This window comes from Streptomyces sp. NPDC088246 (assembly GCF_044741025.1).
Lineage (GTDB): Bacteria > Actinomycetota > Actinomycetes > Streptomycetales > Streptomycetaceae > Streptomyces.
In genome coordinates, this window is record NZ_JBIURV010000037.1 from 1 (window position 1) to 57,671 (window position 57,671).

Genomic DNA, 57,671 nt, shown 5'->3' on the forward strand with positions numbered 1-57,671 from the left:
CCGCCGCTACATCATCTGGCGAAACCGCAATGCCGACAACCGGCACCTACGCGCCGTCGTGGACAGGGCAAACGTTGCCTGATCCGGCACTAGCGAAGACGGAATGGGTGTAAGGAAACTGAACCAGTGGTTGACGTCCCGTGAGTCGTCAGCGGCCTGCCAACTCTGGTGGATGGGCCGCTTTGCGGTGCTGGAGAGGGCCATAGCCGATGGACTCTCCTCTCTCGTCGTCTTGAGCCCATGGACGCCGGGAGGCCCGGACCAATACTGCGATCTGCGGTCCGTGGCGATGCCGCCGGGATATAGCTGGGCACCGACGCCGTCACAGAGATCCTCAGTGAACGTGGGAAGCGATCTGGCATCGCCCTTCCCGCCCGGCAGCCGGCCGGGCGGCGGGCAGGCGCGACGCCCGCTGATGACGCCAGATCGTGGCGGAGTCGCCGTAGTACTCCGAGGACGGGAAAGCCGTCCGCATGGGGAAGGGCGACAGCGTGATAGCAGCAGTGCTGCATTCTGTTGCTGCGTCGGCAGGTGGCCAAGGACGCCGAACTTCTTGTCCTGCGGCACGAGAACGCGGTGCTGCGCAGGCAACTTGCAGGTCCGGTGCGCTACGAGCCGGCGGACCGGCTGTGGTTCGCGGCGTTGTCCTCGTTGATACCCCGGCGTCGTTGGGCGCAGGTGTTCCCGGTGACTCCGGGCACCGTGCTGGCGTGGCATCGAAGGCTCGTGGCGCGGCGGTGGGACTACAGCAAGCGCCGGAGCAGGCCCGGCCGGCCACCGACCACGAAGGCGATCAAAGAGCTGGTGCTGCGGCTGGCCGCAGAGAATCCGCGTTGGGGGTGTCGCCGGATCCAAGGCGAGCTCGCGCGGCTCGGGCATCGGGTCGGAGCCTCCACGATCTGGGAGATCTTGACTGTTGCCGGAGTAGGCCCTGCTCCCCGTAGAGGTGGGCCGACGTGGCGAGAGTTCCTGACGGCGCAGGCCGACGGCGTCATCGCCTGCGACCTCCTGCACATCGACCTGGTGGATCTGCGCCGGGTCTACGCGCTGGTCTTCCTCGAGCACGGCACGCGCCGCCTGCACATCGCTGGTGTGACCGCGCATCCGACCGCGCAGTGGACGGTCCAGCAAGCCCGCAGCCTCGCCCTCGACCTGGGCCTGCGCTTGGAGTCGCTGCGCTTCTTGGTCCGCGACCGGGACCGCAAGTACACCGAGTCCTTCGACGCGGTCTTCGCGTCCGAGGGCATCGAGACCCTGAAGACGGCGCCGCGGGCCCCACGGATGAACGCGCACTGCGAAAGGGTCATCGGGACACTCCGGCGCGAGGCCCTTGATCACCTGCTGATCCTGAACGAAGCCCACGCTCGACGCGTGCTCGACATCTACGCCTTCCACTACAACGGCCATCGCCCCCACCAGGCCCGAGGGCAACTTCCTCCCCTCGCCCAGGAGCACCCGGCGCCCTCGACCGACTTGACCGCGCACCGACTCCTCCGCACCCGAGTACTGGGCGGCGTCATCAACGAGTACAGATACGCGGCTTGACCAGCAGCGATGAGTTTCTGAACGGCACAGGCGGGCCTCGTGCTGCGGCGGGCCGGCCGATGGCCGCTGCCTCGCTGGAGAAATGGACTGCGGTCTTCGGGTCGAAGGAAGACACGATCAAAAGCGCCCTCGGTTCATGGCGGCCCGCCTGTGCCACAACCCCGTCGCCTGGGCGCGGCGCCCCCGGTACCCGCTGCCGCTCCCCGCCTGCGAGGACGACGGTGAGATCACAGGCGCAGGGGCAATACCACCTCGACTTGGAGATTGAGGACCGGGCGGACAGAGACGAGGCTCCGAAGAGACTCGAAATCGTCCTTGCGGGGCTCTGCGTGAGCGAGTCGGCTCAGGTCGTTGTCTGCGACTGATCAAGCGGCTTTCAGCGGTCGCCCCCAACGGATGCCCTCTCGCTGCGGATGCGGGCGCGTTCCTTGCCTTCGGCGGCCAGGACCCTCTCTGTCAGCCCGGGGCGAACTCCAGGACTACGCCGTCCACGACCCTCTCCCGGCGCAGTTCCCCGGCTTCGGCCAGCAGCTGCTCGCGGCTGACCGGGCGGTGGCCGGCGGCGAACCGCTGCGCCTCATCGACACTAGCTGGGCTCCCGACAGCACTTTGTCCAGGAGGGCAAGGCCGATTGGTGGCTTCTGGGGGATACGCGGGGTCTGGCTCGGCACGCGCTCGCGCGAGACACAAGACCCGGCTGAGTGAAGCGAGATCAGAGCAGTCCCTGAACTGAGGCTGGTCGCTACCCGCCGGTCTGACTGGCTGAAACGGCAGGGCAGTTGTCCGGCACCGCTTAATATGACGGCCTGCGCTTGTGGCGCAGATGCCTCATCAGCATGCGGACACCCGCACGCCACACCCCTGTCCGGTCGGGGCGGGGGAGATACGGAGCAGTTTTCACGTGCATCTCGACAGCTTCTCCGCCTCCGGATTCCGCTCGCTGACCCAGGTTGCTGATATTCCTGTCAGCTCCCCGACCATCCTTGCCGGACGTAACGACGGTGGAAAGAGCGCTGTCCTGACGGCACTGTCCTTCCTCCTGGGCGTTCACCGTCTGACAGACGAGGACCGCACCTACCTGCAGGGCGACGGGTCCGCTGGCCGCCGCTGCGAGGAGACCTGGGTTGAGGGCACCTTCATCTTGGATGAGGCAGAACGCGCTCTCGCGGACCTTCCCGGCCAGATCAGGATCCGACGCATCGCACGAGCAGGAGAAGCAGCCTGCTGGGAGTATTACGGCCAGCAGCCGGCCGACAGCCGGCTGCACGGACTGAACCGGCTGCTTAAGCAGCCGCTCGCCGACCTCGTCGCGGAGTTCGGGCTCTCTCCGGCCGGCACTCTCAAGGAAGACCTGCTCGCCGCCGTGGCGGCTCACGCCCGCAGCGCACCTCAGGTCGAACAGTGGCAGCCGCTGCCCAAGCAGCTCGAGGCACGCCTGCCCCGCCTGCTCATGTTCGGTGGCAAGGACGAGAGCCCCGACGAAGCAGTGCGCACCGCATTGAACAACTGCTACGAAACCCATCTCGAGGACGAGGCCCTCCAGGGGCAGGTGCGACAGATCGAAGCGGAGATCACCCAGCGTCTGGAGAAGGAAGCCGACTCGCTGTGCCAGCACATTCGCCGGCACTGCGACGAGTTCGTCGGCGTCCAGGTTAGGCCTGAAGTCTCCTTCAGGAGCGGTTTCAAGAGGGCACCACTGGAGGTCTCCCGGGCCGACGGCGAACCCGTCGACCTGACTCGCTCCGGCCAGGGAAGCACTCGCCGCATCGCCCTCGCGGTATGGGAGTGGACCAGTAATCTCCTGGAAGAGGCTGAACTGGCCGCCGCGGGCGACCTGGACGGCGAGGAGCCGGCCCAGACGATCGTCGTCTATGACGAGCCCGACACCCACCTCGACTACCGGCACCAGCGCACGGTCATGGACATCATCCGTAAACAGTGCGCCCTGCCACATGTCAGCGTCATGGTCGCCACGCATTCCATGAACCTCATCGACGGCGTTGACATCGCCGACGTCATTCACCTCAAGCTCAATGACCATGGCCGCACCGTCGTCGAGCGCCTCGTCGACGATTGCCACGACGGCATCGACTTCCACCTCGGGCAGATCGCCGCAGCGTTGGGACTGCGCAACTCCGTCCTGCTCCACGAGCGCTGCTTCCTCGCCGTGGAGGGTGAAACCGAGCAGCAGTGCATCCCCCTGCTGTTCCGCCTTTCCCAGAACCTGTCCCTGCAAGCGGCCGGTATCGCCTTGTGGGCCTGTGAGAACAACGAGGGCGCCCTGCACCTGGCCCGCTACCTCGTCGAGCGCAAGCGTTCGGTCATGCTCATGATCGACGCGGACAGCCGCACGAACAAGCTGTTCAAAGACGAAAGACTCCGCAAAACAGGCCTCGACCTGGAAAAGCAGGTGGCCTACGTCGGAGAAGGCCTGGGCTTCAACGAGCTGGAAGAACTCTTTACCGACGAGCGTTGGGCCACTGCTGCCAACATCCGATGGCCCCGGCCCGCCCCACTGACCTGGAACGCCGACGACTTCGCCGCCCACCGCGGCACCAAGAAGTTCAGCGCCCGAATCCTCGACATGATCAAGGAGGAGGCAGGCGAGACCAGCCCCAATGGAAAACCCGCCATGCTCAACGGTCTGGTCACCACTCTCACTACTGCCGAGGACGTCCCCCAGCAGTTGCGGGACATCTTCGCCCAACTGCAGGAACTCGCTCACTGACCTGGCATCGGCCGCTGGGCACGGCGCGCCCGCATACGCTCCTTGCGCTGTTCATCGGTCGGTGATTCCCAGACATGCCAGCCCACCGGTTCCACCCATTGACGGGCATGGGAGCGAGCATCGATCCCGCACCACCTGCACCCGCCCGGCGCGGGAAAACAGCCAGCACGAGCAGACTTCTGAGAGGGCATCTCTCCTCCTTCCTACCCCCTTATCTTCCCTGCCGGCACTGACAATCACGCTTTGTGACGAAGCTCGTCAGCCTTGCCCCCGGCTGTACCGGTCGGCAGAAACCTTCCTCTCATCTACATCTATCTCCTCATAAACAGCGATGTTTATCTGAAAACCCACCCACGCCAGAGACAGCCTGGCTACGGTCACTTCGTATGAGGTTTCTGCACACTTCGGACTGGCATCTGGGCCGCCGGTTCCACGGGGAAGACCTGATCGATGCCCAGCACAAGGTCCTCGACTACATCTGCGACACCGCCCGCACCGAGCAGGTGGACGCACTGCTCGTCGCAGGTGACATCTACGACCGTGCCATCCCCAGCCTGGACGCGGTGCGCCTGTTCAGTCAGGGCCTGCACCGGCTCGCGGACCTGGGCATACCCACCGTCATGATCAGCGGGAACCACGACTCCGCACACCGCCTCGGTGTCGGTTCCGGCCTGCTCGCCCGGGCCGGCGTGCACCTGCGAACCGACCCGGCCGATGTCGCCACCCCCATCCTGCTGGAAGATACCGACGGCCCCGTCGCCATCTACGGAGTGCCCTACCTCGAGCCCACCCTGGTCCGCACGCACCTCGAAGCCGAAGCCGCCTCCCACCAAGCCGTCCTCACCTCAGCTCTGGACCGGATCCGCGCCGACCTGGCCACCCGCCCCGCCGGCACCCGCTCCGTCGTCCTGGCCCACGCCTTCATCACCGGCGCGACCAGCTGCACCAGCGAACGCGACATCAGCGTCGGCGGTGTCGACCACGCCGCCGCAAGTGTCTTCGACGGCATCGACTACGTCGCACTGGGCCACCTCCACGGCGCCCAGCAGATCAGCGACCGCATCCACTACAGCGGCTCCCCGCTGGCCTACTCCTTCTCCGAAACCGGGCACCGCAAGTCCCTGACCCTGATCGACCTGCCCGCAGGCGCTGCGCCCACCGTCACCCGAACCGCACTACCCGCAGACCTGCCGCCGCCGCTGGCCCGCCTGACGGGCCGCCTGGAAGACCTGCTGACCGACCCGGCCCACGAGACCCTGACCAAGTCCTGGCTGCACGTCACGCTCACCGACACCGCCCGCCCCTACGAACCCATGGCCCGCCTCAAACAGCGCTTCCCCCACACCCTGCAGCTCGAGCACATCCCCACCGCCATCCCCGCCCAGGCCACCACCAGCCCCACCTACAGCGAGCGGCTACGCGGCCGCGGCGACCTCGACATCACCCACGACTTCATCACCACCGTGCGGGGCACCCAGCCCACCGACGACGAACGCAGCCTCCTCCAGGAAGCGATCGACAACTCCCGCGTCAGCGCCCAGGAGAAGGAAACCGTCTAAATGCGCCTGCACACCCTGCACCTGCAGGCCTTCGGCCCCTTCGCCAGCACCCACACCGTTGACTTCGACACCCTGTCCGGCGACGGACTCTTCCTCCTGCACGGCGACACCGGCGCCGGCAAGAGCACCCTCTTCGCCGCGATCTGCGTCGCCCTCTACGGAGAGCCCCCCGTCGACCGCAACCTGCAGCTGCGCAGCGACCACGCCGCCCCGGACCTCCTGACCGAGGTGACACTCGAGGCCACCCTCGCCGGAAAACGCCTACGGATCCGGCGTATCCCCGCCCAGCTGAAACCGAAAGTCCGCGGGGAGGGCACCACCCCGCAGAAGGCCGAGACCTACCTGTCCGAATGGGCCCTGGACCCCTTCGGACAGGGCCGCTGGGAAGCACTGAGCAAGTCCCACCGGGAAGCCGCGGACGAGATCAAGGAACTGCTGGGCATGAGCCGGCAGCAGTTCTGCCAGGTCGTCCTCCTGCCGCAGAACGAGTTCACCAAATTCCTACGCGCAGGAGCCTCCGACCGCAAAGACATGCTCGGCAAGCTCTTCCACACCCACCGCTTCGGATCCATCGAGAACTGGCTGGCAGGCCGCAAGAACACCGTCGCCAAACAGCGAGACGAAGCACGCGCGGGCGTCCTGCGCCTGGCCGAACGCACCCAGCAGGAAGCCGGCGACGACCTCGAACCCGAACAGGGCGCACCTCTCGCCTCCGACCCCGCCACCCTCACCGGTCCCGCCCTAGCCTGGGCAACCGCCCTGCACACCAAGGCCACCACCCGTGAGCACGACGCAGTCACAGCCGCCGGCCTCGCGGAGAAGGAACTGGCAGCCTTCCGGAACAGAGAACGCGCCGTACGCGACCTCGCCGCCAACCAGGAAGCACACCGCGCAGCGCGCCACCAGCTCGAGACGCTGGAGGAACAGGCAGACCGGCAGGCCGAACTCAATCAGCAACGGCAACGTGCCCTGCAAGGACAGAAGGTGGCCCCGCTCCTGCACGCTGCCACCACCACCGCAGCCCAGCACACCTGTGCGCAGGAAGATGAACAGGAGGCCCGCACACTCCTGAACAACGAGCACACCACACTCAGCCCCGCCGAGCTCACCGATGCCGGACAGCATCTGCGCGCCGACATCGGCGCACTGCGCGCGCTGCTGCCCGACGAGGTCACCCTTCAGCAGTACGAGACAGATCTGCAGAAACTGGATGACGAACGCCAGGAACTGGCCCAGGACCTGCGCGACGCCGAAGCCTGGCTCAACGACGTACCGCAGCGCCGTAGAGACCTTCTCGCACGCCTTGAAGCTGCCCGCACCGCGGAGGAAACCAGCCGCGAACACGCCACCGCTCTGGCCCTGCTCGCTGGCCGCCTGGACGCAGCGAAACGCCGTGACACCTACGCCAAGCAGATCAGCAAAGCAGAGCAGGCCCTCCTCACCGCACAGGCCGCGACGAAGAGAGCCGCCCAGGAACACATCGACATCCGGCGCAGGCGCACCGACGGCATGGCCGCCGAACTCGCCCTCCAGCTCACCGAAGGCGAACCCTGCGCGGTCTGCGGCTCACCCACTCACCCCAACCCCGCAGCACCTCACCCCGACCAGCCCACGGCCGCCGACGAACAGGCCGCCGAAACCCGCCACACCCAGGCCCAGGACAAACAGCAAACCCACCAGGACAAACTGCAACAACTCACCGAACAGGCCGCCACCGCCCGAGGCGAGGCAGGCGGAGACACCCCCCTGACCGACCTCACCGCCGACCACACCACGCTCCAACAACACCTGACAGCAACCCTCGACGCCGCCGCCGACACCGGCCCAGCCACCGAGGAACTCGACGCCCTGGAACGACAGCACGCCCAGACCGACAGCGCCCGCACCGAAGCTGCCACCCGTCTGGCCGCCGCCGACGCCGGCTACGACCGCCTCGCCATCCAAACCCAGGACCTCGACCAAAGACTCGCCACCGCCCGAGCTGATGCCCCCACCCTCACCCAGCGCATCACGCAACTCACCCAGGCAGCCGACCGCCTCACCACCGCAGCCGAGCGGGCCAGCGCCACCGCCCGCACGGCCAAGGAACACCAGCAGACGACCGAACAAGCAGAAGAAGCCGCCCGCACGGCAGGATTCGACTCCCTCGACACCGCGGCACAAGCACTACTGTCCGACGACGCAATCCACACCCTGGAAGAAGAAATCAACCAGTGGCGCGAACAGCGTGCAGCCGCCACCGCCCGCCTCCAGGAACCCGCCCTCGCCTCAGCCGCAGCCCAGCCGCCCGCCGACCTTGAGGAAGCCACCGCACAACTCGAAGCCGCCACCACCCACCACACCCACGCGGCCACCAAAGCCGCACACGCCGCCGCACGCACCCGTGCCCTCGCCGACCTCCTCACCCAGCTCACCACCCACATCCAGCGCCTCGACCCCCTCGAAGACACCTACCACACCGTCGACCACCTCCACGGCCTGATCAACGGCACCTCGCCCAGCAACAAGCTCCGCATGCAGCTCGAGGCCTACGTCCTGGCCGCGCGCCTCGAAGAAGTCGTCGCGGCCGCCAACACCCGCCTTACCCGCATGTCAGAACACCGCTACACCCTCGTCCACTCCGACGACCGGGCCTCCCACGGCGCCCGCTCCGGCCTCGGCCTGAAGATCACCGACGCATGGACCGGAAAAGACCGCGACACCGACACCCTCTCCGGCGGCGAATCCTTCTTCGCATCCCTCTCCCTGGCCCTGGGCCTGGCCGACGTCGTCACCGCCGAATCAGGCGGACAGGCCCTCGACACCCTCTTCATTGACGAAGGCTTCGGCACCCTCGACGAGGACACCCTCCACCACGTTCTCGACGTCCTGGACTCCCTGCGCGCCCACGACCGCACAGTCGGTGTCATCAGCCACGTACCCGAACTACGCCGACGCTGTCCGCGCCCAGTGATCATGTGTTTTTAGTAGCTATCTGAGCTGGGATGTTCAGATAGCTGGTTGTCGCTGCGGGAGTTGCGTGTTGAGGGCCGGTTGCGGGCATGAAGGCGGAATGGTGGCTTGGGCCTGGGGCTTCATGCTGTTTGTGGCTGGGGTGTTCAGGTCTTTTGGTTGCTGCTCACTTTGGATGGGTCGCTGAGAGGCGCTCGTTCGTGGGGTTGAGGCTGATGGCGGTCAGGAGCGTGCGTTGGTCGGGGTGGAGTATGTGCCAGTTCGTCTGCTGTGTGGTGAGCCAGCGTCGTTGGCTTGTTGACGGGTGCTGGTCTTCGGTGAGGGGGGAGCGGAGAGCGGTGTAGGTGTGTTGCCAGCTGATTCTCCAGGGTGGGTTCCACCAGGGGTCGAGTGCTGCGAGTGCGTGTTCGTGGGGCCAGGGTTGGCCGGTGCGGCGTACGTGGGCGTTGGCGCGTTTGCGCTGCTCGTACAGCCACCAGCCCAAGGGGAATCCGTTGTGTTCGGTGTCGTAGTGGGCGGTGCCGAGGCCGTCATGGGTGTGTGCGTAGGAGCGGGCGTAGGGCAGGCCGCCGTCGATGGATGACGAGACGGTGGTGGGGCGTGGGCGGCTGGCGCCGGCTCGAGGGCGCCTGCGCGTTTCCTGCTGGGGCCGGGCGGCGTGCGCGTCCTTCGAGGTGATGCCGAGATGGGTGAGGAGTTGTCGTTGGTCTGGGTGGAGGTCGTCGTAGTTGATGCATTGGGTGAGCAGCCATCTGGTGGCGTCTGGGGGGAGGCCGGGGAAACCTGCCGCCGCGTTCAGGGTGCGGCCGCGGTTCTCGGCTTTGACGGCGTGGTAAGCGGCTTGCCATGGCAGGCCCCAGGGCGGGTTCCACCAGGGGTCAATGGCGTTGAGCGCGTCGGCGCGGTTGCGGGGGAGTCTGCCGTCGGTGGCTCGTTTGCGTTTGTCGGCGAGCCATGATCCGAGCTGGTAGCCGTCGTGGCTCTCGCTTCTGGGTACGGCGAGGTGTCCGTGCTGGGCGGTGTAGGAGCGGGCGTGGTCCAGGCCGGTGTCGAATGAGACTTGCTGGGTGACGCGGCGGGGCTGTGCGGTGCGGGCGTCGGCGGCAGTGATGCCGAGCTGTGCCAGCTTGTGCTGTTGCCCGGGGTGGAGGTGTGGGTGGCCGACGCATTGGGTGTAGAGCCATTGCCCAGTCCAGTCGGGGGTGCTGGGGAATCCTTGCTCGGGGAGGAGGACGAGGCCGTCTTCGACGAGTTTGCGGGCGGCTCGGTGGTTGATCTGCCAGTCCGCGTTCCACGGTGGGTTCCACCAGGGGTCGATGGCGGCCAGGAGCGGGTCGGCTGGGTAGGGAGAGGTGAACTTGGAGGTGTGGAGGTTGGCCTGTCGCCGTTGGCGGCTCAGCCAGGTGCCTATGGGGAAACCTTGGTGATGGTCGGATGGCGATGTGTTGAGGTCGCCGTGGAGTGCCGCGTAGGAGTGGGCGTAGTGGAGTCCCGTTTCCAGCGACGGGCTGTCGGTGGCGGGGTTGGGCCGGGCGGTTGCGGCAGCCTGCTCGGTCAGGCCGACGGCCGCGAGTTGCTGACGCTGTTTCACGGCCAGGCCGGGATAGGTCACGCATTGGGTGTACAGCCATTGGCCGAGTTCGTCGTCAAAGGCGGTGAAGGCGTTTTCTGGAGCGAGGGTGTGACCTGAGCCGACGAGGTCGCGCAATGTGTAGCAGGTTCGTTGCCAGTCGGAGGACCAGGGCGGCGCCCACCACGGATCCATTGCGTCCAGTTGTAGTGCGACAGCGGGGTCGAGTTTGCCGCGTCTGGCCCGTACGCGGAGGTTGGACAGCCATTGGCCGATGGGGAAGCCGTCGTGCGTGTCGGCTGCGCTGGCACACAGGTGCTTGTGCTGCTTCCAGTAGGAGCGGGCGTGGTCCAGTCCCTGGTTACGGGCTTCAGCGATGTTGCGGCGACGCGGCCGTGCGTGGCGGGCCGTTTCGGCGGTGATGCCGATCTGGGTCAGCAGTTTCCGCTGCTGGGGGTGGAGGCTGTCGTAGTTCTGGCACTGCTGGTATAGCCAGGTGCCGAGATTCTCGCTGGTGCCGGGGAAGCCCTGCTTGGGTCTGATGTTGGTCCCTGAGTCCAGCAGCCGTCGTGCGCGCAGGTAGATGCGCTGCCACAGCGTGCTCCACGGAGGATTCCACCATGGGTCGAGGTCGGACAGAGCCCGGCTGTGCTCGGGGGGAAGCTGGGGGCCTGTGGCGCGCTGGTTGGACAGCCACAGGCCGAGTTGGAACCCGTCCTTTTCGTGCCGGTAGGGAATGCACAGGTGTCCGTGTTCGGCAGCGAAGGCCCGGGCGAGGGCGAGGCCGCGGGCGAACCCCTGTGCGGTGTTGCCGCTGGCGTCGGCTTCTGCTTCGTCCGCGGTGCCTGCGGTTCGGGAGGGCCGGTCCGGATTGCTGCCGGCAGAGGCTGGGGTGCGATAGGCGGGCGCGACCCGCCACATGCTCACGGTGCGCTCGCGTTCACCGGCGCGGGAGCGCCAGCATGCTTGGAGCCACGCGGTGAGCGGCCCGGAATCACTGTCGGCCAGCACGCTGGCGAGCCAGGGCCGTCGTAGCCGTAGGGCGAGTTCGCGGATGAAGGATGGCGTGTCGGCGGGAACGTGCGGCCGGTGCCTGCCGGTGTCGGCCAGGACCTGGTGCTGCCAGAAGGGGCTGGCCAGCAGTCCTGCGAGGGTGACGGTGTCGGGGTAAGTGACCGCGTCCCGGGCAGCATGGGGCGAAAGTTCGGCGGCGGGGTTGGCGCGGGCGAGGCTTTCCAGCCGCTGCGCCCAGGCGGTTTCCTGAGGCCGGGCGGCATCCCACCAGGTGGCGATGATGGCCTGCGCGACCGGGTAGGCGTCTGCGGCATTCTCCCGGCGGCGTAGCAGTGCCGTGTGGCGGCCGCGGGCCTGTACGGTCTCGGGCAGTTGGGCCAGGCTCAGCTGGTTGCGGCCGGAGTTCTGATCCGGTACGTCCTGCGTGCCTGGCAGCCACATCTGGTGGCGAACGCAGAGGCGCTGGTGCGCCGCCATGTACAAGTGCGCCGGCTCGGTTCGGCCGGTACGGGCGGCGGTGCAGTGTGTGCAGGCGCCGCCGGTGGGCTCGATGGAGCTGGCGCTGTGGAAGGTGACTGCGGGTCCGGTGTCGTATCGGCCCTCAGGTTCGAACCGGGTCCAAGCAGGTAGGGCCCGGTGCAGGTGCTCTTGAGGCACTCGCGACAGGGCGGCGAAGCGAGCCCGGGCGTCGGCGTTGAAGTACACCTCGCCGTCGGGCTTGAGGGAGTCCATGGACTTTCTGTTGCCGAAGGCGAAGAACTCCGCGATCACGTCGGCAGCCGAGACCCCAAAGCGGCTGGCCAGGCGCTCGACAAAGGACAGCGTGGTCTCACGCGGCAGCGGCCGCACGCTTGCCGCGCACGGGAGGGAGGGGAATAGCAGGGACGACGGCCCGCGTGCCGGCGGTACGGTCACGGACGGTGCTCCCGATTTCCGTGAACGGGCGCCCGCGGGCAAAGGCGATCCGGTTCCAGACCGCGGGCGCCGCTGGAGCGGCGGGTCAACGCTTGTCCCCGGCGCGCTTGGCAGTAGCGCGGCGCTGCGCTGGCACGGGGGCGAGCAGCTGCTGCTCTGCGCGGATGTCCAGCTCGACATCCTCCAGCAGGCTCTTCGTTATGTTCTCGGTCCCGTCCATGATGGCCGTCACGGCGGCTTCTCGGAGCAGGTGAGACAAGCTGCCGAGCACTCCTGCGGTGCGGCGGTGCAGGTAGGCGGCCTGTTTGGCGAGCGACCCCGGGCGGTGGTTCCGCAGCCGAAGCGCGCCCTCCAGGTCACGGACCAGTTCCTGCCAGACATCGCGCTGCGCGGCGGTGCCGTAGGGCAGTGGGTCGTTGCGCAGCAGCTTGAAGCGTCCCGCGAGTTGCTGCCCACGCGGCCCGATCAGCAGTGGCGAGTCATGCACATCGACGCCCGCGTAGACGAAGGTGGCCGGGATCCGCTCGCCCAGGTGCTTGATCTGATCCGAGGTTTCCGCACCGGAACGGGTGCGGGTGTCGAGCAGATGGATGTCGTCGACCAGGACGAGCTGGGTGCGCAGCTCGCACAGCGTCGCGCATACGGCGTCGGTGATCGCTGCCTGGTTCATGCGCTGCAGGACCGGCAGGCCCAGGAACCGGGCGAATTCGGTGACCAGCATCTTCGGGGTCGACGCAGGCGGTACGGAAACGAAGGCCACCGGAAGCCGGTCTTGAACACCCGGATGCTTGCGCCGGTCCGTCAGCTCGAAAATCCGCCCCAGTTCCATGAGCGTGGTGGTCTTGCCGGTGTTCGGAGGCCCGGAGACGATCAGCCCGCGCCTCGCGGTGCCGCGGTGGCGGCGGTTGACCAGCAGCATCCGCTGCAGCTGTATCGACACCCTCTCCATGGCGGGAGTAGCCACCACGACGAACTGCGAGTGGTAGTCCAGCCGCTGCTCCCGGCTCCAGCCTGAGTCATCGGCCACCGCTGTGGCCGGTGCGCTGTCGACGTAGCGCTGCCAGCCCACCCAGGTGCTGACCGGGTCGAAGGCGTCATCAACATCCGGGGTAAATTCTGCTAGAGCCACTGGTCGGCCTCCGCATAGGGGTTCAGCAGTCGGGATGTGTAGGGCCGCACGTCACCGGACGACGCGTCGTCGCCCTCTTCGCCTTCGTCGAAGCCGGCAAGGTCGTCGTACGGCTCCTCCGGGTCGAGATCGAGCTGTCTCCTCTCACCGACGTCCGATACGAAGGCAGGAGGCGAAGACTCCTCTGCAGTCCCGGCTGTCGGACCGCCGACGGCGACAGATGAAGTGGCAGAGGCGCGCGCCGCCACCGTGCGCTCGCGGCGTGTGCCTTCTCCGGCGCCAGCGCGCCTGAGTAGCGCGTCCAGGGCCCGGGCCAGGGCGAGTTCGTGCTCGTCGCGGTCCGCGGTGCGCGCTACTGTCTTGCGGATGTGCCGCCAGGTGTAGTCGGTGAACGGCATGTTCACCTGGGTGGTGTGGATCCACGGCACCTCCACGAAGCCGTCCGGCAGCCGCACCCAGATCCGTGCCGGTTCGTAAGGGTTGTAGTGGACCTCCCAGCGCTCGCCCCTGGCAGAGCTGCCCGATCGGCGCCGCCGGTGCCCGTTGAGGGCCTTGCCATCGTAGGTGCGGTAGTCGAAGCGGATGCCGTAATCGTTGATGACCTGCCACCTCACCGGCAGCAGCTCGATGTGGTTGTCCGGTGCCAGCGGCACGGGCACATATCCGGTGACGCCCACCAGCGCTGCCCACATCTGGATCGGTGACAGTTCCAGATGAGGCAGGAGGGGATGCCGCAGCGAAGAGTGCTTGCGCGCGTGCCACCCCGCTACCAGCCATTCGTCGAACAGTTCCTGCAACTGCGGCAGCGTCCACCGGGCCTCGTCCTCAACGCCCTTGCCGCGCTCGGTGGCATTGGACCCGGTGTATCCCGCGACGTACTGGCAGAACTGCTGATTGACCGACTTGAACGTGCGCTCCACGTGGCCTTTCGCCGGACCGTTCGCCGGCGGCGCGGGCTGCAGAGACACCCCCAGGCTCCCGCACGCTGCCAGGAACGAGGAGGATACGAACACCCGTCCCTGGTCCACGATCACCGTTTCCGGCACGATCACAGGCCGGGCAGCGGCTCCCTTCAGCCGCTCGTCCAGACTCAGCAGCCGCTCGTAGGGGACCACCGACCGCTGCAGCGCTAGCGCCGCGTCCCAGCCCGGACGCATCCGCATCGGCGCCACCATCTCCGCCAGCAGCACCGCCGCATCCACCGCGCTGGTACCCGGCGGCCGCAGCACCGCAGCACAGATGCTCCGCGTCGCCACGTCCACAGCCAGCGTCAGCTCCGGCCGGCCCGTCACCCCGTCCGCCAGCACCGCCACCACATCCAATGGAGTGCTGTCCATCATCACCATCTCGCCAGGACGCAACGCCACCGTCGGCACGAACGGAGGCGTCGGCCGCGACGCATGCCAGCGCCGCTGCGCCGCAGTACCCAACATGCCCTGGCCATCGGCCAGCGCATGCACCAGCCGGTTGAACGTCGACTGCGGCGGCACCCCCACCGCCCCCGGGCCATGCTGATCCTCCAAGAACCACCGCACCTGGTCGCGCAGACGCGTCAACGTACCCGTGGACCTGTCCCGCTGCTCCTCAAGCACCGCCACGACCGCGTCCACCACCCGCGGATCCGCCCGACCTACCGCAGACCTGGGCCGGGTGGTGCGCTGGTCAACCAGCCCCCACACACCCTGGTCCCGGTAACGCACCCGCATCCGCCGCACGGTAGCCACGCTCGTCGGCAGGCCGCTGGCGGTCAGTTCCTCGGCCTTGGCCGCCTCCCGCTGCGCCAAGGTATGCACCGCGGGGTCGTACCGCGGCCTCGGCGTCCCGCCCACCGGGTCAGGGATGCCCGTTTCCACCTCTCGCACGTGCCGCTCCCAGCTCAGCGCCTGCTCCCGCACCGGATCAGGCAGCGCGTCGAGCAGTGCGAACGGCGGTACCTGAGGTCGGGGAGCGCCGCAGACCTCGAAGTGCGGGTCGGCGAACAGGTGGGGCAGTGACACAGCTGCGACCGCGCCCGCGTCATCGACCAGCCGCCCCCGGACTCCCTCCAGAACCGCAACAGTCCATGTGCGCTCGTCCCAGTGCACCTGATCGCCGACGCTGAGCATGCCGCGTTTCACGCTGCCACCCTTTCGGCGGCGGCACTTACGACCGTCCGCTCGTGCAGGGGAAGCTCCAGGTTCGTGTTGAGTACCCCGCCCCATAGGGCGTGGAAGACAGCCGGCCATACAGCAATCGGATCCCCGAGCCGCGAGACACCCTCCTCAAGCGGCTGCGGGCGGGCGAAGCACGCCGCGACCTCTGCCATCCGGCCGCTGCCGCCGTTGCGGGGATGGCGGTACCCCGACAGCCACCGGACATTGGCGGCAACCACCGGCTCCGGCGGTAGGGCGATGCGATAGCGCCACCCGGCCGCCTCCACTACTGCCCTCACTTCTGAGGCTCGTTCCTTCAGCCGCTTGGAGACCCCGTCGCGTCCTGCGCAGTCGACCAGCACACCGCTTCCATCCCGGAGCCGGGCCATCAAATGCGGGGTGTGCACAACGGTCTCGCCGCCGTGCCCCAGCCATGCCAACTCCACCGGGCTGCACGCCATAGAAACCACATCCGGATCACGGTCCAGCAGCATGACTTGCGTGCGCATCGCCCCGAACCCGTAGTGCACCAGCTGTCCGGAGGTTGCCGACCACCACCAGCCAGGTGCCACACGGCGCCCCCGACGTACGGGGAACATCCGCACCGGCGTCAGCTCTTCGAGCGCGAGCCCCTGCGCGACGTGCAGCCATGGCAAATGCTGGAGTTCTCCGGCAGCGCCGACGAAGCGCGCCTCGATTCGACTGGTCGCCGCGAGGGCATCCGTCGGCGGCAAGAGGGTGTTCATGACCACCAGCCAACATCGACTCAGTTGAACTGCACACTGTTCACTTACAATGAATTTCCCACCGAATTCTGAACCGGACCGCCTTGCCCACCGACTGCTTCTCTGCACCCGCGTGTGCCATGTGCGGAACCGGGCATGGGCCACCTGAGACTTGGCGGCGGCCGCTCGCCAGGCCGCCCTATACCGGTCGGCACGCGCGGCCGACGGTGCAACTGGCAAGACCCGGCTGGGTGGCCGGGTCTTGTCGGCGATGGAGTCGGTGTCGATGTTGGCGCCATGTGCTGGTCGACAGCCCCTTGCAAGGTCAGCATCGGCAGGATGGGGTGGCCGAAGCCAGGGGCGCGGCGTTGCACGGTCGAAGGTCTCGGCTGCTCCCACCCGAACGGGTGAAGGTGCCGCTGTCCGCCGCCACTACCTGTCCCACCGCACGTACTCCTGCGCCTTCTGGAACGCTGGTGGGCATCTTGGTTCAGCCGTTGAGGGCGCGTTGTAGAAGGAGGCCGGCTTCAGCAGCGGATCGTTCGTCGTCCCCGCTGTGGACTGGGCCAGGTCCACCCGTGCACGCAGGACCTCATTCCGGGCGTGCACCAGCGCCCCCTTCCCTGGGAGCGATTGGCGGCCCAGTCCGGATTGCGTTCGGGCGTCGGTACCCGATCCGCGGAGATCGAGGCGCATGACATGCCACTTGATGTGCTGCCGGACGAGAACGTGGACAAGAGGACGACGGCCTGACGGATCACTCCGTTCCGCACCCACGTGCCGGTGAACCGGCTGACTTGTCGTCGTCAGTAACGTGATGCCGTCGGCCGTCTGGTTTCAGTCATTCTCGCCAACTCTGTCTCTCTGCGCCGGCATCTCTGAGACCGTTCCTGATTGCAGTGAGTGATCGTTTAGTTACTCGGTAGATCTTGAATGGGGGCGAGGGCCGTGTTGGAACAGGCACAGCTGGTGGGAATGGCGGGGGCGGCCGCAACCGCACTGGTCGCGGAGATGACCAAGGAGAGCTGGGCGTCGATGCGCTCTCTGGCGGCGCGACTCTTCCGGCGCGGTGGCCAGGAGGAGGAAGAACGCCAGCTCGCCCGGCTCGACGCCGACCAGGTGCAGGCGGCCACGCTGGATCAAGCGGCCCTGCGGGAGAGGTGGAACCGGCGGCTGCTGACCCTGGTGGAAGACTTCCCCGAAGCAGCCGACGACCTCGCCGCCCTGGCGCGCCGCAAGCCGGAGGAGCAGCAGGGTGGGGTGAACCAGAGCGCACAGAACAACACCGGCTCGGTCATCCAGATCGGCAGGGACAACTCCGGCGGTCTGAACACGGAGCGAAGGTGACCACGCCGGACGGGCAGGGCCTGCCCCAGCCTCGCACCAGCCCGCCGCCTTTCGGGCAGTCCGCCGTCGGCAACGCCGGCCCCACCGTCCAGGTCGGCGGTTCCAATACAGGCAACATCAACATCACGGACCGACCCAAACTACCGGTCATTGCCATTCCGCGCGGCGACCGGGAGGCAGCCCTGGAACCGCTCTGGGCACACACTCCCACCCCGCAGCAGGCCGCGAACCTCCTTGCTGCACACGGCCTCGCCGTCATCGTGGGAGAACGCGGCACGGGACGGCGTATCTCAGCAGTCCGCGCCCTGCACACCCACCTTTCCACCCCCGCAGGGCCTCCCCACCTCTACGATCTCGCAGCCGACTGGGAGGACGACGAAGTCCCGGAACGGGAAGTCCTGCCCGAGCCGATCGCCGGGCACGGCTACCTGATCGATGCGGCCTCGCGCCTGATGTCCGAGAACGCCGCCCGCGCTCTCATGACCTGGGCGGAAGAACTCCACGCCGGCGGCAGTTGCCTGATCATCATCGGCAACCAGCGGGACTGGCGCGGAGACAGCCGCTTCAAGATCGGAGCGGTACGCCCCGACGCAGTCCAGGTCGCCCGCAACCACCTTGCTCACGCCGGCAGCCACGCGCAGGCGGGGTGGCTGCAACAGGATGCCCAGCGTGTTGTGACACGCGGCCTGCTCCGCCAGGCCGCCCCCGACCGGACCGTCGGCATCCTGTCCGACCTCCTCACCCGCAGTGTCAGCCCCTTCGATGCTGTCGCGATCGCCGGACGCCTGCGCAACATCGACCCCGATCGACTGGCCCTTGCTGTCGAACGCAGAGAAAACCCACCCTCTTCGCCGGAGTACGAGCAGGGAGCCAGGGAGCTGCGGCGCATCCGGGAGGAGGTCCTGCTATGGACCAACTTCCTGGAGCAGACGCTCACCGGCACGGGCACCCGCGGCCAGGACCGGATGATGCTGCTCGCCGCCGCCTACCTCGAAGGCGCCCCCCTCGAACTGTGCATCAAGGCAGCCACCGCGTTCGGCTCCCGCGACGAGGCACTCGCACGCCGCTACCGGGAAGGCCGCAGCCCCCGGCGCCGACTGGCTGACGTCGGTGTCGACATCACTGCCAACGACACAGCTGCCTTTCACAGCCGCCCAGGACTCGCCCTCTCCGCCATCCGTATGGACTGGCACCACTGGGCCGACGAACGAAAGGAAACCAGGGAGTGGCTCGCCCGTATCACGGCCCCCGACGGCGTCGCCAAGGACTGCGCTGAGCAGATCGGATCCCGGCTGCTGGAGCTGTCCATCACAGAGGTGGAATCCCCCTTCTTCACCATCCTCGACACCTGGACCACCACCTCCCCCGACGAACAACGCCTCCGCACCGTCACCGCACTCATCACCCGAGCTGCGGAGACCGAAGAACTCGCGCGAGCCGCGCACAAACAACTGCTGGACTGGGCGGCAAAGGGCGACGCGCATCGGCGGAAGGTCGCTGCCTGGGCCTGCAGTGGCCGCTACGGCATGCGATGGCCGCACATGGCGCTCGTTCGGCTACGCCACATCCTGGCCATCGACGATGAAGCAACCGGCATCGCAGCGACCGCCCTGACAGCCCATGCGGCCGCGAGTACCGACGGTTTGCGACGAGTCGTCGAAACGGTTGAGACCTGGTTCGAGAAATACCCGACTCATCTCGCCGGCCCTCGAGCTTTCCTAGCACTCACCGATCCCGCACACAACGTCCTGGACACCCTGGTGAGCGCGGCACACGCGGCCCCGGCTATCCGGGACTTCTTGATCAACGGCTGGATGCAGACCCTGCGACAGCCAGACGTGCGCGACTACGCCCACCAGGTTCTCCTCGGCTGGGCCCGAGCCGCCCACGAAGGCCGGCTGAACCGCACCGCCACCTTCGGCATCCTCACCGACGTCCGCAACGCCCACACCCCCCTCGACGCCATGTCCCGCTTCCTGTACGGAAGCCCGGACCAAGACGACCACGCCCTGATCGAAGCGCGCTTCGCCCTGGCCAACCTCCGGGCCTGCAACCACACCCAGTGCTCCGAACCCCACTGCCCACTCAGGGAAGCTGTTGGCCCTCTCCCGGACACCAGCACTGCCGGAGGCACAGGTGAGCCCCCATCGTGACGCCTCCGCAGCACACCAGCGCATCAAGTTTCCGCTGAGCCGGTGGCTGCTGGCACCACTGACCACACGGCGCGCCCGGCGTCTGGCAGCGGCGTACGGACCCGGCATGGACGCACGCACCGCCTGGGCGCTGGCCCGGACAACTACTCACCCCGAAGAGATCTCCTTCGCCATGAACCATCTGAGTCAAGACAAAGAAGACGATTCATAACCGATGAACCACCTGCCGCCAGCCACCAGTCCGTTGGCCTCGGTGACGCCCTACGACCAGTCGCTCGTACGGGAGGTGGCGGGGCCAGGTGGGCGATCCTGCCGGGTCTCGCCGCTTGTTCCCGCTGCTCACCGGCTGAGGCGGATTCCCGGTCCCCACGCGAACTCGAGGTCGTCTAGCAGAATCTCCTCTCCAGAATGACCAGGGTCTCGGGCTGCCCGATCAGCGCGTACCGGCCGTGCGAGGCGAGCCTGTTGCCCGCGCGCATCGGCTCTTCCAGGCGGGCGCGGTGGTGCTCCATGAACACTTCGGGGCGCTCGAGGTAGCCCTCGCCTTCCTCGGTGCGCACCGCGCTCAGCGCGATGTCCAGGAACTCACCGTCCGGCCAGCGACGCATCCGTGCACAGCAGCGGCCGGGACGAGATCCTCGGCATCGCTTACAGCGACCACGACCTGGTCGTGTTCCTCGAGGGCACCGGCGTCGCCGACACCGAGGCCATCCTGGACGACCCGCAGTGGGTGGAGTGGCGCGGCGGACCCGCCCACCAGTTCAGCGCCGCCTGACATTCGAGCGGCGGCAGCGGCCAGGGGCTCTAACCCCGCCGGAGCCGGGAGCTCTCCAAGCGCCCCCAGACGCTTGGTGGAGCGGGCAAATCCGTGGGATCCATCGGGTGGATGGTTCAGAAGGGCCGCGTCATGCTGTCCCCGGACGCCGTCCCGGCGAACACATCGACTTCGCCGGCCTCGACGAGCGGCTGAAGAGAATGGGACTGCGCCCCCGCCCGAACCGTTCAACTGCCTTGTTCACCCTGGCGGCCGGGCTCCCGGCAGGGTTCCTGGCCCGTATGCTCGGGATCCAGGTCGACGTCGTCGTCATCTGGCAGCAGATCGCGGCAGGAGACTGGGCCGCCTACGCAGCTGACGTAGCCCGCCCCCAAGATCAAACGCCTTGCTGATTCGTCTGAAAGGACGCGGCATACGGGCTCGTATCCCATTCAGATGGTGGACTCAGATATTCCAACTCTCGGAATTCCCCCCCAGATACCGGTGGGGACGTTCGCGCCTGCCCGAGGTGACGGGGGAGTGAGTGTGATGGAGAGTTCGACAGCAGCAGAACATGGCCGGGGACCAGGGGCACGAGGACCGGCGCCCGGTTCACACGAGCTGCGGTTCACCGACGAAACCCCCGTGGTGGTCCACGCCGAGTCCTGGACGGCGACTTCGTCTCGGTGCTCCGGCTGGAGTCCGTGGGGACGACCTCAAGCGTCGAGGGCGGGGTCCAGGAGGTGATCCTCACCGCTGGCCTGGGCGACGGCGAGACGATGCGTAAGCTGCCCCTGTCGCGCTTTTGAGCGCCTGTAAGTCGCTCCGGGCCTCCCTACCCAGGGTGGCCGTGTTCGTCCGTCAGATCGCCACATAGGGGCTCGCGAGCCCCTATGGAGCCGTGGACCTTCGGACCCGGTGCTGGTGACCCACCAGCCGCCGCACGCGGTCAGTCTCTTCCCGCAGGCCGCAAAGGTGCCCACCGTCCCGCCCCGAGCGCGCGGAGGAGATGGCCTTGGACTGCGGCCGCCGTGGGGCGGCTGCCGGTGCAGGTGAAGCCGATGCCTGCCCGGGAAAAAATGGGCATGGCGATCGGCTTCACGCGGGCAGATGCGCCAACATCTGGCCCGTTGTCCCTGGTGCGCCAGTTGGAGCCAGTAGCAATCAGGGCAAGGGCGGCCTCTCTGGAGACGCGCGCCTCTTGGAGATGAGTGTGCCTGCCGAGCAGTGATCATGCCGGAACGAGCGGGCGCGAAATTGAATCAACGCAGGTCAGCCCATGGCGCCGGATCGCGGCCGACGGTACTGCGTGGTAGGGCAAGTGCAAGCACCGCGTCCTGTCCTACAGGGCTCCGCGGCCTGCACTGCCAGGCCCTGTGGCCTGCGCCTACCGCTTCCGGACGTCGCTTTTGGGTGCATTAAGAGTTGTCATTCTTCCGTGGTAGGCATCGCGCGGCGCTCTGACCTGCATTGTCTAGGCGCGTCGTGGTCTCGTCATTGCCTACCGGCCCGTCACATCGCCTACCTAGCACACTGGGTAGTTCATTAGGTTGGCATTGACGCGTTGGTGAGACAAGTGGTTGACCGACACTCGGGGGCCCTCTACGGGCTGAGAAGCTTGCCCCAGCAGTCCGTCTGTGCGCAGGGAGCGCCAACTCCCTCAGACCGCATAACACGGGCTTACCGGTTGGAGCCAAGTAGCACCGTCCGGCGATCTCACGGTCGCCGGCCGTTAGTTAGGGAGACCCAGTCATGGGCAAGAAGCCCATCGTCGCGGCGAGCACCGCGACCATGGAGTCGGCGTCGTCCGACACCACCACCACGATGAGCGGCCGGTTCGCCATGCCGCACGCGCTGGTGATCATCGCGTCCATCGTCACTGCCGCGTTCCTCGCCCCGGACGCGATGACCGTCCAGGACGTCCTGCTGCTCCTGGGGGGCGCCGGTGGCATCGGAGCCGGGGTCGTCCTCCTGGCCGTGACTGGAGGCCGCAGCGGCGGCCGGGTAGGCCGGCTCGTCCGCGCGTACTTCAGCTCGGGCCACTGAGGCGGCCGCCGTGGGACGTCCCGAGAACAACGTGGACCAGACCGTTCCCGCACGCGCGAAGCTCGCGGAGTACCTCCGCGAACGCAGGCGTGCGGCCGGTCTGACCTACAGCCAGATGTCCGAGGTCCAGGGCGGCCGGCTCTCGAAGGCCACCTTCGAGCGCGCCGCCTCCGGCTCGACGGTGCCGTCCTGGGACACCGTCGAGCAGTTCATCGCCGTGACCCTCACCGAGAAGGACGTCTTCGGACCTGAGGTGTTCCTGACCCGCGGCCACGAGCTGTGGGTCAGGGCACGCCGGGCAACCCGAGCGCCGTACTACGTCCGCAAGGCACCCGACCCCACCCTGCTCTCGGACACTGCGGGGTTCCTCCGCGCACTGCGCCACCAGCATGTGTGGGCCGGCTACCCGACCCCCGGCGAGATGGAGTTGACGGCCGGGCCCGGCGCACTCCCCAAGACCACCACGCGCCGCATCATCGCCGGGGATGCACTGCCCGTGGATCCCCAGCAGGCCCTCGCCTTCCTGCGGGCCTGCTACGTACGGGGAGAGACGGAACTTGAACTGTGGCTCGCCGCCGCCGTCCGAGCCCTGCGGGATGACCCGTCACGGTCGAAGAGCCTGAGCAAGTGGGTTAAGGCCCACCAGGAAATGGCCCGGCAGGCCCAGGAGAAGGAAATCGCCTCGGTGACACCTCTGCGCGAGCAAGAGGAACAGCGCGCAGCGTGATGTGATGCACCACCGATGTTCCCGCCGGAGTCCCCGGGGAAAACGACTACGGCGCCTCCCGTAAGGGAGTCCCCGTAGTCGTGTGAGGCAGCGGTTTAGCCGGCCAGCCGGAGGTGGGCCGGGCCTCGGGGCCGTTTTGCCTGGTGGACGCGTTCATCTGGGAGCTGGGAGGCGCCCGCAGGCCGCCGCGCAACGCCCGTACAGCGATGTGATGTACGCCACGGAGCGTCACATTTAGCGTCTACCACTTCATAACTTCGTCAGACGGCGGCCCTTGCGGGGCTTGCTCATGCTTGTGTTCAGCGCCCCATTCAAGGCTTGCCCGACTCGTAAAAGGCCAGGTCAGGCATTGAATGGGGCGCTTCTTCATGTCCATGTTGAGCAGCAGTTGACGTGCTAAGCCCAAGCCGTTCCACATTGCTCCCCCCACGACGCCGCGTCAGGCGACGTCGTGCTGTCCGCGGTGCTGTTCGAGACGCAAGGGGTGCGCACCCCTGACGATCCGCTCGCTCGTGTGCCGGCCTGGCACACTGACCCGAGAGGACACCGCTGTGTCCGCGCTCGCTCTGTTCGTCGTGCTGCTCCTGGTCCTCGTCGTTCTCTTCCTGGGCTACCTGGCGAATCGTCATCCTGCGCTCGTCACGCCGATCCACTTCGTCCTGGGGGCGCGGGTCTGCTCGCGGCCTGCATCGTCCCGATCGTCGTCCGATGACCGGGCAAGCCTTGCTCCGGGCCAGGCAAGCCCTCCCCCGCGTGGGCAAGCCCGGCGCTGGCCCCGGCCGGGCGGTGCTTGAAGGGCCGTTGGGGGGTGCACCCACGGTTGCCTGGACCGTGGGCTGCACGGGTGCACCCGGGGTTGCACCGCGGGTGTGACCGGAGGTGGGAACCCCGATTTTCTCGATCGGTCCGTCTATGCAGGTCAGACCCCACGGGCAAGCCGGTCAACGACGCGGACACATCTTTCCACGCGATAGCCTTGGGAGAGGCCGAGGGTTCAGGACCGGGGCGCAGGCCGCCCGTTGACCAGGCGTGGTGAGTGGTGAGTTCGCACTCATCGGGCAGGGCGGCTACTCACCACGCACTCGCCCCGGCTCACCGGTGAGTGCCGCGCACCACCCTGGCCGCTGTGCGGCGGCCGGGGTGGTGAGGTGGTCGGCCGGGTTCGCTGTCGTGCCGGAGGGTGACGTCCAGGCGTACAGAGCCCGGCGCTGAGACGTTCCGAAACCCTAGAAGTTAGTCATTCCAGTTGACCTCTCATCCAGGTCTCTCACCTGACCTGTCACTGGATCTCACAATTGTCCCCTACATACACCCGCTGGTACGTCCGTGATCAACAGCTGATCCATCGGCTCCAACGCGGCTGGATCGTTTGGGAGTTGATGGCTCGCACGGCTACCTTCTGGGGCATGAAGAAGACGACGACCGCCGAGCAGCGCATGCAGGGCGACGTGGCGACCGGACGGGACACCCGTACGGCCGTTCTGACCCGCTCGATCCGGTCCAACGTGCCGCTGCGCAAGACCTTCGTCCAGGCGAACAAGGGATCTGTCAGCCGGCACGGCCCCCTGAAGGACTTCGTGACCGGCCGGGACCTGCGGGGCCTCAGGGCCTACCTGATCATTGTGGCCGCATGCAGCAACGGGGACAACGGTTGGTCGACCACGCACGACAGCGCGGTGTGGGCGCGACTGATGGACATCCACGAGACCGCTCTCAGCCAGTCTGCGCGTACAGGCGCCTGGCGGGCCCTGCGCCGGCTGGAGGCGCGCAACTTGATCGAGTGCAGCCGCAGCGGGACCATGATCACGGTGACTCTGCTGCGCGAGGACGGCACCGGGAAGCCCTACGACCGTCCCGTGGGCGACCACGAGGAGAACCGCTTCCTGCAGATCCCGACCACGTTCTGGACGCAGGGCCGTGCCGAGAAGCTGAACCTGCCCGGCCTGGCCCTGTTCCTGGTCGTCGCCCGCGAGAAGCACTGGGTGGCCCTCCCCGCGGACAGGGCTCCCGAGTGGTACGGCTGGTCCCCCGACACCCATGCACGCGGCCTGAAGCAGCTCGTCGATCTCGGGCTTGTCCAGAAGCGGGCCTTCAAGAAGAAGGCTCCGTTCGCCCCCCTCGGCTTCACCATCGCCCACGAGTACCGGCGCGCCCTTATCACGGTGCCGCGCAAGCCGCAGCCGAAGAAGAAGTCCGTCGCGTCCACCACCCCTTGACGTAAAGCTCCAGCGGCACCGACGCGTGCCGGGGCGAGCCCGACTGCGTTACCGACTCCCTCATGAGGGATGAGGCAGTCGTTCCAGCGCGGTGCGACAGCCGCTTGCGTGGCTATCCCCACCGCGTCGCACTGTGCTGCCCGGCGTCCCGGAATTCACCCCGGGACGCAACCGACCGGAGCGTGTTCTGCTCCGGCCCGCTCCACACCGGGGCGGCTGGCGATTCTGTCGGTCCTCAAGGTGAACGTAGGGACCGTAGCCATTACGAGGGGAACCCGAACATGACCGCACCACAGCCAGACCCTGCTCCGGCCGCGCCGGCTCCTGCCCCGGCACCCGCCGCCGCGGCTGTCCCGCCTCCTGCGCCTGTCGTCCCTGCTTCCGTGCCGGAGCCGGCGCCGTCCCCGGGTGCGTGGGTGCCGGCGGCGCTGGCCGCGATCGGCGTCGTGCTGGCGCTGACGGTCTGCGCCGTCGTGGGGCTCGTCGTCCACGAGTGCCCGGCGCTGCGGGAACCAGTGACGGCGGTCTTCGGGGCTATCACCGCCTTGGGTTTGGTAGCGGCCTTCGTGGTCTCGCTGACCCGACGCCGGTGATCCTGCGGATGCGCCCGCAGGATCACCGGGATCGGTCCCGCAGCTATGCAGGATGTGACACTGGTTGTGCCCCTCAGCCGCACAGCACCACGACGAAACCGCAGGCCAGTCCCCGGGCCCTAGATGCGGATCGCCCTGCCGACCGGGCGGCCTCTTGGACATCCGAACTCGCTGTACTACGCCCAGTCGACGCCAAGTTCCGCGAGCGCGCTGTCCAGGGGCAGTTTTTCTGATCAGTAGTTCGCGGTTTGGCCTGGGTTGATCAGTTTGGTGTCTGGTGGTAGCGCTTCACGCCCCGGTCGCAACGGCTCGGTGACGGAGGAGATGAGGGCGTGGGCTGCGCGCTGAGCTGGCTCTTGGTCAGGTGGGGTGAGTGTTGGTCAGCTGTGGTCAGTTCCTCCGAGTGGTGATCAGGTTCGTTGAGTGTTCCTATGCGCGGTGTCCATGCCTTGTGGAGTCCAGTTGCGGAGCGGGACTGTGGCTGCGGTCACCGCCGTGATGTACCTCGGGCCGCTGGAATCACGGTCAAACCCGCCTGCGAGGCCGCCATCGCTCTCAAGGACCTGCTCCTGGACCCGGCCTGCACCGCAGGGAAGATCGCCACTCTGTTGCCGAGCGGGGCGGGCCACCGCCTGAAACGACGCGGTGGCCCGCCCCGCATACTGAGGCAGTCCTCGCTGCGGCAGGACACCAACCGTCAAGGGAGGGAGCACAGATGGATGTGGGATCGGTGCTCGGCAGCATAGGCCGAGCGGCGGCCGGGGCGGGCCGACTGGTGTGGGCAGTGGTGACCGCACCGACCACGGGCACTGAGTATGACGCCCACTCCAAGATCGACACGCTTGCGGAGAAGATCGAGAACGAGGTGCCGGAGGAGCTGCGGGACCGGGCATGGGGTCTGGTTCTGGACGCGCTGTACTGGGTTCCCCAGGAGATTGATCAGTTGGTGGAGGGACGCCAGACGCCCGATTACGAGGAGACCGAGGGCCCGTCGGCCAAGTACTGAATGCCGGGAACCGTGAAGGGTCGGCGTGCCGATGCGCTGCGGATGCTGGGGTGCGTGTGGATAGCCACGGTGCGGCAGTGGTGTACAGCACGACGCCGGCGGCCCCGGCCCCGCTCGTGCCTTAAACCGGTTTCCTGCCCGCGCAGCTGTACGGCAGATGCACACCATCGAACTCACGCGGGGCGATCCGCTGGTGCCATGACCCCGCACGAGGTGCGAAGGAGCCTGCGGGCGTGGCGGGAAGCCGCTGGATGGAGGCAGAGGGCTGCAACAACGGGCAGAACCCGACAAGGTCCGATTGCCGGTGCCCGTGGGTGAGGATGAGGTGATGCAGGAGAAGCGAGCAGAAGAGTACGGTCGGTGCGCCACGGTTCTGGACGTCGACTTCCAGGTCCCCGGTGCGGCTGCGATTTTCGATCAGGCGTTGACGAACGGGTTGGCTGCCATCGTCGCTCACACCTGGCAGGGGGAGGAGAGCGAGAAACGCAGGAACGGCGATCACCGGCTGAAAGCGGCATCGCAGCTGCTGAAGGTCATCGCAGAGAGATGTGATGAAGCTCAGGAGGGCACACGCCTCGTCCCCGACACAGCTGACGAATCGAAGATCGCAGTGGACGTAGCGGCTCTGAGCGACGCACTGGAGCAGACGCAGCGCGTGCGACACGCACGTGGCGTGGGCGAGATCGAAAAGCGGCACGTTGCGGCCCTGCTCGATCTCGACGATCACTCCTGCCTGCGCCAGGTCAGTGAGGAACGTCGGGAGTCCGACTGGGTCAAACACCAGATCCAGGACCGGTACGAGCGGCTGCGGGCCCAGGACTACCTGGACATGATCGGTGAGGTGGAAGCCGACCGGCGCATCGCACTGGCAGCCGACCACCGGCCTACGCATCCCGGTGACCTGATCGACGGCATGGATGTGACGGATTGCCCAGTCTGCGGACGGGAAACCCTCGCAGTATCCGGTATCGACGACTTCGGTGTCGGCTACGGCCCGGGTGTCTGCCTGGTGTGCTCCTACGTCCGCAGCTCCGACGCTGCCCACGGCCTGGCGCTGAACCAGATGCTCGCACGCCACACGGACGACTGAGGAGATACAGCCGCCTTCTGGCTGGGCGGTGAGAGAGTGAACCGCTCCGGATTCGATAGGGACTCGATCGGCAGTCCGCCCCGCCCCCACGGCATCGGGTCCCGATCCGGTGTCCTGGGTGGCGCGGTCCTTCTTCACCCAGCCCCGCAGCGACTCCGGACTGACCCCGAGCTCCCGGGCGACCCCGGTCACTGTCCGGCCCGATGGCCACACGAGTTCGACCGCTTCCCAGCGGGGCCTACAGACCTACGCCCACTCCGCCCCCAGCGTTCGCAGGGCGGCGAGCTGCTCCGCCGTGAGTTTGTCTCGGCGTTGTTTCTGGTTGGAGTACCAGATCCCCAGTGCCAGGTCGTGCTCCTGGCCGTCGATGACGATCCGCTCTCGGTGGGCTCGCTTCACCGAGGGCTCTCCCTCGCGGGCGACGTACTGTGCGAGCGCGGCGAGTCCGCGTTGGAACGCGGCCTGCGCCTTGCTCGGGCCCTTCGTCGTACGAGCGGCTGCCGGGGCCGGAGACGGGGCCTGGGCGGGCTGCACGCCCAGCGCGGTCAGCCGCTCCTGCTGCTCGCCCGACAGCTGCGCCCAGGTAGCCGGCTGTTTTTGTCGCTGGAGCCATCGTCCGAGGTCGTCGCCGTCCATCCGCACGCCGGGCTGAATCGCGGGCAGGCTGCCGCCGGGCTCGTCGGCGGCGAGGTCGGCGAGGACGCGGTGGTGCCGCTGCCAGTCCAGGGGCCATGGGCAGTTCCAGTCCGGGTCGATGGCGGCCAGTTGCTGCGCGCGCTCCGCCGCCCGCTCCGGGTCCTTGCCCAGGCCGCCCTTCCGGCGGAGGTTGGCCATGTGCTGCCCGACGGGCACCATTGCCTCACCCTCGCCCCATACGGCGTCCTGGCGGGGTGCGAGGTGTCCGGTGGCCCGCCGGTAGGACCGGAGCGCGGCGAGCTTGTTCTCCCACGTCTCTTCACCGGGTTCCCAGACCATGCCGGCCTCGGGTGCGTCCAGCAGGGTCTTGCGCCGTTCCTCCAGCTCCCCGGCCCGCAGCGCCTTCCTCTGCTGGTGGACCCATCGACCAAGCGGGAAGTCCTTCGTGACCCCCACTTCCACCTCAACGTCGTAGGGCACGGCGTAGAGGCCGGTGATTTCGTTCTCCTTCCGCCAGCGGAGCAGGGCCTGGTAGCCCTCCAGCCACACCAGGGACTCGGGCCGGTAGACCCGGGTGCGCAGGAAGGCCGCGATGGTCGCCGCGTCGCGCGGGCTGGAGAAGTGGAGCAGGGCCGCTTCGGCGGCGGCCTGCGTGTCGTCCTGTTCCTGGTCCTCGCCGTCGCCCTCGCCGCCGGCCCCGACGATCTGGCCGTCTTCATCCCGCCGGACGTGGACCTTGCGCTTCCCACTGGTGAGAGCGCGGGAGGCGAGCTGCTCGACGAGTCGTTCATCATGACTGCGGAGTCCTTGGAGGACCGCTACAAGGGGGCGGAACGAGGCGCTGGCGACCATGTCGGTCGGTTCCTCGCCGGGCTCCAGGAACACCGGCACGATGATGCGCGCGACCTTTGTGGTGCCGTCGCGGTTGAGCCGCAGCGCCCGGCCGATGTTCTGCACGATCTCCACCTGGGAGCCGCGGGTGTCGGCGAAGCAGACGGCCTCGACTCCCCGCTCGCCGGTGATGTCCACGCCCTCCCCGAGCACGCGAACGCTCGCGAGGAACGCCCGGTGTACGCGCCGGTTGTGTGAAGTGCCGTTTCAGTGTCAGTAGCCGCATGCCGCTTCTCTGGCATCATCGGATCCCCTGGGCCTGCCTTCTGACGTGGTGAAACCGTCTTCGAACCACTGGCGTCTAGTGGCATCAGGCGCTGGCAGGCAGTGGCATCAGTCCAGGACAGCTTCGTGGCACTTCCTATAGGGCCCGCTGCGAACCGTGGGGCGGCACCAGCGGCTCTAATTCTCAGGTGGTACCGGCTGTGACGATCAGAAACGAGGAAGCGTGGCTGGTCCCGGTGGCGGGTTCCGCCGCCCGGCCCGAGGGGCCGTTCGGCACGCAGCCCCGGGATGTCAGTGGGGTGCTGGACACTGGGCGTGCGTACTGCGGCAAGCGAGACCAGGGGAACGACGTGAATGATGATGCTGTCCAACTTGAGAAGCGTATTCGTTTCGCCCTGAGCATCCTCGGCGAGAGCAACAGCCACCACGAATTCGAAGCCTTGTGCCTGGGCCTGGCCCGCCGGAGGATCACCAGCAATCTGCTGCCGGCGACCGGGCCCGTCAGCAGTGGCGGTGATCAGGGCCGGGACGCCGAAAGCCACTGGACCAACATCCCGCGAGAACTGCCCGGCACCTCCTGCTTTGTGGCGCTGGCCTCCACCGAGCGGGTGGTGATGGCCTGCACCATCCAGGCCACCGGAGTCCCGGGCAAGATCCGAAAGGACCTCGCCTCGATCTGCAGGCAGGGCACACCCGTTGACCGCGTCATCTACTTCACCGTGACCGCCGTGCCCACCAGGAAACGACACGACCTGATCGAAGAAGCCGCCCGCACACACCAGGTCGACCTGGAGATCTGGGACGCTGCCGCCCTCGCCCTCCACCTCGCCGACTACGACCTGTTCTACCTCGCCGTCGAACACCTCCACCTGCCCTCCGACCTCGCTCCGCCGCGCCCGGGCGGGGCCGGTGAATTGCCCGACTGGTATGTCGAAGCGCGCCGGCGATGGCGAGCAAGCGACGAGCCGGTCCGCACCCTGGGCGACCTGGTGGACCTGCGGGCCCCGCTGCGCCACGCCACCTTCCACGAGGAGGCTCGTGCCGACCTGCCGGAGTGGATCGGCCACGCACGGGCCCTGCTGGCTGCCGCAGTGGGGGAGCACACTGCTCTGCGGGCCCGCTACGAGATCGTTGTGGCGACCCTGCGCGGCCTCGGCGACATGTACCCGACGGACCAACAGGCCCGCGAATTCTTCGACACGATCACCGCCGACGACACCCTCACCGACCCTGGAATCCTCGAAGACGCCGTCGTGCTCCTCGGATACGGGTTCGGGGCTCTGATGCGCGGCCTCACGGCGCTGACCGCAGACAACCTGTGCCGCTGGCAGCGCCTGCTGGCGGACAAGATCGACCGCCTGCTGGACGCGAACCCGCCCGACAACGCCACGGCCCATCTGCTGGCCATGCGGGCCCGCTTGGCCCTGCATGCCGACATGACCACCGACCTCGAATCCGTGCCCAAGCACCTGCCGACCATCCCGGAGGTCACCGCATCCGTCCTCGAAGCGGTGCAAGCCGGTGAACAGATACCTGTCCTGCAAACGAAGCCGCCGCTCACCGACCTCGACACCGGCATGCACACCCTGCTGCGGCTGGGCCGTCACCTGGACAACGCGCCGCTGTTCCCCATCGAGCACACCGCCGACCTCTTCGACTACCTCACCCCCGTACTCGTGGACCACCCGCTGTACCGGCAGGTCCGTGACCTGCTCGACCAGGCCACCGACCGGGTCACCGGCCAGACCGCACGAGGCGAACGCGCCCAGTCCCGAGGCCACGCCCTGATCAAGAACGGCCGCCTTCCGCAAGCGCTCCAGGAAATCCACGAAGCCAAGGCCAACTGGCTGCGCGGCGACACCCTCGAGGGCGGCCTGATCATGCTGCTCCTGTGCGCGCACCTCTACAGCGAACTCGGCCTGCCCATCGCCGCCAAGCAGTACGCTCTCGCAGCCGCTACCGCCGCGAAGTCCGCACCCGACCCGGAACTCAGCCGCTTCATCCCCCGCGGCATCGTCCTCGCCGCCCGATATGACCATCAGGCCGGAAACTGGATCTCCGCCGCCCACCTGTTCGCCATCGGTCTCATGGCACAGAACGTCTACTGCGACGAGCCCTACGACGGCGAACGCTACCCATACGTCTGGGAAGTGATGGCCGACCAGGCGCTCACCCTGCGCGTGGCCGGCGCGGTGCGGCCCGGCTTCGTCTCCCCGCTCCGCGCGATCACAGCCTCCGCGGGCATCGACACCGTCATCGACGAGATGCTCGCCACGACCGCCGACGTCCCCACCGCAACCGAAGAGGCATACGCCGAGGAGGCCGATGCACAAGGCGTGGGACGGCCCTTCAGCGACGCCGGCCCCACACGCCGCTATGCCTGGAACGCGCTCGGCGTCGACTGGGAGATCACCTGCCCGAACGACCGGCTCTCGGTGCTTGCCGCGGAACGCTACACCGCAGCACTCCAGGTGTTCCTCGGTGAACTCGCCACACAGGAGCCGCTGTTCCTGCCCGGACGCCTGAGCGTCGAGGTCCGCGCAGACACCACCGCGCCCCACGATCAGTCCGCCGTCTGCGACCAGAGCACCGACCGGAACACCAACCGGTGGAGTCTACGCCTGCCCACGGCCGCCCCCGCAGACCTGGAAACAGAGCCGCCCCGTCTGCTCACCGCCCTGATCAGGGTGGTGCTTTCCCAGTCGCTGCTCTCCGACGAGGCATTCATGCATCTCGTCGAGCAGTCGCTTGCTGGCGGTCTCTGGCACAAGCTCCTCGTCGGCCGCCCCTACGACGAACTGGCCGACTTCCTCAAACCCGACGACTACCAGACGATGGCTGCGCTCACCGACGCAGCCGTCGCAACAGGCATGCCGCGCGGCCAGGCGAAGCCGGCTGCCCTGCCGGCCCGGACCGGACCTGGACCCGGCTACGTCCACGAGACAGCCCTCGACACAGTCCGCAACCGCTATGCCGTCATGCTCCCCATCGTGAGCCACACCCTTCCCCGTCTGACCGCTGACCCTGACTTCCGGCGTATGGCCACGCAGCTGCGGGCAGAAGGGTGGCGTGACTGGCATCTGCTGACCGCCATCGCGAACGCGGCCGGAAACTATCGCGCCCAGCGGCAGGGTCTGCGGCCCTCCCCAGACGATTCCCACGAACGCCGAGCCCGCATCCTTGCCGCCATGCAGGCCCCCGAGCGTTCCGACGACCTGCCTGTTCCTGCAGGAGCATTCACCGAACACGCCCTGCGCTCCCACCTGTCCGCGGCTGCCGTGACCACCGCGCGCGGCCTCGGCCTCGTCATCCGCCCTGGCTCGCTCGACCCGCAGGCACTGCTGTTGGTGCTCGGCGAACGGTACGGCTACTGGACGGACGACATCGAGCACACAGATCCCTTCGGCTGGCCGACCGCGCAGGACGACACGGTCTGAACGGCAGGGGAGCATACGAAGGAACAGCACACACCGCCCGCCCAGACACCCAGTGCGGCCTTCGGGCATGGCACTTCGCCCGCCTCCAGGCAGCCCTTGGAGCTGCCGAAGTGACCAGGACGGCAACCAGCGGACCGGCTGGGAGGAAGCTCCCGCCCGCGTCGGGGCAGCCTTCAGGCCGGGCGGCTCGCCGCCGCCGAGGCCGGTGCGAGGCGGGCTGCCGCGTGCCGGCCCAGGGCGTGGACCTCATCGAGGGCCGGGTCTAGGGCGGTGACATCCTGTTGGAAGGCTTCCAGTCTCTCGGGGTCGGTGCAGATGCTGAGCAGCAGAGAGGCAAACGATTGCCAGGCGTCGGCTGGAGAGCGACGGCTGATGTATTCAGCGCAGTCCAGGTAGTGGCGTACGCGCGGGTTGGCCGCACGGATCTGCTCGATGTGCTGCAGCGCGGGATCCTGCAGGCAGGCCCGGTAAGCCAGGCGTAGCGGCAGGGCGGACTCCGCCAGCACGGCGAGCACGTGGCGGACTGTGCAGATGGTGCTGTAGTCCGTCTCGCGCAGTCGGCGTGCCCTGTCGGCCGTGAGCATCCAGCTCGGCTCGGCCAGCCTTTTGCCGGAGAGCTCGCGCTGCGCGGCGATGGCCGTCATCTCGGTGAACGCCTGAGCTGACAGGGCTTCATCGTCTTCTGACCCCAGTGACTGTTGGAGGGATTCCATCACGCTGTCCGCGCCGAATTCCTCCATGCCGAGCACTGCGGCTGCCGCGAACATAGCCAGTCCCTGAGCGTCCGCCCGGCTGTGTGGATCAGCCGGGTGGACGCCGCCACCTGCCGAGCGCATTCTCCGCGCCTGGTGATAGCGCCTGGTGTAGTAGGCGTGTGCGGCAATATGCGCGTCCTCCGCACGCCGCTCAGGATCGTCGCCTACGGCTTCGACAGCCCGTTCGGCGACGGTCACCGCACTTGACCGGTCCTGGCCGAGGTACCACGTCAATGCCTTACGAACCCCACGTTCGGGCAGCGGAACCCAGGTGGCGACGAACGCATCCTCGCACCGCGGGTGCACGGTGAAGACGCGGAGCACGGCCTTTTCAAGGCGCGTCTTTTTGGCCGTGGCCAGAGCAAGGGCCTCGGCCACCCCGGTGGTATCGGCCGTGAGTTCCGACACCGATCCGGCACCTCTTCCCAGACCGCGCCGGGTGGCCCACGGCAGGGCCCCGAACTCACGCCAGCGCCTTATCCGGGCCCAGCTCACGCACAGATCCCGCGCCCGCAGCAGTTCAGACAGCTCTCGCTCAGCCGCACTTGGCCCCTTCCATGCCACGGCCACACTCTAGTTAGAACCCCGCGATTATGCCGCCCGGTCGCCAGCTGCCGAGATGGCCTACTGGATCGCACGCCCGCCGTCCCAGCACGTACCTGGCGGGTGCGACGTTCTCAACCCCCCTTCACACGTAGGAGGATTCATGCCACGACTTGTTCGCCGAACCCGACGCCGCCTGCTGCACGCCGCAGGCTTCGCCATGCTCCGCGGCGCCGCGTACGCGGCCGGCAGCACCATCATGACCGGGTTGCTCGTGTGGCTGATCTCGCGGTGAGCCCCACGCACCGGCCGCGGAGCCCGCCGTGGCCGTCTTTGCATGGCGCGCCTCCCGGATTGCCTCCAAGGCGTGCGCAGTCCTGAGCGTGCCGTAGCGGCGCGGCTGATGCTGCTCTCTGGCGCACCGTCTTCACCACCGATCTCCACGTAGCCGGACACGACCTACCAAACGTGGCGCTGACCGTGACGTCGTCCCGGCGTCCGTCCCGTCCCCCTTGCCAGCGTGTGGACATAGAAGTCAACGGGGTCATCGATCTGTTCGAGCTGGTCGCGGGCGGGATTGCCAGCGCCGGCACGGTGCGCGACATGCTCATCCGCGTTGTGGAAGAGGACGAGGAAGAGTCCGGGAGCGAAGACGAGTTGCTCGGCCAGTTCAGAGACCGGTCCGTCCCCCACAAGGAACCGGCCAGGAAGCTTGAATACGACACTTGGTCCGTGTACGTCGTCTCTTCTGAGGCCGAAGCGAAGATAGTTAAGATCGGCGTGTCCAAAGACATCCCCGTGCGCCTGAGGTCGCTTCAGTCTGGATCGGGTTCACCGCTGGTTGTTCGGTGGACCTCAACCGGGGGCGGTCTTCTGGAGAGTCGTCTACACGAGCGCTTCGCGAGGAGGGCGTTGGGCGGTGGGTGGTTCGACTTCGCAGAAGTCGCAGACCCTGTCGCAACGATCGCGAAAGCCGCGCGGAGACTGCTGAAGAGAGCCAGCGTGGGTGCGAACCGGTGCCCGTAGCCATTGATATCGGTCCAGCTACCGGCTCACGCGCTGCCGTGGCCGTCGGCCGTGACGCCAGCAGGTCTCAGAAGGGCGCGTCCACGGCAACGCCGTCTGCGGCGGCGTCAAGTCCTTCCCGGCGCCGATGAAGCACCCAGAGACCGGAACAAGGCTGCCACGGAGGCAGTAGCGTCAGCAGGGGACGCGGTCACAGGGGTGCGACGGGGGAGTACGACTGGGGCCCGTCTGAGCGGAGACGGCGTCTCCTCCTTCTCGGCTTCGAGGAGAGGGGACAGACGCTCGCGGGTATCGGTGAAGTTCCATCCGACGACATCCTCGATCGAGTCGATCTGCTCGGCCACGTCCTCCGGGTCGTAGTCATCAAGGTGACGTGCCAGGTAGGCGTCGACCTCGGCGGGAGAGTAGGTGTCGACGGTCGGCGCCAGACCGAGACTGGCGAGGGCGTTGGCGTACTGGACCAGCGTCTGGGCCAGGTCTGCCTCGTAGCCGGTGCCCTGCTGGTGGGCTATCCGCGGTTCGTGGCTGGCCCAGGCGTGACTGATGACGCCGCGGATCTGAGAGATCGGATCGAGGAGCGAGTGGCCTGCCGGCCAGGGGGGATTGGCGCTCTCGATCGCCGCAGCGAGTTCCGTAACCAGTTCCGCCAGCAGATCAATGGATGTCATGCGCTGCCCGTCCATGAGCAGCGTGACACGCAAGAGAGCGCCGGCGAACCAGTCGGCCGGCAGCGCTGCCCCCGGGGCGGCATGACGGTCGCCGTGAACGCGCACGATCAGCGTCAGGGCTTCAACGAGCGAGGCAAGTTCCTGGACGCTCACGTGGGCGAGATCTTCCGCATGGCATGGGTGGAGGTCCCACAGTTCCCGCAGCCGGACCAGCAACTGCCTGGCACACGTGTCGAGAACGTTACGGAAGAGGTCTTCACCGCTGGAGAAGAGCCGCAGGTTGCTCTCAAGCTCGGTGGCCTCACCCCGCCTGCACACAGGAATCAGATCATCAAATTCGGCTGCGTTCCTGATGATGGCGGTCATGGCACCGGGACTCATGGACAAATACCGAATGAGGAAGTCCCGTTGGCTGGGATCGGCCAAGGCCAGAATCTGGCGGCCTCCATGAAGCGCCTTCGTGATCCACGACCCGGTGAGGCGCTCGACGGCGGCGTCGACATGGGAGTCTGACGACGGGATGCTTGCCAGTCGCCGGACGACCCCTTGCCACTGCGCCAATTGCGAATCCATCAGCGACAGGGTCAGCAGCAACTGCTGATCGACCGGCGGTAGCGCCCGGAAACTCGCCCCCCAGATCTCGTGAGGGTTCTCCAGAGCTTCCTCCAGGTCGTCGATCAGCTCCCGAGCACTCCTCGCCCTGTTGCGCCGGACAACGATCTCGATGAGACGAGGGGAGTAGTTTGGGTGGCCGGCCACCCGGTGCCACCAGGATCCGACGGAAAGGTCCTGCCGAGCCTGCGGATCGGTCATGGCGAGGTGGACATGGTTGAAAAGCATCCGGCTGCGGACGTCGTAGGGAAGGCGTGCTACCGGGACGTGACAGTGCGCGAGTCGTTCGACCGCGCGTCGGGAGGCATCACTGAGCCGCACCGTCTCCTGCAATACCTGCACCCGACTCGTCATGATCAAAAGCTTGGATGCAGTGCGGTCGGCCTGCCGCTCGACTATCGACTCGATGAACTCGGACATGTCCGTGTCATGGTGACGTGAACCGTGGTCCTGATGGTGCGTCTGTCCCCAGGCGTCGTCGAAGAAGAACACCGTGGGAGTGTCGTCCTCAAGCCACACCCACCACTGATCGACGGTTCGCGGGTCAACGACCACCCGAAAGCCGCGGTGCCACCACAGCAGCAACAGATACTCGGCGATCGTCGTCTTGCCCGCCCCGGGCGCCCCGCTCAGCAGCACACAGCCGTGCTCCTTAAGCGCCAACTCGGCCACTTCGCAGGTCTCGTGATGCACGAAGCGGAGGTAGTTGCGCTCGATACGCTGGATCCTGGACTCACCGCGCAGGAAGACTCCGTCCTGCATCATGGCGCGTACGGCCTGCGTTGAGGAGATCCACAGCTTGAAATGACGTCGCTCGACCTCGGGGTGCAAAGCGAGCACGGCATTGAGCCAGCCCCGCCCGTACACCTCCACCGTCTCGGCGACCCTCGCCAGAGCATCCTTCGTCTCCCTCTCGGTGCCAGGGGTCAGTTCAGCGGACGTGACAAACACATACCGGACCGGTGTGAAGCCCATGCCTGCCGCCTTGCCCGCTTCCTTCCTGGCGGCCCGGAGAACTGAGCCCTTGTCCGCAGAGGGCGTGTGCTTGCACTGCGCCACCACCCAGCCCTTGTCCGTGGCCGCCTTCAGGTCGATCCCCCCGTCCGCACCCACCCGGTACGTGGAGTAGACCAAGCCATCCTGCGCGGACAGCAAGTCACGGACGAACACTTCGAAGTCATAGGGGGACAAGCTCGCAAAGTCATAGTCCGGAGCAGCGATCCCGCTCACCTCTCAAGATCCTCAGCGCATCGGCAGGGCCAGCCGCCCGTAGAAGATCGAACCACACAGTGCCCCACGGCCGCGGTACTGCCAAGCGGCACCCTCCCCGGCAGACCGTCCAACTGCGACGTGACAGCACCGATCACTGAATGCCTCTGCCGCTCCCCGCAGCAAAAGGGCGAACACCCACCTCCCGGAATCGCCAGAGAGGCTCGCCGACCCGCCTCTGAAAGCTGATGTGTCGCGAGTTCACCTTCGCTGAACTGTCCGCAGCCAAAGCCACTGTCAGTACCGCGAGTTAACCTCACGGCCGTGACAAGCACATCCCGACCCGCCGTCGGCCCCCAGCAAGGGAGATCAGCCAGAAGGACCAGCCTCAGGCTGGCCGCACCGCAGGTGGCCGCCGAATGGCACCCCACCCACAACGGCGATCTCACACCGGACTCGGTCACAGCAGGGTCGAGACGAAAGGCATGGTGGCTCGGCTCATGCGGCCACGAGTGGCAGAGCGTGATCCACAGCAGGAGCAGCGGATGCGGATGCCCCTACTGCGGAAGCCGCAAAGTGGGCTACGGCAACGACCTGACAACGCAGTTCCCCGACGCGGCCAGCGAATGGCATCCCGTCCGCAACGGTGACGTGCAACCCGACAGGATCGCCCCTAAGCCAAACCGGAAAGTCTGGTGGCTGGGGCCCTGCGGCCACGAGTGGGAGGCAATCGTAGCCAACCGCACATCCCGGCGCTCCGGATGCCCCTACTGCGCCAACCAGAAGGTCGGATACGGCAACGACCTCGCCACCAGGCACCCCGAAATCGCAGCACAATGGCACCCCACCCGCAACAATGACCTGACACCGCAACAAATCCCCTACGGAGCACGGCGCAACATCTGGTGGCGCTGCGCCAGCGGCCACGAATGGCGCGCCATGATCTTCAAGCGGTCCGCCGGAAGCTCGTGCGACCAGTGCAAGCTTATCGGTGTATCTGAAGTGGAGCTGAGGGCCTTCACCGAACTTCATCATGTGCTCGATGGCCATCTGAAGCCGCTCAGTCGTGACGTGCGTCTGAGCACGCCCCACCGGCAGCGCCTGCGAGTGGACATGATCCTCGGCGACATCGCAGTGGAGTACGACGGGTCCTACTGGCACAAGAACACGAGCACACGCGACCAGGAAAAGACACAGCGGCTGCAACGCGCCGGCTACAAGGTGATCAGGGTGCGCGAGCACCCACTGCCCCTGACCGGCCCCAGCGACACCACGGCACCCAGAGCCGCCAAGCCCTTCCAGGTAGCAGCAGTGGTGCTGCAGAAGATGATCGACGAAGACTTTCTCCCCGCAGCCGCGGCGAGAGAAGCGGCCGCGACGTACATCGCCGGCGGCCGGCTTGTCGCCAGAGAAGAAGCAGACTGTGCCGTCAACGCGCTACGCGCTCGAGACCACGGGTCAAGATCCCTTGCCGCACGATTCCCCCCGCATCGCCGTGCAGTGGCACCCGACGCTCAACGGGATTCTCACGGCCACACACGTTACCCCCCACACCCGGCGCGTGGTGTGGTGGCTCTGCGCGCGAGGACACGCCACCCAAGACTCCGTGGCCAACCGAAGCAAGGGGATGGTTTGCCAGCACTGCCCCAACTCCCGCAGAAACCGGCGCGGTCGATGAAGGCATGAGAGTGCATGCCCACCAGCCCGTGGAGGTAGGGCGATCACGACCGTGAGGCCCGGCCCCTGGGGAAGGACGTGCATTCCGACTGGCTCAGTCGGCGAGCGTCTGGCGCATGACCCTCTACCAGGTGGTCAGGTCGACCAGGAGATCGCAGTGGGCAACGGTCCCCTCATCGGCTGTCAGTACCCGTCGCTACTCTGCTGGTTGAGCTGTTTACAGGAGGCGTGATGACAGACAAGACGGCAGACATCCAGGAACTGTGGCCGCAGGTCCTGGAAGCAGTAAAGAACCGGCGACGGTTCACCTGGATCATGCTGAGCCAGAACGCGAAGGTGCTCTCCTACGACGGCGCCACCCTGACGCTGAGCCTGACCACCCAGGGGGCGTACGACAACATCGTCTCATCCGGTTCTGACACCGTGCTCGACGACGCACTCGGCCACATCTTGCACGTCCGCCCCGCTGTTGCGTGGCTCCTGGAAGGAAAGGCAGCGCCCGCCCTTCCCCGCTCTACACCGGAAGGCCACTCAGCGACGAAGGTGCATGTGTCCGTCGCCGTGACGACCCCTGAATCTTCGCCTGAGCCATCTGAGGCACCTGCACCGACATTGCATCTCGTTCTGGCCCAGACAGCGTTCCTCATGCACGAGCAAGGCAACAGCCAGGCTGCTGCTCTGCTGGCGGACGTCGAGGACGTGGAACTGGTGCCAGGTAACCGATTCGGAGACTGGCAGGAAGCCGTCCTCATCGTGCCGCCCTACCTTGTTCCCCGGTTCACAGAGGACGTCATCGCAGCGATCCAGCCGGTGTTCGACCACGTGGCCGGGCGGCACGGCCTCGAGATCGGCGGCGTCACTGCCGCACCCGCGCTCCCCGACATCAGTGACGACTGGCGGAAGGTTCTGCAGGAAAGACTGGCCAAGGGAGCAGCATCCAACCAGGCGTCGAGGACTCGCGCCCAGGGAGTGGCTCCCGTGCTCAAAAGAGACGGCTTCGTATTCGACTCGCGTGAGGAAGTACTCGTCTACGAGGCGCTGAAGAGGGTGCAGGCGGCGCTGCCCCAGGATTCCACCCTTTCCATCTTTCCACTGCCTATGGGGCGCGTAGGAGTCGGCAATGCCTGGACGCCGGACTTTCTCGTCACCCTTTCCGGCCGCGTGGGGATCATTGAGGTCGACGGCCCTCATCATCAGAAGCGCTACGGCGCGGACACTACGCGCGACCGGCACTGGCGCAACAGCGGGATCGTCCACATCGAGCGGATCCTTGTCGAAGAGACCAGTGCCGACTCCGACCTCGACGCGCTCGTCCGGCAGTTCCTCACACGGCTGCGTGAGTACCGCTGACGCATAGGTCAACTCCACTGCTAAAGCGCTACTTGCCACGAAGCTCGTCGATTCGACGCTGTTCCCACCAGTCCAGGATCAAGTCGAGGCGCCTGACAGATGGTTCGATCCGGCTCAGGGATCGGTCCAGGTTGATGAATGGAATCATCAGACTGGTGAGCGACGACGTCTTGTACCTCAACCCCTCAGCCTGTTTCCCCCAGGATGGCACGTGCTTGGCCACGTCACTCAGACCGGTCAGCATGCGGGCCATGTCGTCATCTGGTAGGGAAGAATCCGCTTCCCCGGAGTTGTCGACGCCCAAGAGTGCCTGCGCGGTTGATACGGCCGCGGAGACGACCTGTACACGCTTTACTGCGTGGTCGTGGAACCGACGGGCCATCGCTTTGACATCGACGTCCACGTCCTCGACGAGCCGGCCCCGAAGCTGCTGGGGTGTCACGATGGGAGACGGGTCCGAAGACGCCATCGTCCACGCGATCGGTTTGTGCCGACCGAGAAGTTCGTTTGCCAAAACCCTATAGGCCAGTACGAGGTCTGAGATCAGGTCCGGCTCGAGCGTATCCCGGTGATACGCCGCGTTGCGGTACTGGTGGAGCCGGTCGAGTACTTCGCGTTCCTGGGCTGTCAGGACGCTCCTCTGCATCAGGAACTTGGTCTTTTCGTGCAGATGGTCATCCATGGCCTTACGGCGATCCGGTCCCACGTGGTCGTCGACCAGCCGACTGAGCTGCTCCTTGAGCTCCCTGCCGCTGTCACGGAACTCGCGCATCTCTTCAATGACGCTGTCCGCGATCTGCAAGGCCAGTTGGGCGTTGACCTCACGGCCGACGACCACCTCAACCAGGTGGTCAAGGAGGATGAGAGCAAGACGGTCGTGTGCCTGATCGCCTGCCCTGGCGCATCGCTGGATCTCGGTTATCTCGACCGCGAGCCAGTTCCACTGCTCGGCCTGCTGTACGGTGACGCGGTCCCAGTCGGACGCGAAAGGCTGTATAGGGGGCATGGCACCAGTTTCCCAGTGCCCGACCGCCATCGACCGTAGGCTTCAGTGATAGCTGTTCTGAGCGCGTATCACCGACCAGCCCGCAGTAAAAGGCACGGCGAGTTCGCCTCACGTCAGGAGCAGGGCCCAGGCGAAGGCGGATGTGCGAAGCCGGGCCGGTACTCCAGCCTCGCCCGCAGCCGCCCAAGCAGGGCAGGAGGCAAGGCGACCGCAGAGCACCCTTTGCCCGCCGCCCCCGCATGGATGGCTAGCGGCTGCAGTAGACGGTGAAGTCGCCTGCACTGATGTCGCGGACGGACTTCTCCGCGCCAGCGGGCCGCTCATCGGTCGCTTCGCGACTCGCATGCTTCGCGAGGTCACCGGGTTCGAGAGACCGACCGATCCTCTGGCAGGCATACGGTCTTTGACTCTCATAGACGGCCTGCCTCGTAGGCGCGGAGCGGCCACTGGACACCACGTCGGTCCGCGTCCTCCGTACAGCCCGACAAACCTGAGCATGTCCAACAGGTTCCGTGCCTGACGGCCATACCTACGCGGCGGGCCGACGGTCGCCGCAACGTCTGGCCGGAGACGTGGCGTGCGCTGTGGTTGAGTGCCCAGCCCCGCCTCACGGCCAGCAATTTTCAGTCGAAGAGGCTCTCTTGTACGGCAGGCGCGTTGCGGGGGCGGGGGAGTGGGCGACGCATCGCTTCCGCGGGCGCGGGCGTGCCGGCGGAGCCCTCGGTCAATGCGTGCTGGCATGCGGCCCGTAGCTCAGGCAACGTGAGTCGGCATCCCTGAAGATCCAGGAATTCCTGCACGCTCCAGTTGATGAGCGCGCCTTGCCGGGACAGGTACAGCCCTACATCCGTGACAGCGAAGGCGTCGCTGTAGTCGAGCAGGAGATAGCCAGCGAGCTGGTAGATCTCGGCCCGGCTCATCCGCTCCGGCCGGATGGTCGCTTTGCAGTCGATCAGCTGCCCGTCCAGGATGAAATCGGCGTCCGCTCCGCCGACATCGCGACTGCCGTCGAACACCGGGCCGCCGATCCGTGCAGTGGCGGGCAGCTTGATAAGGCGGTCAAAGGGGCCCGGCGCGCCGGCCAGCCGCATCTGGCTGCGGACATCGGCCACCACGTAATCGGGTACCGCAGCGGCAATGTCGTCGAGGGAGTCCCCAGGCCGGGTTGAACCGAGAGTGTTGCCCCGTACCCACCCCACGCAGCGGAAGATGGCTTCGAAACTGGACGCGACGTGGCACAGACGCACGAGACGGTCCTCGGATGCGTCGTCGAGGGTGAGCGGCTGACCATCAGCGTTTTCATACCGGCACAGTTCCTCCAGCAGCACCTGCCCCGCTGCCTGCACGGTGCTGATGACTTCCAAGCTTGGCCATCCGTCGTCGTCGAGCGCGGCGCGCACCACGCCTTCCCGGATCGGCTGGCCGGTGGGCACGCCGAGGCTGATACGGAGCCGGTGGTCGATGGTGTGCCCCAGCATCCGGTAGTCCGCGCGCCGGCCCGCTTCAGGTGCGGGCTTGACCGGAGGCGAGTGCTGGGCCAGGCGATGGCTGTAGTCGGACAGCAAGACGTCAGGGGAGGGGAGGTGCTCCGCCAGGAAGCGCGAGATGGCGGAGGCCGGATCCTTCAGACACGAAGTGAGACTCATGCGAGACATCGTGACGGCCACCTCTGACAACGCATCAGGAGCAAATCGTTTCCTCTCCTCCTGAAGGACATGAAACCGGCCAAGCGAAGAAAGCGATGTGTGTCGTGCTCGGCTCACGAGACCCGTGGTTTCCAACGCGTGAGTGATAGCAGAGCAGGCCAAGGCGCGGTTATGAGCCATTAAATTCTCGGCGCTCAGCTGGACCGGGTTCAGGCCTCTGAGTCGCTACGTCGGTATGCATCCACCCGGTGTGGACCGTCGAAGAGGTGTATCTCCTGAGAGGTTGATTTGCGGCCACGCAGAGCAAGTTTCCGCCAAATGCGGCGACAGGTGAGCAAGTTACCTCTTGGTAGTCGCGCGTATTGTCAGTGGTGGGCACTAGGGTGACGGCCCCTTCGGCCCACCAGTCGGCTTGGCGCCCATCCCCATCGCCACGCGAAACAGCGAATGACCGGCCTTACACCGCTTCCTGATCCGTGCAGCAGCCTTCCTGCTCAGCACCGCAGGACGTCCGCCATGCCCATTCCCACCCCGTCTTTTGCGTCGATCGCGTCAGCAGATGCGGGTGCGTGCCGCGCCGCTCTGCTTCAACGCCGTAACTACGTTGCGTCGTCAGCATCCCTAAAACGAACTCTGCAATGGTTAAGAACTGAACAATGCTCAGGGGATTGACTACGCGCGTTGCGCAGTCACCCGTGCAACGTCCGCATAACGGTTAGCGAGCCGAGCGCTGACATATCGTCCTGCCAGCCGGTGTGAAACAACACGCCACCGGCAACGGCCCACGCCACTTGCTCCCTGTGCTTCCCGCCTCTGCCCCTGGCGCCACACAGCGGTCCGACCACGCGCTGTGCCGTGCCAATGCCGCACAGCGAACGACATACAGGAGCATGCGATGGGATTCGGAGAACTGGGCACCAAGGGCCTCGAAGGAGGACGAGCCCTTGCCAAGACCTTGGACAGGCGAGTCTTCGACGACGTCGCATGGACCCGTAGCGACCAGGAACGCCTGGAGCAGGCGGTGAAATACCTGTCCGCGAAGAAGGGTGCAGCAGCAGCTCTTCAGGCCCACCACATCACAACGGATCCGTCCGCTCTCACTCGGTGGTTGTCGACGGGCCACATGCCGGACCTGGACGTGCAACAACGCGTGCAGCATGCCTTCCGGGACCTGCGCCGCCGCAATATTGCCCCGTGGCTGACCCGCTACCTCAACGCCGGCGGCGGGACGCGCATCGAGATCCATCCCGTCGACCAGGAGGGCGTCGAAGCCCGTCATCGGCGCCCGCTACGGGTGAGGAATAAGAACATCTACCGCTGGGGCCCGATCGTGCAGGCCTGGGCCGGCCAGAACTTCCTCGAACTGGAACACCAGTGGGAGTGGGAGATTAGCGACCTGGACTCCGACTACCGCAGCTACGCATATGTCTCGCACATCGGCCTTTTCGGCTGACGTGCTGCCCCTCTAGCCCTCTCATCCTTACCGGCAGCCCGCATCATCATGAAGGGAGTGTTGTCACAATGCGCCGGGCCCCAAACGGCACCCTCGCGGACGAATCCACCCTGGTTCCTTCTTCTTCCCGCGAAAAGCGGGCGTTGCTGACCGCCGGGATCCGCTCACTGGTTGTGCTGCGCGAACGCGGTGAACTGACCAGCGCTGAGGTGAAGACCGTCGCGCGTACGGTCGGCGTCCATGAGCGCACCGTCTGGCGACGCCTAAAAAAGGCCCGGGCCGCTGGCACCGCGGACCTTCCACCCCGCAGCCGGTACACCGCCACCGGCGAGGTCCGCATCAAACTCGCCTACCACCGCGGCAACATCAAACGTGTCCACCAGGAGATGCTCGACGAGGCCGACGACCCCGAGCAAGTGCCCAGCCTGTCCACGCTGCACCGGGCCGTGAAACAGGACCTCGCCCCCGGCGACCTGACAGGCCTCCGATCCGGCATCCCCGCCTCCCGAGTACATGACCCCCATCTGAAACGCCCACCCACCTGCCGCAACGAAGAATGGGAAGGCGACCACAAACAGGCACCCGTCCTGGTCTGGGCCGACGGCAAACTGGTCAAGCCCTGGATCACATGGTTCTGCGACTGCCACACCGGCGTGACCATGGGCTGGGCCGTCACCCCGCACTACCCGCACCGCGGATCGATCCTGGCCGCCCTGCGCTCCTGCATCCTCACCGACGACATCCACGGTCCGGCCGGCGGACTGCCCCGCCGAATCCGTATCGACCGAGGCAAAGACTTCCTCTCCCGAGCCGTCACCCAGGCCATGGGCAGCCTCGGCGTCCACGTCGAAGTCCTGCCGCCCTACACCCCGCACCTCAAAGGAAGCATCGAGAACCTCAACCGTGCGGCGACCAGCATGTTCTTCTCCACCCTGCCGCGCTACACCAAGGCGCAGAAGCTGGACACGAAGCGTCGGGCGGGGGAGAAGGACCCGGCGCTGACGTTCGAGAATTTCGTCGACCTTTTCGCCCAGTGGGTCCGCACCCGCAACACGGAGCACCGTATGGCGGGCCGGGGCAATCTGACGCCAATGGACAGCTGGAACAGCGACACCACCCCCTTGAGAGAACCTCCGCTGAAGGACCTGCACGTCTTCCTGATGGAAGGCGATCGCTCCACCCGTGTCATCCACGGGCACGGGATTCGCTGGCAAGGCCGCGACTACGTCGGTGCATGGATGACCGGCCGCACCGGTACCCAGGTCAACGTGCGCTTCCAGCCCCACCGCCCCCGCACCATCGAGGTGTTCCACGCCCAGACCCACCAGCACCTCGGCGCGGCACACCTGGCCGACGAGGCCAGCGAAGAGGAGATCCGCGCCGTCTACGAGGCCCGCGACGAGCGAGTCAAGCGCATCCGCCGCGATCTGGCCGACGCACAGCGCCGCCGCCGACTCCGCTTCCAGGCCGCCACCCAGCCGGGCCCAGCCCGTCTCGCCGGAACGATGACGCGCAAACAAGCCACGGCAGAACTGGCCGCCACCCGCCCTGCGCGGCCCAAAGACGACGGCGTCCCTGCCGGCTACATGCCCCGCCGAGTTACCCCTGGGGCGCGCTGGGCAATCCCCGCTCCATCGGCCAGCACACCCAAGGACACCGCATGACGCCACCTCCAGGAGTGAACCGCCTGGTCGGGCCCCAAGGACACATCCGCTGGCAGGGCCGCACCTACACCGGCGCCCTCACCCCAGCCCACGCCGGTACCCGGGTCACTGTTCACCCCTCCCCGCAACATGGGCAGATCGAGCTGACCGACCCCGCCACCGGCCAGGACCTCGGCACAGCACGCGCCCTGCACCCCGCGGCGCCCATCCCGGACACCACGCCCGAACCGACAACCGCCCCTGCACCACCCCTTCAACCCACAACCCAAGGAACAGAGCCCATGACGACCACCACCGACACCACCACCGAGACCAGCGACGACCCCGACTTCTACCTCGACCTGCCCGACGCCCGCATCGTGGCCACCGAAGCCCTGCTGGAAGCAGGCGAGAACATCGCCGACACCATCGACGCCCGTGCCATGTCCTGCATCTACGGGGACGCCGGGCTCGGGAAAACCTTCTCCGTCCTCGCCGCACTCAAGGAAGTCGCCCCCGACCTGGTCCTGCTCCTGCAGTTCCGCTCCCGTCCCACCCCGCGAGACATCCGCATGGAACTCTTCGAAGCCCTCCACCTGGAAGGCAAACCCCCCGCCCACCCCAGCGAATTCGACCGGCTCCTCAAGCTCTCCCTGGCCCGGCGCCCCTACGTCCTGGTCTGCGACGAGGCACAGCAGTTCAGCCGCGAGTGCTTCGAATTCGTCCGCCACCTGTGGGACACCGGGAGGAAGAAGAACCGGCCCGCCGTCCTGTTCGTCGGCGGCGAAGAATGCTACAAAACCCTCTACAACGAGCCCGCCCTTGCCTCCCGGATCTACATCTGGCAGGAATTCACGCCCATGGAACCGGACGAGGTGCTCAAGAACATCCCGCTGTTCCACCCCGTCTGGGCCTCCGTCCCCGCCGACCTGATCAACTTCATCGACCTGGAAGCTGGCGGTGGCACCTTCCGCATGTGGTCCAAAATCACCCACCACGTACTGGAAGGCATGAAGCGCCGTGGACTGAGCGAAGTCAACGAAACCATCGCCCGCTGGGCCATCCACCGCGCCCGCCCCGCCCGCCCTGTACGGCGCGACGACGACCGATGACCGCACCCTCATACCGGACCACGCGCACCACAACCATCAGCACCGCCCACGGAAACGTCCGCTCTGCCCGCCACCACCTCGACCTCACCACCGCCCGCACCGTGCACACCCGCCAGGTCGTCGCCACCACAGCCGCCCTCAAGACCACCGTCGCCCAACAAGGCATGCTGTGCATCGTCGGTCCCGCAGGGGCAGGAAAAACCTTCGCCCTCAACACCGTCCTGGACCAACACCCCGCCTGGCATCCCATCCGGCTCCTGCCCCAGCCCCAAGCCCGCCCCGACGACCTGCGCCACAGCCTCCACCACGCCCTGGGCCTGCCCAGCCCCCCGCCCAAAGACCCAGGCACCAGCGACGACCTCATCCGCCACGCCCTGCACCACCCCTCACGGCTCTTGGCCATCGACGAAGCCCACCAACTCTCCGCGTCCTGCGTGGAGTACGTGCGCTACCTCTACGACGACCCGCACACACGCGTGGCCGTCGCCCTGGCCGCCGGCAGCCACCGCCTCCGCGCCCTGCGAACCATCCCCGTACTCGCTTCCCGCGTGAGCTGCTGGCATGAACTCGACGTCCTGGACGAAGACGAGATCACCACCGTCATCCCCGCCTTCCACCCCCGCTGGAGGCGGGCCGATCCCGCCGTGCTCCGCGAACTCGACCAGGCATGGGCCCAAGGCAACTTCCGACGCTGGGCCACCCTCACCCACCGCAGCACCCAACGCGCCACCAGTGACCCGCAGGCACTACTGCACCAACTGACCCCCAGAGCGGCCAAAACATGACTCTGACCCCCACAGCACCACAAACGCCACGACCCGCCGGCGCGGAGAGAGGCGAGAAGTGGTGCCCGACCTGGCAGTCACATCACCACACCGCACTGCCGCCCGTCACCGTTGTCGTCACCCCACACGACGAGCCGCAATACATGCGCCTCGCATTCGCTGCACACAGGCCACCCCTCAGACGCATCACCGTCCACCCCACGCCCCTGGCCGGAACCGGCGCATACCTCGCTCACGACCTGATCCGCGCCCTCGGCAAACATCTGCCCGTTTCCGACGACAGGCACCCTCTGCCCACATGGACCAACAACTCCGACCGCAGCTGGCGCATCGCCGCAGCCTGGTTCATCGCACTCAAAATCACCCACGTGACCGTCTGCAGGGCCCACCGCCTCAGCAAGCCCCAATGGGAACACCTGCTGGCACTCAGCGCCCTCACAGGCACCCGTCTCACCCTCCTGTGCAACGGCCCCCTCCCGCGCCACACCGCCGCCCTCCTCGACACGATTTTCCACCGTGTACTGGACACGCTGCGCGCCGCGACCGCCCACTGGCGTCCCCCAAGCGGTCCGCCGGCATCCGACAGCTACCCGTGGTGGCAGCACACGACCGCCTTCCCGCCCCGCGACGCCGAACTCTGGTTCCGCCTGCCCCCGCAGCCACGCGAGCCCCCCACTATCACATTCATTCCCGGCACCGAGCCGACCGGCGCCACCCCACCTCTGCCAGTCCCCGGACCACACCAACACCCCTGCCACCCCCACACCGCCCAGATCGCCGCCCGAATCCACACCCGCGTCGCTCACCCCGTCCACGCGACATGCGTCGCCCTGCGGGCCCTGACCGGCTACAACAGCCAGCAGATCAAAACCCTGCACGAAAGGTCAGGAAACGGCCTCCCCGAAATACCCGCATGGGCACAACTGCTTCTGAACGCCGCCCGTCACCTCACCCACCTACGAGGCCACCCAGACGCCCTCAACGTGCTCTCCACCCCGTCCTGGGAACACCCAGAGATTGAGCAGGCCCTGCGCGCCTGCCGCCTGCTACCCACACCACCTGCCCGCCACCACACCGCACCTGTCACTACTGGAGCACGCCGTGCAAACCGCAGCATGCTGCAGGCACGCGTCTTGTAAGGACCCGACCATGCTCAACGGCTACTCCACCGCCTCCATCACCGAAGCACTCGACATCGCCGACACTCACCACTGGACACGCCAACCACCGCGCTCCGACCGAGCCCGCCTACGCTTCCTCGCATCCCGTCACGCCGACCTTGGAGCCCTGGCCAGCCACCTGAGCACCAAGCCAGGCCTCGTCAAAGCCGTCATGGAGGAACGACGAGATGCACCGGGATCGCTATCCCAGGCCATTGCCAAAGACGTCGTCCGCCTCTGGCAGCCGCGCGTGCGCCGCCGCGCCCACCACCTGATCGCCACCGGCCACGACGGCATGCTCGTGCACTTCAAAGCTTGGTTCGGTTTCACCGGAGCAGCTGGCTCCTCCGATGACGGCCGAGTACGCCACATCACCGAACGGCTTCCCACGGCTTATGCCGCCCAGTTGTTCCAAGCCCGATACCGCAACGCTGACGACGGAGAACTCCGAGAAATCATTGCCGACGCCGTCGGCGAGGCATACTTCAACGTCTCACCCAGAGGCAAGCTCCATAGGGTGGGGCTTACCGACATCGTGTATATCGAGTTCTCTTACTGATCCCATTCCAGCCCGCGTGACGCACCGCGGAACGAAGCGCGTGCTTATCATCGTGTGCGGATCGACCACTCATGCCAGCCAGGGCTCACGTGCTGCTGGCCGAAGGGTTGCGGCGGATGTGCCCGCGTACGCGATGGAACCCGTCCGGCACCTTCGACATGCTGTTCCCCTCCCGCCGGCAGGCCGCGGAATGCGGCCCGTCCCTTAACCTCGCCGTTTCGGTTGGGATGAGGCCGGAAGCGGGGAGGAAATACGAAAGTGCCTTCTGAGCTGGGACGATGAACCTTGTCGAGGGGTTCTGTCGGTCCAAGCGGAAGGCACTTTCTGCGTGCAGGGCATCGGTTCTCGTCCCAAGCTCCACGTCTCCACTGACGGTTCGGGGGTGGTCGGGCACGCGGGTGCACGGTTGCTGGCGGATCTTGCCGATGCCACCGGTTTGACCACCGCCTACTCCACTGCGCTCAGGCCACTGCGACCGCGTGGCACCGGGCACGATCCAGGTCGGACCGCCGCCGATCTCGCGGTGATGCTCGCCGACGGCGGTGAGGCGATAGCGGATCTGGCCGTGCTGCGGGATCAGGGCGAGGTGTTCGGCCCGGTCGCCTCCACGCCCACTGCCTGGCGGTTGCTCGCCGACACCGACGGGGCAGTACTCGCTTCGCTGCGAGCGGCCCGCGCCTCAGCCCGGGAAGTCGCCTGGATGCAGGCCGCCGAGACCGGCCAGGGCATACCCGCTGTCCGGGCCGGCGGACGAGAACTTCCCGGCCTGGTCCTGGACCTCGACGCCACGCTGATCAACTCCCACTCGGAAAAGGAGCAGGCCGCGCCCACTTACAAGGGCGGCTTCGGCTTTCATCCGCTGCTGTGCTTCCTCGCGAACACCGGCGAGGCCGTGTCCGGGCGGCTGCGGCCCGGCAACGCTGGTGCCAACACCGCCGCCGATCACATTGCGGTGCTGGACGACGCTCTCGCGCAGATCCCCGACGCCCACCGGCACGGCACCGACATTCTCGTCCGCACCGACAGCGCCGGATCCGCGAAAGCCTTCCTCGCCCACATCAGGGTCCTGCGTGAGTTCGGCCTCAACATGCGGTTCTCGGTCGGATACGCAGTCACCGAGCCGGTCCGCCGCGCGATCCGCTCACTGCCCGAGCATCTCTGGCATCCCGCCCTGGCCCAGAACGGGACACTGCGAGACGGCGCCGAGGTCGCCGAGCTGACCGGCGTGGTCGACCTGACCGGCTATCCCGCCGGCACCCGCACCATCGTGCGCCGAGAACGCCCGCACCCCGGCGCCCAACTGTCCCTGTTCGACAGGGACGAGGGTCTACGTCATCAGGTGTTCCTCACCGACACCCCGTACTCCGGTGGCGGTTCCGCCCAGTTCCTGGAGGTCCGCCACCGCGGGCACGCCACCGTCGAGGACCACATCCGGTGCGGCAAGAACACTGGCTTCGGCCGCTTCCCCTCCCGCCGCTTTCCTGTCAACGCCGTCTGGCTCGAACTCAGCCTCGCAGCGATCGACCTCCTCGCCTGGACCCGATCCCTCCTCCTGGACGGGGAGCTGGCCACCGCCGAGCCGAAGAAGCTCCGCTACAGACTGCTGCACGTCGCCGCCCGCCTCACCCGCGGCGGCCGACGCCTCCGCCTGCGGATATCGGCGACCTGGCCATGGAGAAACGAACTCGCCGAAGCTTTCAACCGCCTCGCCGCTCTGCCCCGGCCAGCCGGCTGACCGACAACCTCCCTGACCGCCCACAACCCGAAGGACTCCGGAGAACCCGACCACCGCGCCGGGCCTCCACCATGCCCAAACAGCGAAATCACCTCGACCCCCTCGACGGCGGACGATCAGCAACACCTCACGACCCCAACCGAAACGGCGAGGCTAAGGAATTGGTGTAGCAGCGGGCACTGACAAAAACTGATGGATCATTACGGGGCACAGTCCGGCAAAGCCGCGATCAAGCCACCACAGCCTCCGCCACCCTGCCGTCCCGGCTTCCCAAGCTCCGGACGGCTTCACCTCGGCCGACCTGCTTCCCGGATCCCTGCCACCCCCCACCCTCACCCCACGAGCCTTCCGACACACAGCACCCCAGAGAAGCCCCCCACCTGCACACATGATGGTCGATGACACCGACGGCCCAGCCATGACGAATTGGCGAAAAGCAGCAGGCGCGTACTCGCAGCCGCAGTGCGCCGGGGCCGCCCGCTCCTGACCGCCACCCCGGAGCCAAGAGACCGGTTTCCCAGGCGACGACGCCGTGGCGTCCGGAGGCGGTGGGGTGACGTCCCGGAAGCCACGGGGTCGGCTGGCGCTGTCCAGCGGCCGGGCCGGGCGGGCGGCTCCAGCCGCTCAGAGACGGACCGTACGACCCGCCGGGCCGCGGAACTTGCGGTCCCCTCCAAGAGCCACACCAACTAGACTCAGATATCTGATCAGACTTGCATGAGTGGTGGGTCTGCCTATAGCGTCCAAGCGTGGCAACGCCCAGATCCGAGGAGGCAGGCCATGCTGCTGACCACCGGACAGGCCGCAGAGGAACTGGGCTGTGCGATTACCACTTACCGGCGTCTCATCAGGGCAGGCGTGCTTCCCGGCATCTCCCGGCGCGGTGTTCGCGTGATGACGCCGCTTTGGGTCGTCCAGGCACTGCAGAAACGCGCCCCTGCGCCCGTGGATCGCCTGGGCGCCGACCTGCTCGGGGTCCTGCGTGTCGACGCGGCACGGCAAGTCCAGGACACCGACAGGAAGTGGGCGGGCTACGCGGCAGGTCTTGGCCCCGATGACCTTCTCAAGGGCTTGAGGGGCTGGTGGCGCTGTGATGCCGCGAGCGTGGCCGCCGGGGGCGTGTTGCCAGTGACGCTGTCCGGTTACGTGGTGGCCGTCCTGACCGGCTTGGACAGGTGGGAGAAAGGTGAGGGCGGGCGGCACGCATTTCCGGACGCAGTCCTGGCCGGACACGTCACCGACCTGGCCACCCCCGTCAAACACCTGACCGCACCGCGGCAAACCGACCGGGACTTGGCGGACCTCCTCCTGGGTACCCGCCTCACTTCGCACTCGGGCGGCGCGATCGCGTACGTCGCAACCGGTAACCGTTCCGCCAACTGACCTGCAGGCACAAGGGATCGTGATGGACGCAAAAACCTACACCGCACAGTTGGCCGAGCTGCGCGCCCTGCGCGACGACATCAAGAAGACCCAGGCCGCGCTCGCGAAGCTGGAGGCGGAGCGTGCCCGGAAGATCACCGCGCTGGCCGGATACGAGAAGGCGAAAGCCGAACGCATCGCACCCGCAGCCGGGCTGAGCCTCGCTGACGTCGTGGCGATCGCCCCGATCCTTGCCCCGAACCGGCTCGCCGGCAACGTATCAGCAGCGGAGACCGCTGCAGTGTCCCCGGCGCCCGAACCCGCTGCCGAGACGGCACCGGTCAACGTCGCCGAAGAGGAACCCTCCCATGCCGGGACAGTCGCCCCGCCCATGACCCGCCCCGTCCCCGAGCCGGCGTCGGAGCCTGAACCACCCTCAGCAACCCCGGTTGCTGCTCTGCCGGCAGCGGCACCGCAGACTGCGCCGATTCCTCCCACCCGTATGGGGGAGAAGCGCACTCTTCCCGGCATTCCTGAAGGCCCCGACGGGGACCGGTGGTTCACCCACACTGCGAACCTGGCGTCCACGCACCCGAACTTCACCCAGCAGGCCCGCAGCATGGTCTTCCTCGACACTGATGCGGGCGTGCTGGTACACCGCGACCAGACCTTCCGCCTGGACCTGCCGAACGCCAGTGCCGCCGAAATCCTGAACGCGGTCTTCCACGTTCTGCCCGGCGGCGTCGAGCGGATCTACATCACTGCGGGCGCCCCCTGGCACCGCCAGGCCGACCAGCACCCCTTCCTCAAGGACGCCGTCGCCGCCTGGCTGAACGCCGCCACTCCCGGCTGGCGCACCGACACCGGCCGCGGCAAGGACCGCATGGCCGGGCACTTCGTCCACCCCCGTAACCCCGTCGGCCGCTTTCAGCGAGCGGACGGCGAGCAGCATGTCGAGATCCGTTCCGCGGGGGAGTGGTTCGACACCGAAGGTGCCGAACCCGCCATCATCCGCGACGCGTTCGTTCTGCTGTGGAAAGCGCTGCGCCACCACTGGCCCGACGCCGTCATCATGGGATCCCCCTCCCAGACCGGCCGCGACCTGTGGACCCGCACCATCCCCACCAAGGGCCAGTACACCGACGGCTACCCCGTCCTGTCCGAAGAGCTCCGCGGCCTCTTCCACGCCACCGCCGGACAGGGCCGCACCGAACTCATCACCCCACCCCGCGTCCCCGAACAACTCCCCGGCCTCGTCGAATACGACCGCACCTTCGCCTACGCCAAACACACCTGGAAATCCGGAGTCGGCACACCCCGCCGCGTCACCGCTGCCACCTTTGCCTCCTGGTCACAGAAGGAACAGACCAAGGCCCTGTTCGCCTGCGGCCACTGGCACGTCCGCGTCACCGTCCCCGACACCTGGAACCACGTCGGGATCCTCCCCGCGCCCTCCCCGGGCGACCGCGCCTGGCACTACCCCGCCACCCCGGGAACCACGTTCATCACCTGGGCCGGCGGACCCGAAATCCACACCGCCCTCGCCAACCCCATCCAGCCGTGGAACATCGAAATCCTCGACGGCATCCTCTTCGACGACGGTAAACCCCTCGACGACTGGTCCAAAAAACTCAAAGAAGCCTGGGCCTCCCTCAACGCCCAAGCCGACCTCAACGGCGACCCCACACAGCGCACCGCCGCCCACCTCGCCTCCCGCGCCGTACGCGCCATCCTCCTCTACGGCATCGGTGCCTTCGCCCAACGACCCCGCACCGTCACCGGCACCACCCCCCGCACCCACGAACGCGACGTCCCCCCAGACGCCGAAATCATCGGCTTCGACAACACCACCATCACCTGGCAACGCCCCACCGGCTTCACCCGCGACCCCAACGCCCACCCCGAATGGGCCGCCCACATCTGGTCCTCCGCCCGCGCCGCCCTCCTCTCCCAACGACACCGCGACGACGACACCTACGCAGGCGCCCTCCACGCCCCGCCCGGCACCGTCATCGCCTTCCGCACCGACGCCGTCTACCTCACCCAGCCCCAGAACTGGCCCTACCACGGACAACCTGGCGACTACCTGAACAAGGGGCACCTCGCTGGCCCCATTCCCGCGCCCACCACCGAGGACGAACTCCTCGCCCTGCGCGACAGCGGCCGCACCACCCCGCACGCCAACAAGGCCAACCTCTGATGCCACCCCGCCGCAGACGCACCCCCGCCCCCCAACTCAACGAAGCAGCCCGCCTCGCCGACCAACTCCAAGCAGCCGGCTACACCAAACGCGACATCGCCCGCATCATCAACCGAGACCCCTCCCTCGTCTCCCAGTTCTACACAAAAAACAAAGGCGCGGCCTTCGTCACAGCCCTCACCCAAGTCCTCACCGCCGTACAAACCGCAGGCATCACAGACACCACCGAACTCGCCACCATCGCCGCCCAGCACACCACCCGCCGCACCACCGCCACCGGCACCAAAGCCCGCGTCCGCACCAAAGCCGTCCTCATCACCCCCACCGGAACCGGAACCGGCCGCGCCGGAGCACAAGCCATCGCCTCCGGCTCCGCCCGCCTACGCCCCCTCATCGCCGAAGCCGCCCGCCAAGGTCTCCGCATGGCCTTCACCGTCCGCATGGCCAAGACTGGATACCTCCACGCCTCCGGTAGCCGCACCGACTCACCCGGCATCCGCCGCGACGTCATCCAACGCGCCGACCACACCGAAGAACGCTCCTACGGCTCCGCCACCACCGGCGGCTTCGACGCCGCAGACTTCGCCCACCGCGTCGACCAAGCAGGCGGCGACGTCACCGCCGCTGTCCACCAATGGCTCGTCGAAAACGGACGCATCCGCCCCGAGGCTCACATTACCCACCTCGAGATCCGCACCTGGCGCCCCCGCTGACGAAGGCCCATCAGGGCGAAGAGCCACCGCCACAGACACACATCGACGCAAAGGGGATCGTTTACGATGCACTCCCCGCACCTATCGCCGAAGGCCGAACGCGTTTCTGCGCAACCTGACTGCCATAACAGTGACCACTGCTGAGTGCAGCAGGCTCAGCTATGCGGCGTGCAACACCGCGTTGGCCTTGGCGACAAAGGCGTCGCAGGCTACCTGGGCCCTCTCCCCGCGCTTCAGCATGTCTGCCCTGTCATCAGTCCGTATGATCGCGCTGGTCAGCTCCAGCACCATGTTGGCCTGCTCGGCGAGCTGTTGCACGTCCGTCCGACTGCTAGCAAGTTTGAGATAGCTGGCGCTGCTGGCGGGTTTCGACATAGAGCCGGTAAGACTTGGTCCGGGCAGCGGCGGCTGCTTCGCCGTCACGAGCCTCGTCCCAGCACGACCAGCGGTCGTACTGGGCGCGGCGGTAATCCTCGGCGAGTCCGATGAAGTTGGCGCAAGTTTCAAACAACCGCTCTTGTTGGAGATGAGTGCGGGCGCGACCCTCGGCTCGGCTGGCGGCCTTTTCCTGGAAACGGTGCGCTATCACAGCGCCTAGCAAAGTACCCATGACGGCCAAGGCACCCGCGATGATCCCCTCCATAGTGACAGGCCATCATATTAGTGATCAAAAACGTGAGCCGCTTTTCGGTCGATTTCACTGTCAAAGCCGTGCGCGAAGCGCGCTGAAGTGACCGAGATCCGCTCGTGAGGCGTCCGCAGCGAACCAAAGTGCACCAGGCCATCGTGCCTAGTGGGTATGCGTCGCCAGATCGACGCTGCCGACTGGACGCAGCAACTGATGGCGGTGGGGTTTCGCCCCTTCCGTACCCGCCGCTAGGCGTCGCCTTGTCGAGGCGAGGAAGCGCTCGCTATGTTCTCCAGGACGCCAATCCGGCGAGACGCCGTGGCACCAGGTTTGTTGATCTTCTTGGTGTAGTAGACCCGAGAGGCCGGTGTGCCAAGGCGGCGAACGCGCAAAGATCGATCCGGCAGAGAGAGTTCGACTCCGACGGTCGCTTTCTCCA

At 67.0% G+C, this 57,671-nt stretch carries 41 protein-coding genes and 4 pseudogenes; 32 read left to right on the forward strand and 13 right to left on the reverse strand.

What is annotated here, in order from left to right; translation table 11 throughout:
* The first annotated feature begins 531 nt into the window (after positions 1-531).
* From ACIPEK_RS35115 to ACIPEK_RS35130, 4 genes are all read left to right on the forward strand, one after another.
* The gene (locus ACIPEK_RS35115) at positions 532-1,545 is read left to right on the forward strand and encodes an integrase core domain-containing protein (protein ID WP_402004688.1); all 1,014 of its coding nucleotides are present in this window, start codon (positions 532-534) and stop codon (positions 1,543-1,545) included.
* Positions 1,546-2,446: 901 nt separating this feature from the next.
* Positions 2,447-4,273: an ATP-dependent nuclease gene (locus ACIPEK_RS35120; protein WP_402004691.1), complete on the forward strand. Its 1,827-nt coding sequence runs from the start codon at positions 2,447-2,449 to the stop codon at positions 4,271-4,273.
* A gap of 386 nt (positions 4,274-4,659) precedes the next feature.
* Positions 4,660-5,832: an exonuclease SbcCD subunit D gene (locus ACIPEK_RS35125; protein WP_402004694.1), complete on the forward strand. Its 1,173-nt coding sequence runs from the start codon at positions 4,660-4,662 to the stop codon at positions 5,830-5,832.
* On the forward strand, positions 5,833-8,799 hold the full coding sequence (locus tag ACIPEK_RS35130) for an AAA family ATPase (protein WP_402004697.1): 2,967 nt from the start codon (positions 5,833-5,835) through the stop codon (positions 8,797-8,799).
* Between the two features lie 151 nt (positions 8,800-8,950).
* On the opposite strand, the gene ACIPEK_RS35135 is transcribed toward ACIPEK_RS35130, so the two are convergent.
* From ACIPEK_RS35135 to ACIPEK_RS35150, 4 genes are all read right to left on the reverse strand, one after another.
* On the reverse strand, positions 8,951-12,283 hold the full coding sequence (locus ACIPEK_RS35135; RefSeq protein WP_402004700.1) for a Helicase associated domain protein: 3,333 nt from the start codon (positions 12,281-12,283) through the stop codon (positions 8,951-8,953).
* 85 nt (positions 12,284-12,368) lie between these two features.
* Positions 12,369-13,412, reverse strand: a complete 1,044-nt coding sequence (locus tag ACIPEK_RS35140; RefSeq protein WP_388928548.1) for a TniB family NTP-binding protein — start codon at positions 13,410-13,412, stop codon at positions 12,369-12,371.
* Positions 13,403-15,517 carry a transposase gene (locus ACIPEK_RS35145; RefSeq protein ID WP_402004796.1) on the reverse strand — a complete coding sequence of 705 codons (2,115 nt, stop codon included), beginning with the start codon at positions 15,515-15,517 and terminating at the stop codon, positions 13,403-13,405. Before ACIPEK_RS35145 ends, ACIPEK_RS35140 begins: the two co-directional genes overlap by 10 nt.
* Positions 15,518-15,525: 8 nt before the next feature.
* Positions 15,526-16,290: a TnsA-like heteromeric transposase endonuclease subunit gene (locus tag ACIPEK_RS35150; protein ID WP_402004703.1), complete on the reverse strand. Its 765-nt coding sequence runs from the start codon at positions 16,288-16,290 to the stop codon at positions 15,526-15,528.
* 927 nt (positions 16,291-17,217) lie between these two features.
* Here ACIPEK_RS35150 and ACIPEK_RS35155 point away from each other — a divergent pair.
* Genes ACIPEK_RS35155 through ACIPEK_RS35165 form a run of 3 tightly spaced genes read left to right on the forward strand, consistent with a single transcriptional unit; the run spans position 17,218 to position 19,980 of the window.
* A complete protein-coding gene (locus tag ACIPEK_RS35155) occupies positions 17,218-17,616 on the forward strand; it encodes a hypothetical protein (RefSeq protein ID WP_402004706.1) in 399 nt (132 codons plus the stop codon).
* On the forward strand, positions 17,613-19,769 hold the full coding sequence (locus tag ACIPEK_RS35160) for a hypothetical protein (protein ID WP_402004709.1): 2,157 nt from the start codon (positions 17,613-17,615) through the stop codon (positions 19,767-19,769). The genes ACIPEK_RS35155 and ACIPEK_RS35160 overlap by 4 nt, the downstream gene beginning before the upstream one ends.
* Positions 19,753-19,980 (forward strand): hypothetical protein, encoded by a 228-nt coding sequence (locus tag ACIPEK_RS35165; RefSeq protein ID WP_402004711.1) that lies wholly within the window; start codon positions 19,753-19,755, stop codon positions 19,978-19,980. Before ACIPEK_RS35160 ends, ACIPEK_RS35165 begins: the two co-directional genes overlap by 17 nt.
* A gap of 175 nt (positions 19,981-20,155) precedes the next feature.
* Here the strand turns inward: ACIPEK_RS35165 and ACIPEK_RS35170 are convergent, their stop codons facing one another.
* Complete coding sequence (locus tag ACIPEK_RS35170) at positions 20,156-20,377, reverse strand: hypothetical protein (protein WP_402004714.1); 222 nt, start codon at positions 20,375-20,377, stop codon at positions 20,156-20,158.
* Positions 20,378-20,379: 2 nt separating this feature from the next.
* Between ACIPEK_RS35170 and ACIPEK_RS35175 the strand changes: the two genes are divergently transcribed.
* The 9 genes and pseudogenes from ACIPEK_RS35175 to ACIPEK_RS35215 all read left to right on the forward strand — a co-directional run bounded on the left by ACIPEK_RS35175 (position 20,380) and on the right by ACIPEK_RS35215 (position 28,201).
* Positions 20,380-20,544, forward strand: coding sequence for a hypothetical protein (locus ACIPEK_RS35175; protein ID WP_402004717.1), 165 nt, complete (start codon positions 20,380-20,382; stop codon positions 20,542-20,544).
* A gap of 107 nt (positions 20,545-20,651) precedes the next feature.
* Positions 20,652-20,936, forward strand: a complete 285-nt coding sequence (locus ACIPEK_RS35180; RefSeq protein WP_402004720.1) for a hypothetical protein — start codon at positions 20,652-20,654, stop codon at positions 20,934-20,936.
* Between the two features lie 1,339 nt (positions 20,937-22,275).
* Complete coding sequence (locus ACIPEK_RS35185; protein WP_402004723.1) at positions 22,276-22,569, forward strand: hypothetical protein; 294 nt, start codon at positions 22,276-22,278, stop codon at positions 22,567-22,569.
* 10 nt (positions 22,570-22,579) lie between these two features.
* Positions 22,580-23,296 (forward strand): helix-turn-helix domain-containing protein, encoded by a 717-nt coding sequence (locus ACIPEK_RS35190; RefSeq protein WP_402004726.1) that lies wholly within the window; start codon positions 22,580-22,582, stop codon positions 23,294-23,296.
* A 1,406-nt stretch (positions 23,297-24,702) separates the two neighbouring features.
* Positions 24,703-25,512 (forward strand): hypothetical protein, encoded by an 810-nt coding sequence (locus ACIPEK_RS35195; RefSeq protein WP_402004729.1) that lies wholly within the window; start codon positions 24,703-24,705, stop codon positions 25,510-25,512.
* Between the two features lie 383 nt (positions 25,513-25,895).
* The gene (locus ACIPEK_RS35200) at positions 25,896-26,105 is read left to right on the forward strand and encodes a hypothetical protein (protein WP_402004732.1); all 210 of its coding nucleotides are present in this window, start codon (positions 25,896-25,898) and stop codon (positions 26,103-26,105) included.
* Between the two features lie 477 nt (positions 26,106-26,582).
* A pseudogene (locus ACIPEK_RS35205) lies at positions 26,583-26,716 on the forward strand (fic family toxin-antitoxin system, toxin component); the annotation flags it as partial.
* A 104-nt stretch (positions 26,717-26,820) separates the two neighbouring features.
* Positions 26,821-27,111 (forward strand): hypothetical protein, encoded by a 291-nt coding sequence (locus ACIPEK_RS35210; protein WP_329813620.1) that lies wholly within the window; start codon positions 26,821-26,823, stop codon positions 27,109-27,111.
* 304 nt (positions 27,112-27,415) lie between these two features.
* Positions 27,416-28,201: a hypothetical protein gene (locus ACIPEK_RS35215; protein WP_402004735.1), complete on the forward strand. Its 786-nt coding sequence runs from the start codon at positions 27,416-27,418 to the stop codon at positions 28,199-28,201.
* A 123-nt stretch (positions 28,202-28,324) separates the two neighbouring features.
* On the opposite strand, the pseudogene ACIPEK_RS35220 reads toward ACIPEK_RS35215, so the two are convergent.
* Both ACIPEK_RS35220 and ACIPEK_RS35225 read right to left on the reverse strand, forming a co-directional pair.
* Positions 28,325-28,417, reverse strand: a pseudogene (locus ACIPEK_RS35220) (transposase); the annotation flags it as partial.
* A 30-nt stretch (positions 28,418-28,447) separates the two neighbouring features.
* Positions 28,448-29,917: pseudogene (locus ACIPEK_RS35225) on the reverse strand (Helicase associated domain protein); the annotation flags it as partial.
* A 386-nt stretch (positions 29,918-30,303) separates the two neighbouring features.
* Between ACIPEK_RS35225 and ACIPEK_RS35230 the strand changes: the two are divergent.
* Positions 30,304-33,390 carry a hypothetical protein gene (locus ACIPEK_RS35230; RefSeq protein ID WP_402004738.1) on the forward strand — a complete coding sequence of 1,029 codons (3,087 nt, stop codon included), beginning with the start codon at positions 30,304-30,306 and terminating at the stop codon, positions 33,388-33,390.
* A 173-nt stretch (positions 33,391-33,563) separates the two neighbouring features.
* Here the strand turns inward: ACIPEK_RS35230 and ACIPEK_RS35235 are convergent, their stop codons facing one another.
* Positions 33,564-34,553 (reverse strand): hypothetical protein, encoded by a 990-nt coding sequence (locus ACIPEK_RS35235; RefSeq protein WP_402004740.1) that lies wholly within the window; start codon positions 34,551-34,553, stop codon positions 33,564-33,566.
* 298 nt (positions 34,554-34,851) lie between these two features.
* On the opposite strand from ACIPEK_RS35235, the gene ACIPEK_RS35240 reads away from it, so the two are divergent.
* Both ACIPEK_RS35240 and ACIPEK_RS35245 read left to right on the forward strand, forming a co-directional pair.
* Complete coding sequence (locus tag ACIPEK_RS35240; protein WP_402004743.1) at positions 34,852-34,983, forward strand: hypothetical protein; 132 nt, start codon at positions 34,852-34,854, stop codon at positions 34,981-34,983.
* 227 nt (positions 34,984-35,210) lie between these two features.
* On the forward strand, positions 35,211-35,714 hold the full coding sequence (locus ACIPEK_RS35245; protein ID WP_402004745.1) for a GIY-YIG nuclease family protein: 504 nt from the start codon (positions 35,211-35,213) through the stop codon (positions 35,712-35,714).
* 107 nt (positions 35,715-35,821) lie between these two features.
* On the opposite strand, the gene ACIPEK_RS35250 is transcribed toward ACIPEK_RS35245, so the two are convergent.
* The gene (locus ACIPEK_RS35250) at positions 35,822-38,224 is read right to left on the reverse strand and encodes a restriction endonuclease (protein ID WP_402004747.1); all 2,403 of its coding nucleotides are present in this window, start codon (positions 38,222-38,224) and stop codon (positions 35,822-35,824) included.
* A 387-nt stretch (positions 38,225-38,611) separates the two neighbouring features.
* Between ACIPEK_RS35250 and ACIPEK_RS35255 the strand changes: the two are divergent.
* The 3 genes and pseudogenes from ACIPEK_RS35255 to ACIPEK_RS35265 all read left to right on the forward strand — a co-directional run.
* Positions 38,612-39,172, forward strand: a pseudogene (locus ACIPEK_RS35255) (zinc-ribbon domain-containing protein); the annotation flags it as partial.
* Positions 39,173-39,698: 526 nt separating this feature from the next.
* On the forward strand, positions 39,699-39,881 hold the full coding sequence (locus ACIPEK_RS35260) for a zinc-ribbon domain-containing protein (RefSeq protein ID WP_402004799.1): 183 nt from the start codon (positions 39,699-39,701) through the stop codon (positions 39,879-39,881).
* A gap of 314 nt (positions 39,882-40,195) precedes the next feature.
* Positions 40,196-41,230, forward strand: a complete 1,035-nt coding sequence (locus ACIPEK_RS35265; RefSeq protein WP_402004750.1) for a hypothetical protein — start codon at positions 40,196-40,198, stop codon at positions 41,228-41,230.
* Positions 41,231-41,258: 28 nt separating this feature from the next.
* Here ACIPEK_RS35265 and ACIPEK_RS35270 read toward each other — a convergent pair whose 3' ends face one another.
* Positions 41,259-42,266, reverse strand: a complete 1,008-nt coding sequence (locus ACIPEK_RS35270; RefSeq protein ID WP_402004752.1) for a hypothetical protein — start codon at positions 42,264-42,266, stop codon at positions 41,259-41,261.
* Between the two features lie 593 nt (positions 42,267-42,859).
* Positions 42,860-43,882, reverse strand: coding sequence for a hypothetical protein (locus ACIPEK_RS35275; RefSeq protein ID WP_402004755.1), 1,023 nt, complete (start codon positions 43,880-43,882; stop codon positions 42,860-42,862).
* Between the two features lie 895 nt (positions 43,883-44,777).
* On the opposite strand from ACIPEK_RS35275, the gene ACIPEK_RS35280 reads away from it, so the two are divergent.
* The 10 genes from ACIPEK_RS35280 (at position 44,778) to ACIPEK_RS35325 (ending at position 56,604) form a co-directional block, all read left to right on the forward strand.
* Positions 44,778-45,335, forward strand: a complete 558-nt coding sequence (locus tag ACIPEK_RS35280; RefSeq protein ID WP_402004758.1) for a hypothetical protein — start codon at positions 44,778-44,780, stop codon at positions 45,333-45,335.
* 68 nt (positions 45,336-45,403) lie between these two features.
* The gene (locus tag ACIPEK_RS35285; RefSeq protein ID WP_402004761.1) at positions 45,404-46,999 is read left to right on the forward strand and encodes a Mu transposase C-terminal domain-containing protein; all 1,596 of its coding nucleotides are present in this window, start codon (positions 45,404-45,406) and stop codon (positions 46,997-46,999) included.
* The gene (locus tag ACIPEK_RS35290) at positions 46,996-48,090 is read left to right on the forward strand and encodes an AAA family ATPase (RefSeq protein ID WP_402004764.1); all 1,095 of its coding nucleotides are present in this window, start codon (positions 46,996-46,998) and stop codon (positions 48,088-48,090) included. Before ACIPEK_RS35285 ends, ACIPEK_RS35290 begins: the two co-directional genes overlap by 4 nt.
* Positions 48,087-48,875 carry an AAA family ATPase gene (locus ACIPEK_RS35295; protein ID WP_402004766.1) on the forward strand — a complete coding sequence of 263 codons (789 nt, stop codon included), beginning with the start codon at positions 48,087-48,089 and terminating at the stop codon, positions 48,873-48,875. Before ACIPEK_RS35290 ends, ACIPEK_RS35295 begins: the two co-directional genes overlap by 4 nt.
* 143 nt (positions 48,876-49,018) lie before the next feature.
* Positions 49,019-50,014, forward strand: coding sequence for a hypothetical protein (locus ACIPEK_RS35300; RefSeq protein ID WP_402004769.1), 996 nt, complete (start codon positions 49,019-49,021; stop codon positions 50,012-50,014).
* A 10-nt stretch (positions 50,015-50,024) separates the two neighbouring features.
* Positions 50,025-50,594 carry a telomere-protecting terminal protein Tpg gene (gene tpg / locus ACIPEK_RS35305; protein ID WP_402004772.1) on the forward strand — a complete coding sequence of 190 codons (570 nt, stop codon included), beginning with the start codon at positions 50,025-50,027 and terminating at the stop codon, positions 50,592-50,594.
* Between the two features lie 298 nt (positions 50,595-50,892).
* On the forward strand, positions 50,893-52,329 hold the full coding sequence (locus tag ACIPEK_RS35310) for an IS1380 family transposase (protein WP_402004802.1): 1,437 nt from the start codon (positions 50,893-50,895) through the stop codon (positions 52,327-52,329).
* Between the two features lie 780 nt (positions 52,330-53,109).
* Positions 53,110-53,712: a DNA-binding protein gene (locus ACIPEK_RS35315; protein ID WP_402004775.1), complete on the forward strand. Its 603-nt coding sequence runs from the start codon at positions 53,110-53,112 to the stop codon at positions 53,710-53,712.
* Positions 53,713-53,734: 22 nt separating this feature from the next.
* Complete coding sequence (locus tag ACIPEK_RS35320; protein ID WP_402004778.1) at positions 53,735-55,891, forward strand: coiled-coil domain-containing protein; 2,157 nt, start codon at positions 53,735-53,737, stop codon at positions 55,889-55,891.
* On the forward strand, positions 55,891-56,604 hold the full coding sequence (locus tag ACIPEK_RS35325) for a helix-turn-helix domain containing protein (RefSeq protein ID WP_401759594.1): 714 nt from the start codon (positions 55,891-55,893) through the stop codon (positions 56,602-56,604). The genes ACIPEK_RS35320 and ACIPEK_RS35325 overlap by 1 nt, the downstream gene beginning before the upstream one ends.
* A gap of 159 nt (positions 56,605-56,763) precedes the next feature.
* Here ACIPEK_RS35325 and ACIPEK_RS35330 read toward each other — a convergent pair whose 3' ends face one another.
* Positions 56,764-56,922 (reverse strand): hypothetical protein, encoded by a 159-nt coding sequence (locus ACIPEK_RS35330; RefSeq protein ID WP_402004781.1) that lies wholly within the window; start codon positions 56,920-56,922, stop codon positions 56,764-56,766.
* Between the two features lie 13 nt (positions 56,923-56,935).
* A complete protein-coding gene (locus ACIPEK_RS35335) occupies positions 56,936-57,247 on the reverse strand; it encodes a hypothetical protein (RefSeq protein ID WP_402004784.1) in 312 nt (103 codons plus the stop codon).
* Positions 57,248-57,671: the final 424 nt, after the last annotated feature.

Bases quoted from the DNA above. Each gene is read 5' to 3' on its own strand.
- tpg (WP_402004772.1), top strand. From the start codon at position 50,025: ATGCTCAACGGCTACTCCACCGCCTCCATCACCGAAGCACTCGACATC.
- ACIPEK_RS35265 (WP_402004750.1), top strand. From the start codon at position 40,196: ATGCTGAGCCAGAACGCGAAGGTGCTCTCCTACGACGGCGCCACCCTG.
- ACIPEK_RS35145 (WP_402004796.1), bottom strand. From the start codon at position 15,517: ATGCTCAGCGTCGGCGATCAGGTGCACTGGGACGAGCGCACATGGACT.
- ACIPEK_RS35315 (WP_402004775.1), top strand. From the start codon at position 53,110: ATGCTGCTGACCACCGGACAGGCCGCAGAGGAACTGGGCTGTGCGATT.
- ACIPEK_RS35320 (WP_402004778.1), top strand. From the start codon at position 53,735: ATGGACGCAAAAACCTACACCGCACAGTTGGCCGAGCTGCGCGCCCTG.
- ACIPEK_RS35270 (WP_402004752.1), bottom strand. From the start codon at position 42,266: ATGGCGGTCGGGCACTGGGAAACTGGTGCCATGCCCCCTATACAGCCT.
- ACIPEK_RS35195 (WP_402004729.1), top strand. From the start codon at position 24,703: ATGAAGAAGACGACGACCGCCGAGCAGCGCATGCAGGGCGACGTGGCG.
- ACIPEK_RS35300 (WP_402004769.1), top strand. From the start codon at position 49,019: ATGCGCCTCGCATTCGCTGCACACAGGCCACCCCTCAGACGCATCACC.
- ACIPEK_RS35290 (WP_402004764.1), top strand. From the start codon at position 46,996: ATGACGCCACCTCCAGGAGTGAACCGCCTGGTCGGGCCCCAAGGACAC.
- ACIPEK_RS35125 (WP_402004694.1), top strand. From the start codon at position 4,660: ATGAGGTTTCTGCACACTTCGGACTGGCATCTGGGCCGCCGGTTCCAC.
- ACIPEK_RS35150 (WP_402004703.1), bottom strand. From the start codon at position 16,290: ATGAACACCCTCTTGCCGCCGACGGATGCCCTCGCGGCGACCAGTCGA.
- ACIPEK_RS35170 (WP_402004714.1), bottom strand. From the start codon at position 20,377: ATGCGTCGCTGGCCGGACGGTGAGTTCCTGGACATCGCGCTGAGCGCG.
- ACIPEK_RS35325 (WP_401759594.1), top strand. From the start codon at position 55,891: ATGCCACCCCGCCGCAGACGCACCCCCGCCCCCCAACTCAACGAAGCA.
- ACIPEK_RS35130 (WP_402004697.1), top strand. From the start codon at position 5,833: ATGCGCCTGCACACCCTGCACCTGCAGGCCTTCGGCCCCTTCGCCAGC.
- ACIPEK_RS35335 (WP_402004784.1), bottom strand. From the start codon at position 57,247: ATGGAGGGGATCATCGCGGGTGCCTTGGCCGTCATGGGTACTTTGCTA.
- ACIPEK_RS35210 (WP_329813620.1), top strand. From the start codon at position 26,821: ATGGATGTGGGATCGGTGCTCGGCAGCATAGGCCGAGCGGCGGCCGGG.
- ACIPEK_RS35275 (WP_402004755.1), bottom strand. From the start codon at position 43,882: ATGAGTCTCACTTCGTGTCTGAAGGATCCGGCCTCCGCCATCTCGCGC.
- ACIPEK_RS35185 (WP_402004723.1), top strand. From the start codon at position 22,276: ATGGGCAAGAAGCCCATCGTCGCGGCGAGCACCGCGACCATGGAGTCG.
- ACIPEK_RS35240 (WP_402004743.1), top strand. From the start codon at position 34,852: ATGCCACGACTTGTTCGCCGAACCCGACGCCGCCTGCTGCACGCCGCA.
- ACIPEK_RS35295 (WP_402004766.1), top strand. From the start codon at position 48,087: ATGACCGCACCCTCATACCGGACCACGCGCACCACAACCATCAGCACC.
- ACIPEK_RS35285 (WP_402004761.1), top strand. From the start codon at position 45,404: ATGCGCCGGGCCCCAAACGGCACCCTCGCGGACGAATCCACCCTGGTT.
- ACIPEK_RS35280 (WP_402004758.1), top strand. From the start codon at position 44,778: ATGGGATTCGGAGAACTGGGCACCAAGGGCCTCGAAGGAGGACGAGCC.